We start from the raw sequence: 44508 nt of genomic DNA, 5'->3' as shown, positions 1-44508 counted from the left end.
TTCTCAAACATCTGGCTTTAATCATGTTGCATGATTATTTGCATTGTTTAGTTTTCAAAGAACAATCTGTTTTGTCGTTATCGGCTCTCGCTTCAAGCGACTCATTTATCTTATCGCATCGGATTTGACTTGTCAAGAACTTTTTGAAATTTTCTTTTTTGTCAAAACTCGAAAGCAATCACTTACAATCCCTTGCCAGTCAAGGCTTGCTGAACTGTGTTTTCCGCTCTCGCTCCTGGCGACTTGTATTATATTACACGAGTCAGTCCTGTCTGTCAACACTTTTTCTTAAAAAAATAAATTTCTTGTTATAAATTAAAAATCGCTGGAACGAGCCAGCGATTTTCAATATCCTTGCTTTAGTCATTAAAGAGTTCTGTGGAAAGATAGCGATCACCCGTATCGGGCAGCAGAGCCACAATGTTCTTGCCCGCAAATTCCGGACGCTTGGCCAGCTGAACAGCGGCCGCTAGTGCTGCACCGGCGGAGATACCGACCAGCACGCCTTCGCTATGGGCAAACTGACGACCATACTTAAAGGCATCTTCATTGCTAATGGGCAGGACTTCATCGTAGACCTTAGTATCGAGCGTTTCCGGTACAAAACCTGCACCAATGCCCTGAATCTTGTGCGGACCGGCCGTGCCCTGGCTGAGTACCGGCGAACTTTCCGGCTCGACGGCCACGACATGCACAGCTGCATTCTGCTTTTTGAGATAACGGCCTACGCCCGTAAGCGTGCCGCCTGTGCCGACACCAGCGATAAAGACATCGACTTTGCCATCCGCATCCTGCCAGATTTCCGGTCCGGTCGTTGCTTCGTGAATAGCCGGGTTTGCCTGATTCGTAAACTGGGAGGGGATGAACGCATTCGGCGTCTCTTTTGCCAGTTCTTCGGCCTTGGCAATGGCCCCCTTCATGCCCTTAGCGCCATCGGTCAGCACAATCTGTGCACCATAGGCCTTCAGGAGATTGCGGCGCTCCACGCTCATGGTTTCCGGCATGGTCAGGATTGCCTTATAGCCGCGGGCTGCGGCAAAGCTGGCCAGCCCAATGCCCGTATTGCCACTGGTCGGCTCGATAATCACCGTGTCTTTGGTGATTTTGCCTTCCTTTTCGGCCTGCTCAATCATGGCTTTGGCAATGCGGTCTTTAACACTGCCGGCTGGATTCAGATATTCCAACTTGACCAGAATATTGGCCTGCAGGTCATTTGCTTCAATGAAATTATTTGCTTTTAAGAGCGGCGTATTGCCGATAAGCTCTGTTACACTGTTGTAAATCTTTGCCATGACAAAATACCTCCTTGTCGTTATTTGGCAGCAGCAAAACCTTTTTCAAGGTCTGCAATGATGTCATCAATATGTTCCGTACCGATGGAGAGGCGGATGGTGCTCTGGGAAATGCCCTGGTCAGCCAGTTCCTCGTCCGTCAGCTGGGAATGCGTCGTGGATGCCGGATGGATGACCAGGCTCTTGACGTCCGCTACATTGGCGAGCAGGGAGAATATTTCCAGATTGTCGATAAACTTCCAAGCTGCTTCTTTGCCGCCCTTGATTTCAAACGTAAAGATGGATGCACCACCGTTCGGGAAATACTTTTCATAGAGCGCATGATCCGGATGATCCGGCAGAGACGGATGGTTAACCTTGGCCACCTGCGGATGCTTGCTCAGGAATTCCACGACTTTCTTCGTGTTCTCGGCATGGCGTTCCAGACGCAGGGAAAGGGTTTCCACGCCCTGCAAGAGCAGGAAGGCATTAAACGGAGAAATCGCACCGCCCAGGTCACGCAGTAGGATGGCTCTTACGTAGGTTACAAAGGCAGCCGGGCCAGCCACATCGGCAAAGGATACGCCATGATAGCTGGGGTTCGGGTCAGCAATGCCCGGATACTTGCCACTGGCCTTCCAGTCAAAGCTGCCGCCATCGACAATCACGCCCCCCAATGTCGTGCCATGACCGCCGATGAATTTCGTCGCCGAGTGAACCACGATATCCGCACCATGTTCCAGCGGACGAATCAGATACGGCGTACCAAAGGTGTTGTCGATGACGAGCGGCAGACCATGCTTATGGGCAATTTCCGCAATGGCGTCAATATCGGGAATGTCGCTGTTCGGATTGCCGAGCGTTTCGAGATAGATGGCTCTCGTATTTTCCTTGATGGCGCCTTCCACTTCGGCAAGGTCATGAGCATCGACGAAGGTAGCTTCCACACCAAACTCCGTTAACGTATGCGCCAGCAGATTGTACGTGCCGCCGTAAATCGTCTTCTGCGCAACGATATGACCGCCATTTGCTGCCAAAGCCTGAATCGTGTAAGTGATGGCTGCAGCACCGGAAGCAACGGCCAGAGCTGCCGTACCACCTTCCAGAGCAGCGATGCGTTTTTCAAACACATCCTGCGTGGAGTTGGTCAGACGGCCGTAGATGTTACCAGCATCAGCCAGGCCAAAACGATCAGCCGCATGCTGGCTGTTGCGGAATACATAGGAAGTAGTCTGATAAATAGGTACTGCACGCGCATCCGATGCCGGGTCCGGCTGTTCCTGTCCTACATGCAGCTGTAAGGTTTCAAATTTGTACTGGCTCATAAATAAAATCCCCTTTCATCATCAAAAAGAGGTTCCAAAAGCTCCCTTCATGCCAAGGGTCTTGCTTCTGGAACCTCCAATTTTTTTGGTCAGTTCTTTTCTCTTTTTAGGTTGTATGCCAAATGTTTTTGGCATGTCTATATATTACAGTGTTACACCTATTATGTCAATAGTTTTTCAAAAAATTATTTTTGGCTCTCGCGGATAATCTGCGTAAACTCCTCCCAGCCAATCCGGTCGAGCATATTGCGGAAGCGTTCACCTTTGTTGGCGTGTTGTTCAAAGTAATCCAGGGCCGCATCCAGGGCCTTGCGCAGTTTATCCTCACCGTAAATCAGCGGCACAATCTTCTTGCCGATGGCAATGCGGTTGCCATAGAGCCCGCCAAAGGACACGACAAAGCCGGTCTTTTTCTCAAATGCCTCGAATTTGCAGCCCTTGGTGCACTTGCCGCAGAAATAGCATTTCTTTCTGTCCCAAAGGATTTTGCCCTTTTCGCGGTCAATGGATAAAGCCCCGCGCGGGCAGATTTTTACGCAGGCACCACAGAGCTTGCACTTATCCTTCTGCCAGACGGGTTTTACACCGCCTTTGATGCCGATATCGTTTTCCTCGGTCTTCAGGCAGTTGTTATGGCAGCCCGTAAAGCCCACCTTGAACTTATGCGGCAGCATTTTGCCTGCATAGCGCTCGGCAAATTCTTCAGCCAATTTTGCCGTATCGATAAGCCCCGAACGGCAGACGGCATTGCCCTGACAGGCGGTAATCGTACGCACCTGCGCGCCGCAAAAGCCTGTGGCAAGGCCGCCCGCTGCCAAAGCCTTTTTGACTTCCTCGATATCCTGCTCCTTGATAAAGGGAATCTCAATGCCCTGACGGGAAGTCAGATGCACATAGCCTTCGCCAAATTTTTCCGCTACTTCCTGCACGGTCTGCAGCTGGGCAGCAGTGAACTTGCCGCCCACGCTTTTCAGGCGCATGGAAAAACAGCCGGGCTGTTTCTGCTGCATAAAGCCGTGCGCCTTGAGCTCCTTGTAATCGTATGCCATAGTATCAGCTCTCCTATTTTTTCTTTAAGTATACCCCTAAATCCCTTCGCCGTCTATGCCGCTGAAGACTTCCCGTTCGGTGCGTTCGAGGCGCACGATTTCGCCATCTTTGACCACGACGATAAGTTCGCCATTCTGCGGCAAATGGTTCATGATATAGCGCATTGCCTTCTGGGAGAACTCACCATGCGCTTCTTTCTCTGCCGCGAGCACAATGCCGCCGCCTGCCACATCATAGCCGTCCACCAGTACAAAGCGGCCTGTTGCCTGATAGTCCTGAAAGCGGTCAAAGGCGATTTCCTCTTTGAGTTTCAGGATAACCTCTGCCACATCATTGAGGCGGATTTCCTTGACGGTATCCGCCGCCCGCTGGTCAAGACTTGATGCATCGATAAGCTTTTCAATGCTTTCCACCTGTGCTTCCACTTCCTGCGTGCCGAGTTTTAGCTTATAACGGCGATTGAGCTGCAAAGGCTTTTTGCCGAGCCAGAACAGAGACACCCGCAGGCGTTTGCCCGTAAGCGGCGGCGTATCGCCCGCCCGCGTGATGATTTCGCCCCGCTGATTGAAGAATTCATCGGCCACCTGTATGCCTGTGGACGCACCGGCAAAAGCCTGTGTGCGCTGGTCTTTTTCCTGCCAATAGGGAAAGGCCACAACTTTGGTCTTGCGGCCGCCGGGATAAATGGCGATTTCGTCGCCTACGGCTAACTGTCCTGCTTCAATCCGGCCCGCAATGATGCGGCGGGAATCGAATTTATACACATCCTGAATCGGCAGGCGCAGAGCGCGGTTAACTGCCGCCTGTTCACCTTCCAACAGGTCTAAGGCTTCCAACAATGGCTCGCCCTGATACCACGGCATCTGTGCCGACCTGCTGGCGATATTATCCCCCTGCAGGCCGGATACGGGAATATACTTGAGCGGATAAATCCCTAGTTCCGCCAGGAACGCCCCCATATCATGCTTGATTTTGACAAAGGCCGTTTCCGCATAACCTGCCAAATCCATCTTATTGACCAGCACATAGACCTTTTTGATGCCAAGCAAACTCAGCATATAAGCATGGCGGCGGCTCTGTTCCTGCACGCCCTGTTTGCCGTCGACAATCAGGAGCGCCGCTTCGGCACCTGCCGCGCCGGAAATCATATTCTTCAAGAATTCCTTATGGCCTGGTGCATCAATAATCACATAATCGCGCTTCGCGGTAGAGAACTGAATGCGGGTGGTGTCAATCGTGATACCCTGCTGCTGTTCTTCCTCAAAGGCATCCAACAGATAGGCGTATTCAAAGGGCTTGCCCGTATCATGCGCGATTTTTTCGACCTTGTCAATGGCTCCCTGCGGCAAAGAATCCGTATCGTAAAGCAGACGGCCAATGACCGTGGATTTGCCGTGGTCTACATGTCCCACGACAATGATATTCAGCCCTGCTTCTTTTTGTTCTAATGCTTTCCCCATTACATATACCCCTCTTTCCGCAGTTTCTGCATCGCATAGGAATCCTCCTGATCCTGCTTGCGCCCGGCCCGCTCGCTGGTGGTCGTATGCTTTAATTCCTCGATGATTTTATCCAGCGTGTCCGCCTCCGACTCAATCTGCCCCGTGCAGCAGGCACAGCCCAACGAACGGTAGCGCCTGCCGTTCTTGGCAAAATACAAGTCGATAATGGGAATATTTTCCCGGCGGATGTACTCCCAAATATCCAACTCATTCCAAGCGAGCAATGGATGGACGCGGATATGATGGCCTTTCGGAAAATCCGTCTTGAACTGGTCCCAAAGTTCCGGTGGCTGGTTGGCATAATCCCAGGCATCGTCCTCCTTGCGCTCACTGAACACGCGTTCCTTGGAGCGGGAACCTTCCTCATCGCGACGCACACCCACAATCAGCCCATCAAAGCCGTATTCCTTGACCACCTGCTTGAGCCCTTCGGTCTTTAATGCCTGACAGCAGGCCAGCCGTCCTTTGTCCGGTCCCATGCCGGCGTCAATGGCCGCCTGATTGGTATGGACAATTAAATCCAAGTTCAATTCCTTTGCCACCCGGTCACGATAGGCAATCATTTCCGGAATCTTGTGCTTGGTGTCCACATGGATAAACGGAAAGGGGCAATGACCATAAAAGGCTTTTTTCGCCAGCCAGAGAAGGACCGTCGAATCCTTGCCGATGGACCATAACATCCCCAGCTTGCCCAATTTCTTGTAGGCTTCCCGTAAAATATAAATGCTTTCTGCTTCCAGCTTGTCTAATTTATCTGCTATTTCCATTGCTTGTACCATAACGCTCCCCCGTTTATTTAATATTGATTGGCTTCCTGCTTCGCCGTGACGATTTCCTCCTGGCTGCCGTCCGGCCACTGCATCTGCCATTTGATTTCTTGTTCATTGTTCTCTGCATAGAGCCGCCCGCCGCGGCCGCCCAAATCCGCCGCCAGATAATAGTAAATGGCCTTGCGCGGGCATTCCTTGACGCAGGCGGTGCAGCCCCAGCAGTCCCGCACCTCGCGGATAACGGCTTTTCCCGCACGGAGCTGCAGGAGATTTCCCGGACATACCTCGGTGCACTGGCCACAGCCTACACATTTATTTTTCTCGATGGCGATACTCATCCGACCGCCTCCCTTGCCGTCACGTTCAACGGACGGCGGATAATCTGAATCTGCCCATCTTCTAATCGCGAATTGATAAATACCTTGAACTCGTCGCGCGTCTCCGGATAATCCAAATGCTCGGCAAAGCCCGGCCAGCGGGTTTCCTTGCGCGCTGCCAGATGCGCCAAAAGCGTCTGGCAAACGAGCAGCCGTTCCCGCAGTTCAAAAATCTTGAGCAAACCATAGGCATCTGCCGCCCGCAGGCTGTCACTAAGACTTTGCAGACGCTCGATATGCTTGGCGGCAATCTGCAGGGAACTTTCGCTATAACCGTAATGCGTCTTAATGCCGCCGGCATATTCATCCATAGCCTGCTGCATGGCTTCTTCGAGACTTTCGGTCGTATAGGGTCTCTCTGCAGCTATGCCGCTAAAATGCTGTACCTGCCTGATAATCGTATCTTTTATGCGAACTAAATCCAATTTCGTTGCCGGCTTAGCCGCAAATCTTGCCGCAGATTCGGCGGCTATCTCCCCTTCAACAAAGGCACCCGTCACATACTTTTGCGGACAGCCGCCCGCCACATCCCCCGCCGCAAAGAGTCCCGGCAGGGTCGTTGACCGGTCAGCGCCAATCCAATAGCCGCTGGCAGTATGACCGCCCACCACATAAGGCTCGGAACCTTCGATTTCCACATCAAATTCCTGCGGGCTTAGGCCACTCTCCCGCCAAAACAGCGTTTGCGCGGGCGCCATATTGAGATAGGCCCGTTCCAAAGCCGCCGCCTGCTCCGCGCTGATTCCACGCGTAGCCAGATAGCAGGGGCCATGGCCGGACAGATTTTCCTTGACCACCGCCCAAAGGCGCTGCGCCGTGGTATTGCCATATTTTCCCTGATACTTTTCACCGCGGGAGTTGACCTGCGGCGCGCCTACCCCCTGTGCAATCGTGCCGGTTGGCGCGACTGTCCCCTTGCACCGGAGGGCGATAAAACGCATCTCGAAGGTGGTCATTTCCGCCCCTGCCCGCAAGCCCATGGCATAGCCTGCGCCGGTGTTAAAAGGACTGTACCACATCTTATGGCGGGAAGTGCCGGGATGATTGGGCTGGTAAAGCCCTGCTGCCCCGCCCGTGGCACAGATTACCGCCTTGGCGGTAAAGAGCACGATTTCTTCCTGTTTTAAGTCAATTCCCCAGGCCCCGCACACCTGACCACCAACTACAAGATAATCCACGATATTGACATGATTTCGGACTTTGACATTTGACAAGTCAAGTACCGCTCTAGCCAGCAGCGGCTTGATATTTTCCCCATTGATCTTGATATTGCGCCAGCCCCGCGCGGCATAAGAGCCATCGGGATTTTTCTGGAGCACCAGCCCCAGTTTTTCGAGCTTGGCGGTTACTTCATTGAGCCCTTCGCTCATGGTCAGGAGCAAGTCCTCCCGCACGATGCCTGCCGCGTCTTCCTTGGCATAATCCACATAATCCTGCGGTGTATGCCCCGGCGTGATATAGGCATTCAGCGCATTGACTCCTGCTGCAAGGCACCCGCTGCGCTTGATATTGGCCTTATCCACCAGCAGGACTTTTAATTCCGGATGTTTTTCGCCCAGCGTAAGCGCCGCATAGCAGCCCGCCGCCCCGCCGCCAATAAGCAAAATATCCGCCTGTTCTTCTCGTACATTCATATCCTCATCTGCCTTATCAAATCACTACGGACTCCTGCCGCTTGGCACGGTTTTCGATAATCCGCGTCTGCCCGGCCTCCAAACTGTATATACGATGGATAAAAGCCAGCGCCTTATCCCCTACCTGCAAGGGTTCCTTTTCGAGACTGCGCGCCGCCCGCAAAATCTGTCCGCGAACCTCGATATCCACAGCCATATTGCTGCCCCGGAAATAGGTAGCCTTCACCACACCCTGCTCGGCGCCTAGCGGCAAAGAAATCTCTCTTTCGTCCTTGGCCAGCTCGATAAACTCTGGCCGGATAATACCCTGATGCGCGCCTGCCGAACCACTCTCGTCCCCAAAGCCCTTAAAGCGCGTATAGTCCTCCACCTTCACAGACTCGCCGATAAAATCCGCCACAAACGGTGTCTGTGGTGACTGATAGATTTCCACAGGACTGCCCGCCTGCTCAATGCGTCCCTTGTTGACGATGATGATTTTATCCGCCACCTCCACAGCCTCGTCCTGGTCATGGGTCACAAACAGGCTCGTAATGCCCAAATTATGAATCGCCTCCCGCAGCCAGCTTCTAAGCTCCTTGCGCACCTTGGCATCAATGGCCGCAAAGGGCTCATCGAGCAACAAGACCTTTGGATTGGGTGCCAGCGCCCGAGCAAAGGCCACCCGTTGCCGCTGACCGCCAGAAAGTTGCTGTGGATAACGCTTGGCAACTGCTGTAAGCCCCGTAAGCTCCAAAAGTTCATCTGTTCGCACCTTGATGGTGTGACCATCCACCTTCTGCACCCGCAGGCCAAAGGCGAGATTATCCCGCACCGTCATATGGCGGAACAGCGCATAATTCTGAAACACAAAGCCAATGCCCCGCTCCCGCGCCGGAATCTTATTGACCCGCCGCCCGGCAATCCAGATATCGCCCTTATCCGGCTGTTCTAACCCCGCCAGCATCCGCAGGAGCGTGGTCTTGCCACTGCCGGAAGGCCCCAGGAGCCCGGCCAGCTGTCCTTTTTCCACACCAAAGCTTGCATCATCTGCCGCTTTGAAACGGCCAAAATATTTTTCTATATGTTTCAGTTCTACTTCATAACTCATGTTCACCAGTCCTTTCCGCTCTCGTCAGCCGCCATTCCACCAGATTGCGTAAGATCAGCACCACCACAGCCAAAATCACCAGAATCGAGGCTACAGCAAAAGCCGCCGTAAAATTATATTCATTGTAGAGAATCTCAATATGCAAAGGCAGGGTATTGGTCTTGCCCCGGATATGACCGGACACCACCGAAACAGCCCCGAACTCGCCCATGGCGCGGGCACTGCAGAGGATAATGCCGTAAAGCAGGCCCCATTTGATATTCGGCAGGGTAATCTGCCAAAAAATCCGCCAGCCGCTGGCGCCCATAAGCGCCGCCGCTTCTTCCTCCTGCCGCCCCTGCGCCTCCATCACCGGCACAATGCTGCGCGCGATAAACGGCAAAGTCACAAAGATGGTCGCCAGCACAATCCCCGGCACCGCAAACACCACTGCCACCTGATACGCCTGCAAGGTGTCATAGAACGGGCTTAACCTGCCAAACAGCATGATAAAGAACAAGCCCGCTACTACTGGCGATACCGCAAAGGGCAAATCAATAATGGCCCCCAAAAGACTCTTGCCCTTGAAGTCAAACTTCGTCAGCAGCCACGCCGCCGCCAGCCCGAACACGGTATTGGACAGTACCGCAAGAATTGTAGCTTCCGCCGTCAGCCATAAAGCCTTCTGGGCAAAGGGTTCGCTGATAGCCCGCATATAAGCCGCCCAGCCCTTAGCCAGCGCTTCCACGCCGATAAGCACCAGCGGCAGAACCATCATCACCACCAAAAACGCCGCCCCAACAAAAATTAACGACCACTTGGTTAGCGATTCCTGCCAGGCTCCCTTTGCAAGTTTTTCTTTTGCTTTAACACTTGCTAATTTGCTGACAAGTTCCATCAGCCACACCTCCTGACTCTGCCAATAGCTCCCATTTATTCCACATGCTCATAACGCTCCCCCCAGTCAGCATAACAAAAAGAGGCTCCGCAAATCACCCGTACAGGCAATCTGCAGAACCTCCAATTTTTTTGGTCAGTTCAACCTGATTTACACTTTTTATCATCGCTACTCTTTGGCGATGACTTTATGTTACATTATTACACCTATTATGTCAATAGGTGTAAGGAGAATTTGCCAAATAAATTTTCCGCTCACCGCTTATTCAGTTTTTTATCGGCATAAATTTTTGTTCCCTTGATGGAAGCATCTAGAGACAGGCCCTTTTTCGTCATCTGGTACACCCAGATGCCATTGGCAGCAATCGAGGCACCTTCTACCGCACCACCTGCCTGTCCGTCACTGGCTGAAGCATCTGCCGAGCTGGCAAATTTGATATCCCCGGAGATAAATGTTTTCCAGGCCTGTTCTGTGCCAATGACAAAAATCAAATCATACTCTTTTATTCCGAGACCAATCCCCAGTCCCAATTCCTTCATCCGCATGTAGACTTTTTCGCCTGTGGTATTGTTAACCGCCAAGCCTCTGCCATGTGCATCGCCGAACAAACCAAGCTTCATGCCCGTATTGCTCAAAGTCGCATAAGCGTAGCAATTATTGATGACATTTTCGGCAGAAGGAACTTTTTCATAGAGATTATGCAGCGCCTGTACCGACAGATTATCAATTTCCGCCCGCTCCTTGTCGATTTTCTCCTGACTGGTCGCCGCAAACGAAGTAGCCGTCATCAGGCAGACCAACAACGCAGCCATCAGCAAGGTAAACATTTTTTTCATCACATACGCCTCCTCATTAATCATATTTTCCCCAAATCGATTTGCCCTAAAAATTCGCCACCCAAACAAATAAATCCTGCCACCAATCCGTCAGAAAAACGGCAGAAAAAATACTGGTAACAAACATATCTTGGCGCAGGCCAAAAAGTAAGCACCTGCGCCATCGCACCTAGTAGCTTATCAGTTTATACGCAAAATCTCCGAATCTCCCCCAGCCGCCTATAAAGATTCTTCCCCGGACACAACGTATCATTCAAATCCCGATGCCCCACAATCACGCCCTTTTCCATTGGGTCAAGCCCATATTTCTTACAGAGCCAGCGGCAAAGTTCCTTAACCGAATCCATCTGCGCTTCCGTCGGCTTGCCGATTTCAAAATTCCCCGCCAGGCAAATCCCCAGGGAATGCTTATTATGCCCCAGTGCATGCGCACCAATTGCCCGTGGGCGCCGCCCCTGCTCAATCATGCCATCCTTGCGAATCAGATAATGATAGCCAATCCCCGCCCATTTCCGTTCCTCCTGATGGAATTTATGAATAGCTGCCGCCGTTGAATCCTTATCCACATCCGGAAAGCCCGTATGGTGAATGACCAAAGCATCTGTGACCGGCCGTTCCTCGTATTCCGTAAACTGAAAAAAACGCTTATAAATCATCGGCTCATAATAAGAAGCTTCCACGATTTTCTGCCCATCTACCACACCAAGCAAACAGGCCGCTCCCAAACACAAAAACTCCCGCCTGTTCATCGTCAATCCTCCTCACCAAAAGTCACGCATACTTCATCACTTTGCTTATATCACAAGATTCGCCCCCACCAAAACCAAATCCTGCCACCAACCATTTAAGCACAAAAAAGCACCCGCACCAAGAAACGTCTTTACGAAACGTAACTTGGCGCAGGTGCTTGCTTTTTGACCGGAGCGCACTGCCAAAGGCTGGCTCCGCTAAGAAAAAGTCTAAGTAAACGACTGAAAGCCGCGACGTGGTAACCGGAGCATCCCCCTAAGTCAACGGCACAACCGAGGGAGCCATTTGCGCGCAGGTCAAAAAGTAAGCACCTGCGCCGAGCCACTACTGTCCCTTAACGTATCGTTCATTATGCTCCTAATCGTTGCAGCCGATAATGCTGATACCCATTCAAGATAAGCAGCACCAATAATGACATCCCCAACATCACAATCGCCACCGCCGCAGCCGCCTGATAATCAAACTGCTCCAGCTTCGTCATAATGAGCAACGGCGCAATCTCCGTTTCATAGGGCATATTCCCCGCGATAAAAACCACGCTGCCATACTCGCCAATCCCCCGGGCAAAGGCCAGCGCAAAGCCGCTAATCAGCGGTGTCACAAGTTCCGGGAAAATCACCTTGCGAAAGGTCAAAAATTTCCCCGCCCCCATAATGGCTGCTGCTTCCTCCAAAGAGCCGTCCAAATCCCGCAGCACCGGCTGGACACTGCGCACGACAAAGGGTATACCCACAAAAATCAGCGCAATCGTAATGCCCACCGCCGAGAACGCCGACGGAATGCCTGCGGCATAGAAGAACTGGCCCAGCCAGCCATTTTCCACATAGAGCGTAGTCAGTGCGATGCCTGCCACTGCCGTCGGCAGGGCAAAGGGCAGGTCGATAAGCCCATCCATCAGCCGCTTGCCGGGGAAATCATAGCGCACCAACACCCAGGCCAAGAGCAAACCGAATACGGCATTAATCACAGCCGCCGCCAATGCACAGCCAAAGCTCAGCATATAGCCATGCACCATACGGTAATCCGTCACCTGCCGGATAAAGCTTTCCCCGCTCATGCCGCTGGCATAGAGCACAAACGCCCCCAGCGGCAAGAAAATCAACAACGACAGATAGAAAAACACAATCCCCAAGGCGAACCCGCCGCCCGGAATAACCTGCCCCAGTCTCAGCATAACACTTCCCCCTTACGCTTACTTCTGATAAATCTGATCAAAGGTGCCGCCATCGGCAAAATGCTCCTTTTGGGCTTTCGTCCAGCCACCAAAGGCATCATCAACGGTAAAAAGCTTGAGTTCTGGGAACTGGCCCTTGTATTTTTCAAATACAGCCTTGTTGCGCGGACGATAGAAATTCTTGGCGGCAATTTCCTGCCCGTTTTCGGAATAGAGATAGTTGATGTAGGCTTCAGCCACCTTGCGGGTGCCCTTCTTGTCCACGACCTTATCCACCACCGCAACGGACGGCTCGGCCAAAATGGACAGGGACGGCGCCACGATTTCATAATCCGGCGAATCCTTCAGCGTAATCAAAGCTTCATTTTCCCAGGCAATCAGCACATCGCCCTGTCCGCGCTGCACAAAGCTGGTCGTTGCACCACGGGCACCAGAATCAAGTGCCACCACATTCTGGAACAGCTTTTTGATAAAGCCCTTGACCTGCGTTTCATCACCGTTAAATTTCTGACGGGCATATTCCCAGGCCGCTAAGTAATTCCAGCGGGCACCGCCGGAAGTCTTTGGATTCGGCGTGACGATTTTCACATCATCCCGTACCAAATCATCCCAGTCGTGAATGTTCTTGGGATTGCCCTTGCGCACAAGGAAGACAATGGTCGAAGTATAGGGTGCGGAGTTATCGGGAAACTTCTTCAGCCAATCCTTGTCGATAAGCCCCGCCTGCGCGATTTCGTCCACGTCATACGCCAGAGCGAGCGTCACCACATCCGCCTCCAAGCCTTCAATAACCGAGCGGGCCTGCTTGCCGGAACCACCGTTGGACTGGCGGAACTCCACATTCTGACCGCTTTCCTTCTTCCATTCCTCCGTAAACACCTGATTAAATTCGGCATAGAGTTCGCGCGTCGGGTCATAGGACACATTCAAAAATTCCCCTGCCCCCTTGCTGTCCGCATTATTTGCCGCCTGTTCATTGCCGCAGCCGGCAAAACCTATCGCCGTTAGTATTCCTAATGCCACACTTGCCGTTTTCCACCATTTCATAAAGATGACCTCCCTCATAATAAATAGATAATTGCTTACATATATAAAAAAGAGGCTCCACCAACTGCCTGTTATCAGCAATCTGTGGAACCTCCAATTTTTTTGGTCAGTTCAATGCATATTCAGTTGACGTTTGACAAGTCAGATTGACATGTCAAATTGACTTGTCAAATTCCATCGCCATCCATAAACCGCTGTTTTTCCAAACGGTCAAAATGGGTAACTGTACCCTGTTTTACGATGATGCTCAAGCGCCCATAATAAAGGCTGGCCAGTTCCCGCTCAATAGTACGGCGCAGATTCCGCTCGGTATCCGCCGACCATTCCGCAGGTTTGGGAATGCCCTGCCAGGGATGCACACGCATCTTTTCGGTACGCTCCACCTGAATCAGAACACCATTCTGGGCAATCAGTACCACTTCCCCGAAGTACAGACCCCGTAAAACCGACATAATGTAATTCAATACATCAACAGGTACATCCTTCATATACATCTCTCCTTTGGGAGCTGGCAAGAAATAAGTTGTCCATCTTACTCGCCTAAATTCGCCTATACTGCGTTGTCGTCATTCGACATAGCACCGCTATGTCTCAATCCTCCGCCTTGTCTAGACGAATTTATTCTTCGCAATCTGCACAATGTATTTCTTGCCAGCTCCCGATGACGATAGCATTATGTTACACTATTACACCTATTATGTCAATAGGTGTAATTGAAAATGTTAATTTTTGCTGAAATGTCATCTAAGCAAGATGTTTTTTCCCACCTCCAATTACCGCTGCAAATAATTCAAGGCGTAATGGATATGCAAATCCGCGGCAATTTCTACCGCCGCTTCTGCCGGAGCCAGCTTCTCACTATGCAGCACGCGGGCAGAATCAGAACCTTCCTCCGCTACACCTACATGGGCATATACTCCGGGAACATCCCGGAGGTATTCAGCAAAATCATCGGCAGCAAAGCCAAAGACAGGCTCTTCCGAAATCTGCACCTTATCTTCGCCGAGCAATTCCACTGCTGTCTTGGTCACTTCCTCCCGAACTGTTTCATCATTGATTATGGCACGGGCAAAGCAGTCGTACTCTACTGCCGCCTGCACGCCGTAACCAGACGACACCGACTCCGCCAGCTCCGCGATTTTTTCCTTGAGTTTTTGCTGGTTTTCCTCGGAGAACACACGAAAACTGCCTTCAAGCACAGCGCTGTCGGCGATGATATTATAGGAAGTTCCCGCCTTAAAAGTGCCAATGCCCACATTGACCGGTTCATCCGGCGGCAGGAGTCTCCCCGGCAGTTTGGCGATTTCCCCCACCAATACTGCTCCTGCCTGCAAGGCATCTTGGCCCAAATGCGGCTTCGATGTATGGGCTTTCCTGCCAGTAAGAGTTATTCGGAAAAAATCACAAGAAGCCGCATCTTCCCTGCGGGAGAGCACCACCGTTCCCACAGGCACATCCGGGGCAATATGCACGCCAAAAGCCCGATCATAATTTTTGAGCAAGCCCTGCTCCCGGAAAAACTGCGACCCATGACCAAATTCCTCAGCCTGCTGAAAGACCAGCAGTACCGTACCGGCAAAGCGGTCTTGCAGCTCGGCAAGTTTCTTGGCCGCCGCCAGCAGTGCCGCCGTATGCACATCATGGCCGCAGGCGTGCATGACACCGGGATTTACGGATTTATAGGGTAAATTCGTCTGCTCCTCAATGGGCAGGGCATCAATATCCGCCCGCAGGAGAATCGTTTTGCCCTTATCACTATGCCCCGTTATCCGGGCAAAGGTTCCAGTTTTCTCCACTTCCTGATATTCTATGCCCAATTCGGTCAATTTTTCCCGAATGAATTTCGCCGTATTGTATTCCTGATTGCTCAGTTCCGGATGCTGATGCAGCCATCTGCGGCATTCCCGGGCAAATCCGCTGTCACAATGAAACATATCGCTCCCCCCGTTCTCAAATAAAATACTCAATCGTCCGTTCTGCCGTAAGTTTATTGCGGGTGTCAAACAAGAGTACCGCCTCCCGCTCCTCTGCACGCCCCAAAGCATACGGCGCAACAGTCTCCCGGTTAAAGCAGGAAAAAGGCACCACGCGGTTATAGGTCAGCGGATGCGACAAGGTGCATACAATCTCCTCACCAAACGGATTTTCCGTCATATAATACGGGTCAAAAAGATAAATCTTTTTCCCATCCCGCTTAGTCAGCAATACATAATGTTCCCCGTCCATATGCAGGCGCACGACCACCACGCCGCCACGGTTCAAGGCATCCACCACCAGACTGTTCTCGCCGAAATACACCGCTTTGCCCGAAAGATATTGGCTTTCGATGGGCAATAGCCCTGCTTCCCCCACACCGGACAGCCAGCGGGACAAGAACATCATCGCCATGCGGGAAGTGCCGTTTTTGCCGGGCACGCCGCCTTTGCCATAGCAGTCCAGCGAATAAATCATGATGTTGCGCAGGATTTCCGGCTGAATTTCTTCGCGCTCAAACAGATAGGAAATCGCGTTGAGCATGGAGGTCGGCCCGCAATCATACTCCGATACCTGATAACGCAAGGGATTTTTCATAAACAGGTCACCTCTCCTACATACCTACTAAAAAAGAGGTTTTGCACAGAATTCACGTTCTTGCAAAACCTCCGGTTATCCAGCCAGTTCTTTCGTCCACCTGACGATGACCTTATGTTACAATATTACACCCATTATGTCAATAGGCTTAAACTTAATTCGCCAAAAAAATTTTCCCACCGCCAATAATATGGCCCTGCTCATCGTAAAATACCGCCGACTGGCCCGGTGCCGGTGCGCGGACAGGCTCGGCAAAGTTTATCTTTATCTGGTCGTCAGCGATACGCTGCAAGCTGGCCGCCGCACCTGCATGGTGGTAGCGTATCTTTACCTGCGCTGAAACATCTTCGCCTTCTACAACCTCACGTGACATAAAGCACAGGTTTTTACAGAAAACTTCCTGCGTATACAGACCTTCCTCACCACTGATTACGACTTCATTGGCTGCTGCGCGTATCTCCTTGACATAGGCAGGATAGCCTAACGCCAGCCCCAGGCCTTTCCGCTGACCGACCGTATAATGAATGATTCCTTTATGCTGACCCAAAACCTTGCCCGTTTCATCGACAAAATTTCCCACCGCCGTTAAATCTTTGTCGCTGTATTCTTCAATATAATCGGTGTAGCTGCCCTCCGTCACAAAACAAATTTCCTGCGAATCTTCCTTATCCGCTACATTGAGTCCTGCCTTGCGGGCAATGTCCCGCACCTCGGCTTTGGTCAGCCTGCCCAAGGGCAGAATGGTACGCGCAAGTTGAGCCTGCGTGAGTTTGTAGAGCATATAGGACTGGTCCTTCTGCTTATCTGCGCCCGCCCGCAGGGTATAGCGGCCATTTTCCAGCCGCTCAATGATGGCATAGTGTCCGGTCGCCACATAATCTGCCCGCATATGGGCCGCCACACTTAACAGCTGCTCCCACTTCACATAGCGGTTGCATTCCACGCAAGGGTTGGGCGTGCGCCCCGCTTCATAATCCGCCACAAATGGCTTCGTCACATAATCATGGAAACATGCCACCGTATTCCAGGGATAATAGGCAATACCCAAAATATCCGCCGTCCGGGCAGCCTCATCTATCTCACAACACTTACTGCTGCCGCTCTCCCACGATTTTAACGTAATGCCGATGACCTCGAAACCTGCCGCCTTCAGCAAATATGCCGTCACTGCACTGTCCACCCCGCCGGACATCCCCACGATTACCTTACCTCTGCTCATAACCAAAAATTCTTCCTCTCTATCGTTCACTGTCCATGATGACCTAATGTTATACTCTTTAGCCTACCATGTCAATAGGTATTTACTTGCGTAGGTTTACAAGTTGACATGTCAAATGTCAAAGGTATATACTTTACTATTAAAAAGATAGTGTTTCATTATTTTTGTACAGTCATGTCCGTAAAAAAAAAGAGTAAACTGCTTGTATATGCCGGGCTAATCCTGACAGGAGTAATTATCTCCATCGGAATCGTCCTGTTGGCAGCATACGCCGCATATAGTTTCCGTTAGCCCGACTAGCCGAAATCATCACCCACAAACCAATACCGCGAAAGTGAGCGACTGTCCTAAATTGGTCAGCCGCTTTTTTGGCTTGCCCCCTTATAAAATTGCGCAAATATTCGATATACAGAAGGGATGATATATGATTGCATAAGGATATATTATTGTATTTTTTGTTTTGGAGGTGTACAAATGGGTATTTACATCAGCAAATTGACCGACTCTCCTTCTGCTGCGGTCAATACGCAATCACAGCCACAAGCAAACGGTGCATTCAAAGCGCTTATGAGCGAATTTTCGCCACCAGAAAATGAACCTGTGGTGCCTGTGACAGAAAAAAGCGACCAGCTGCCCTTACAGCCTGTGGCAAGTAAAGATTCTGTGGAGAGTATCCAAAACCATGCACAGGACAATTTAAGTTGGCAGGCGTATTATCATTCCGGCGGACACTTTAAGCCGGGCGAAAAATTCACCATGCCTGCGGTACTGCCCAGCTATGCCGAAGCCGCGCGGGCAATCGGGCCGGGCGGCCCCTACTCCGTCGAGGCGGTAAGCAACTGCATTCTGAGCATGGCCGCACAGGTCGCTCAAGGCAATCCCGATAAAATTGCCGAAATCCGGCAGGAAATTGAAAAAGCCGTAGCGATATTCCGCCGCGATTATCAAGCCACCACCAAGGAAAAGGACTTGCCGCAAATCTGCCTGGACACCTACGATGCCATAATGTCCGGTCTGGACAAGCTCCAAGCCGAATATACGGAAACGAACGCAGCAGCGGAAAAATCCGCATGATGCTTACAAGGAGGGAAAACCATGCTTATCGGACGAGCTGCGGATGGCAGCAACCTTAATGTTAGTGTTGCCGTCGACACGAGCAAGACAGTACAGCAGGCAAAAGAAAACGAAAAATTAACAGCAGAAGCCCCTGCCTATCAGGTGGAACTGAGCGGGGCAAAGGAAAGCTATAAGAGTCACTGGGTCGAGTTAAACCGCACCGCCTATCTCACCTATCGTGATGGGCAAAGCCAGACTGATGAGTTAGCCGAAATGCAGGCTGCCATAGCCGATGTCATGGAACAGCGGGAACAAAACAAAAAACCCTTCAGCTGGACCCCCAATACAGATTTATCACGCATTGACTCCGGCATTGAACAGGTTAACCTGATGGACATCGCCAAGCCTGCTTCTCCGGAAACACTGGCTATAATCGAAAAAGTAAAAGAAGCCTCTAAGCCCCTCCCCATCTAAAACGTCTATGTACCACCGGAATTAGCCTATCGTTACCCGAATTCGATTGACACCATAAAAAGCCAGCACTACACTTGGACAGCCAAAGATGGTCTTGTCGAAAATACCGCCACTATTGACGGGAAAAACAAGGTAGAAGAAAGCGAAGCTAAACTGAAAAATACGCTAAAGCAGGATATTCACGACACCATCCGCGATATTTTGAAGCCTTATGCCAGCTACTCTGAAGCCTATGACCAGTTAAAAGACAAAAATATCTTTGTCGATACCTATGAACACGCAGGAGATGCTGTGCTGCGTTCCACCCAGGAAATCTCCGGCGGTCTTTTCGGCAAGCTTGCCAGCCAGCTCAACGATTATGTCAAAAACTTTGGCAAGGATGACCAATTCTTAGAAGACATCAAGACCGCCTTTGACGTAATCACCGGCGACAGCCCGGACAAAAATTCCCTGCTGAAGCAGGTCGAAAAAATGGTACGCTATGTACAGGGCGGCGGCGAACTCGATATCAAGGACAAAAAATACGAGGAAGATGTCGAAGCAGCTATCGCCAAGGCCTATAAGAAGAAAAACAAGGCCAAAAATGTAGAACCGGATAAACAGAAAACGCCCGAAGCAGCCTTCAAGACCGATACCTCCTACCTCGACAACCTGCGCCAGCAGTTGGAGCAGACTTCGCAAATTCTGGATAAAATGACCGCTGACCCCGAAGACGAAAAAAAACACCAGACCAAAACAGCCCGTGATGTACTGGACAGCCGCCCGCCGGAAGACAGTTTCGATATGGACTTCCATCAGCAGCTTGCCCATGTAGACGACCGCAATCCCATCATCACCGACACCTCCCATGGCATTTTCAATCACAAAAAGCCTGTTGATGCGCTGTCGGAAGATGACACCAACGAACTTGCCACCTTGCAGGCAGGCTGGCTGGACTATGTCAAAAATCACAACCTTATTGATACGGGCAAAGTAACCCATAATTTCTAAACCGCATAATAAAGCGGGCGGCTGACCGGTCAAATCAAATTGACCAGTCAAGCCGTCCGCGCTTGTCTTTATTCATGAATTTCTATGGGGAGTCCATCCGGGTCATGGAAGAACGTCATCTTTTCCCCCGTAAAAGTATCGCACCGTACCGGTTCTGTCTCAACGCCCAAGGCATTTAATTTGCGAACCGTATCGTCCACGGAATCCACGCGAAAAGCCAAATGCCTGAGGCCATAAGCTTCTTTGCCCGGCCAGCCTGCCCTTGGCGGGCATCCCTCTTTGATAAAGAGTTCTAATTCGGCATCTGCAAGCCGCAGGTCAATTTTCCAATCCTGCTGCTCCTCGCGGTAATTTTCCCGAATCACCGCAAAGCCCAGAATATCCACATAAAAATGCCTGCTCCGCTCATAGTTGCTGCCGATAATGGCCACATGATGGATATGCTGTAAGTTCAATTTATCGCACATAATGCACCCGCGCTTCATCATAGCGGTCCTGCTGGGGATTCTTCTTCGCCGGATAGCCGAAGGGAACTACGGTAAAGGGTACCAGATGTTCCGGCAGGTTGATTGCCTTAGCAACCTTTTCCATGCGGTCAGCAATGGGGGCCACGCCCAGCATAACGCCGCCCAAGCCCTGCGCTTCAATCTCCAGTAAAGCATTTTCCGTTGCGAGGGCCATATCGACTTCGATAAGTTCCGGCACAATAATGTTTTCCTTGCGGGAGCAAAGCACGAGTGCCGCTGGAGCCTTGGCCGTCATAGCAGTATACGGGCTGGTTTCGGATAGTTCCTGCAATACTGCTTTATTCGTGACCACATAGAACTCCCAAGGCTGCTGATTGACCGCCGAAGGAGCCGCCATTGCCGCGCGCAGAATCTTTTCGATTTTCTCTGCCTCCACCGGCCGTTCCTCATAACTGCGCACACTGGTGCGGGTAAAAATTGCATCCATCTTGACAAATCCCCTTTCAAAATCCGATTTCACATTTCCTGACAAAGTTATTTTATCCTCAGACTTTTATTTTGTCAAATAATATTTCTCGCTATCAATGTAAAACACACCAAAAACTCCGTTGACACCTCAAAGCATCAACGGAGTTTTTGTCCATAATTTTTTTATTTCAATTTCAAACCATCATGGAAAGCTTTCCCGACTACAGGGCCGACCAGCCGATAGGTTTTCGTGGCAATATCAAAGATGATGGGCTGAAGCTTGTCATAATCCACAACGCCATCCGTCAGCACCGCTTCATCTGCCTGCTGGGCAATGATTTTCCCCACCAGAATTCCCGTTTCATCGCTGTAGCTCACGCATTCACATTCCAAGGTCACCGGGAATTCCTCGATAATCGGCGCATTGACATGGCTGCTCTTATGCACGTGGCAGCCGGCCTTTTCAATCTTGTTGACCTTATTGCCCGTCTCCACGCCGAAATAATCTGCAATTTCCACGGTATCCTTCGTGGCAAAAGCTACGGTAAAAGCCTTGCTGTGCTTGATGTTTTCCGTGGTCTTATGCTTGGCCAGGAACAGGGTTATCTCATCAAAGTCAGACTGGGCACCCCAGGCTGCATTCATGGCATTGGGAACACCATTCTCATCATAAGTTCCAATGATAAAAACACCCTCCGGGGCAATGCAGGCCTGTTTGCCGGTAAATTCAACACTCATTGTACAGCCTCCTTACCAGATTTCCTTCATCCAGCTGCGATAATTTTCTTCGAGGAATTTAATCAGCACGTCAAACATGCCGTAGACTTCCTCACCCAGCTCTGGGAAGTCGCTTTCTTCCTTGCCGGGAGTCAGCAGGCAAACGTCGAGAATCAAAGAACCGGTCTGGTCGAAATAGAGTTTGAAAGGTTTGTACTTCATGTTCTGCTCGCTGACCATGCGCAGAACAGCCAGTTCATTTTCCTCCGTGCGGGCTTTCGGAGAAATCTGCACGCGAATCATGGAAAAGACACTGTCATCGAGCAGCACCAGCGTGGGCAGCTGCTGGCCTTCGATTACGATATGGGAACGATAGACCACCGTATGCTGCGCATCATCCGCTACCTCTTCCACCTGAAAGGCATCAATCTTTTTTTCTTTCAAATACTTGTTAAAAACTTCTGCTTTGATATTCATAGAAAAACAGCTCCTTTGTCAGTATGTCATCTTACATACTATTCCACAAAGGAGCTGTTTTTTCCTGTTAATTATTCAACTTTTACCTGCAGCCAAAGTTTTGTGTAGAGTTTATCGAGGGCTTCTCCCAGATAACTGTAAGATTCCTGGCCCTTGTAGACATTTTCCGGCGGGAAGGCCGTGTCCACATATTCGCCTAAATCTTCTTCCACCAGTTCCCGTACCGCCGTATTCGGCGTGGAATAACCCAGTTCCTCGAAGTTGGCCGCCGCAATATCAGGACGGCACATGTAATCAATGAACTTGTGCGCATTTTCCACATGGCGGGCGTTCTTGGGAATCACCCAGCAATCAATCCAGACGTTGGTGCCTTCCTTCGGCGCCGGCTGGAACCGCAGATGGGGATTGGACTTCATGAGCTTAATGGCTTCGCCGGAAAAGATTACACCCAGCGCCGCTTCACCGGAGCTCAGCTTATCGCGGATATCGTCCACGCCATAAGCCTGCACCAGCGGTTTCTGCTGAATCAGCATATCGCGGGCGGCTTTGAGTTCCGCCTCATTTACGGTATTCATGGAATAGCCCAGAATCTTCAAGGGAATCATAATGGCATCCCGGGCAGAATCCTGCATGAGGATGTTGTCCTTATACTTTTCATCCCAAAGGATTTTCCAGCTATCCACAGGTTCTTTGACCTTCTCAATGTTGTACATAATGCCCACGGTGCCCCAGCAATAAGGAACGGAGTATTTCCCTTCCTTGTCAAAAGCCCTGGACTGGTCAAAGAAGTCCTGTCCGATATTTTTCCGAGCATTGGGCAGCTGTGCAAAGTCCAGCGGCTGCAGCAAATCATTATGAATCAGCTTGTTAATCATGTAGTCGGAAGGACAGAGCACATCATAAGCCTCTGCGCCTTCGGCAATGCGGGGATACATGCTCTCGTTGGTGTCGTATTCATCGAGCACCACCTTGATGCCAGTTTCTTCCTCAAACTGTTTGATGACATCCTCGCTGAGATAATCACCCCAGCTGTAGACGTAGAGCACGTCCGCCCCCTCTTCTTCCTCCTCGGCAAACATATCGCAGCCGGACAGCAGGAAGGTACATAGTACAAGCAAAGTCAGCAACAGGGAGCGGCCATACATTTTCCATTTCTTCATGCTTCCTGCCCCCTTCTTTCTGCTGCCCGATAACGGCGAATCACCTTGTAATTGAGCATCAGGAGAGCCGCAAAGACCAGCACGCCGCAGAAAAACAGCGTGGATAGCGCATACATCTCGGGATGGACACCCAATTTGAGCTCCGAATAAATTTCCGTGGTCAGGGTTTCAATGCCCGCGCCTTTGGTAAAGTAGGTCACGATAAAATCATCCGCACTCATGGCAAAGGACAGCAGGAACGCCGCCACGATGCCCGGCATCAGTTCCGGCAAAATGACTTTGCGGAAAGCCTGAAAGGGCGTAGCACCCAAATCGCGGGCCGCCTCGTACCAGACATTGTCCATGGTCAGTACCTGCGGCAGGATGCAGAGCATAGCATAAGGCAGGCTGATGACGATATGGGCCAGCAAAATGGTATCATAGCCAAGCTTCAATCCGAGTCCCAAAAAGAGCAGCATCAGTGAGATGCCCGTCACGATATCGGCATTGAGCAGGGGCACATTGGCCAGCCCCCGCAGGAGCATCCGGCTCTGCCGTCCCATCTGCCGCATGCCCAAAGCCGTCACCAAAGCCAGCAAAGTGGCAAAAATTGCCGAGGTCACGCCGATGGTCAACGTATTGGAAAAAGCGTTGATGATATCTTCGCTTTCGATAAGTTTCTCATACCATTCCCAGGTAAAGCCCGTCCACTGGCCGCGATAACGGCTGGCATTGAAGGACTGGGCAATGAGCACCACGATGGGCGCATAGAGGAAAGCCACAATAACGGCCAGATAGGTATTCTTGATTTTCTGCATTATGGCCTTACTCCTTTCTTCGCCTGCTCGCCATTATCCGTAAAGGCTTCCAGCAGGATGTTCAGGATGATAAAGACCATGAGCACCATGGACAGGGCACTGCCGAGTTGCCAGTCATAGGCCGCCGTGAATTCCTGTTCAATGATATTACCCACGAGCAGCACCTTGTTACCGCCTAAGAGGGCACTGATAACAAAGGTGGTCAGCGCAGGAATAAAGACCATGGTAGAACCGCTGACAATACCAGGCATGGACAGCGGCAACAGCACGCGCCGAAAAGTCTGATAGGGATTGGCGCCCAAATCTCTGGCCGCTTCGATAATGCTGCTGTCAATGCGGTTAATCGCCACATAGAGGGGCAGCACCATATAGGGCAGGAAATTATAGACCATGCCGATGATAATGGCCAGCGGCGTATTGATGATATGCACTTCCGGCAAGCCCACGGACTGCAGGAACATATTGATAAGACCATGCTTTTCCAAGATGGTCTGCCAGGCCATGGTGGTAAGCAACGAGTTCATCCACAGCGGCAGCAGGAACAGCACAAATACCAGCAGCCCCCGTTTTTCCTTGCGCTCTCTTAAAATCAAACACAGAGGATAGGCGAGTACGAGACAGATAAAGGTGCTGATTAAGGCAAGCTCCACAGACAGCCCCAGAGCCTTCAGATATTCCCACTGGAGCACCGTCTGCAGATGCACCAGAGTAAAGCCCCCAGTCTCTACATCCTTCAAGCCATTCCAAAGAACAAAGAACAAGGGCAGCACGATAAAGAGCGTTGCCCAAATCCCGAAAGGCAGGGCTAAGAACCGCTGACTGGAAAGGCGTTCATTCATCGCTCACCGCCTCCTCATCTTCCGATTCGGGCTTCGCCATAATCTGAATGTTTGAGGCTGCCAGTTTAATGCCCACCTCTTTGCCCTGCTCATGGCCCGTAATGGTCTGCACGAGCCATTCAAAGCCGCCGGCTTCAATGGTGATATCGTATACCGTCCCCTTGAAGACAACCTGCTTGATTCTGCCGGTGAACTGTCCATCCTCGGGCGCACAAATCTGAATATCCTCCGGGCGAATCTGCACATCCACGGGAACATTTTCGCCAAAGCCCGTGTTGATGCAGGGAATATCCTTGCCCAAAAGGTGTACGAGCTTGTCCCGCACCATAATGCCGTCGATGATGTTACTGTCGCCGATAAAGTCGGCCACGAAGGCATTTTCCGGCTCATTGTACACGTTCTCCGGCGTACCAATCTGCTGAATCCACCCCTGATTCATGACCACGACCGTATCGGACATGGACAGCGCTTCTTCCTGATCATGGGTGACGAACACAAAGGTAATGCCCAGTTCCCGCTTGATTTTCACCAGTTCCCGCTGCATATTCTGCCGCAGTTTGAGGTCAAGGGCTGATAACGGTTCATCGAGCAGCAATACCTTTGGCTCGTTTACAATAGCGCGGGCAATGGCAATGCGCTGCTGCTGGCCGCCGGACATCTGCGTGACCCGGGCATGTTCATAGCCATCGAGGTTCACGAGCTTCAGGGCATATTTTATCTTATCGCGAATGTAACTTGCGCTTTTCCCTTTAAGTTTCAGGCCAAAGGCGATATTCTCCGCCACGTCCATATGGGAAAACAGGGAATACTTCTGAAACACCGTATTGACCTGCCGCTTCTCTGGCTGCAAATGGGTAATATCCTGTCCATCAAACCAGATTTTGCCGCTGTCCGGGGTTTCAAACCCGCCAATCAGCCGCAAAATCGTGGTCTTGCCACAGCCCGAAGGGCCCAAAAGGGTCACAAATTCATTCTCGTGAATGGTTAAATCCAGGTCTTCAAGAATCTGCCGACCATCATAGCTTTTGTTGACGCGTTCAAGACGCAAAAGTTCTTTTTCCATTTATCGTCCCTTTTCTTCCAGAGATATTTGCCCCAGAGGGCATACCGCCCAAAAAGGCGCCGAAGTATATTTTATCACGAATCCTGCAAAAATACTAAGAAAAAAATAAGAGGACGCGCATTTTTATTGCACATCCTCTTACTATTGCAGAACGAATTATTCAACTGTAACGGACTTAGCCAGGTTACGCGGTTTATCCACATCGCAGCCACGAGTGATAGCGGCATAATATGCCAGGAGCTGCAGGGGAACAACGGTCAGAATCGGAATAACGAGTTCATCCGTTTCGGGAACCTTCATCACATGGTCAACATATTTTTCCAGTTCCTCGTCGCCTTCGGTAGCGATACCGATAACAACGGCATCACGCGCCTTGACTTCCTTGATATTGGACAGGGTCTTTTCGTAAACGCTCTTCTGCGTAGCCAGAGCGATAACGGGAACGCCTTCCACAATCAGAGCCAGCGTGCCGTGCTTGAGTTCGCCGGCTGCATAAGCTTCGGCATGGATATAGGAAATTTCCTTGAGTTTCAGGGAACCTTCCAAAGCTACATGGTAGTCCAGACCGCGGCCAATGTAGAACACATCATCATTGAAGCCATAGCGTTTTGCAAAGGTCTTCAGCGGTTCCACATCAGAAAGCGTTTCGCTAATCTGTGCCGGAATCTTCTGCAGCTGAGCAATGAGTTCGGCTACACGTTCCGGAGCAACCGTCTTCTTGATTTCAGCCATATAGAGGGCCAGCATGAAGAACAGTACAATCTGCGTCGTGTAAGCCTTCGTGGAAGCTACAGCGATTTCCGGGCCAGCCCAAGTGTAGAGCACCTGGTCAGCTTCACGGGCGATGGACGAACCAACCACGTTGGTGATGGCCAGCGTCTTGGCGCCGAGGCGCTTGGATTCCTTCATTGCAGCCAGCGTATCACTGGTTTCACCAGACTGGGAAACAGCGATGAACAGCGTGTTTTCATCCACAATCGGCTCACGATAACGGAATTCAGAAGCAACGTCTACTTCTACGACCGTACGCGCCAGTTTTTCGATATAGTATTTGCCCACCATGCCGGCATGATAAGCCGTGCCGCAGGCCACGATATAAATCTTGTTAAAGGAATTTAAGTAGTCAGCGTCCCATTTCAGCTCGTCCATCACAATGGTCTTGCCGTCTTTGGCAATACGCTGGCTCATGGTGTCACGGACAGCCTTCGGCTGTTCATGGATTTCCTTGAGCATGAAGTGCTCATAGCCGCCCTTTTCCGCAGCTTCTGCGTTCCAGTTAACCTCGAAAATCTTCTTGGTCACAGGCTCGCCCTGACGGTTGGAAATCTTGATGCTGTCCTTCGTGATAACAGCCAGTTCACCATCGTTCAGGATGTAAGTGCGGCGGGTGCGCTGAATGATAGCGGGGATATCGGAAGCGATGAAGTTTTCGCCTTCGCCTACGCCGATAACCAGCGGGTTATCCTGCTTGGTTGCAATCAGCGTACCGGGGTGCTTGCTGCTCATAAATACGAGCGAGTAAGAACCTTCCACGCGGCGCAGAACTTCACGAACAGAAGCTACAAAGTCACCATTGTAAACTTCTTCGATTAAGTGGGCTACTACTTCCGTATCCGTTTCGGACTTGAAGGAATGACCATTTTCAATGAGTTCTTCCTTCAGCGTCAGGTAGTTTTCGATGATGCCGTTGTGTACCACCACAAAATCCCCGGAGCAATCCGTATGGGGATGAGAGTTCACATCGGACGGACGGCCATGCGTTGCCCAACGGGTATGACCGATACCCATCGTGCCCTTGAGCTCATGACCTTTGAGCTTGTCGCGGAGTGCGGCAAGACGCCCTACACTCTTTTCCACGCCGATTTTCGCTCCGTCGAAGACAGCAATACCTGCGGAGTCATAACCACGATACTCCAACTTAGCCAGACCTTCAAGCAGGAAGCTAGCTGCCTCTTTGTCACCGACATAACCTACGATACCACACATAATAGTACCTCCTATGAAATTGTACTATCCTGCTGCGCTCTCCCCTGACTTGTCTCCCACCTCACAATGGGGCTTTCATCAGGTTCTATCGGCTGAGCTAACCGGAAGGCATCCGCTGACGTTTCGACAACCTTCTCCTCGTCTTCTGAAAGCACGCACCGCTTTCAGAACTTGCGCTAGAACTTACGTCCTTTTACTACACCAGAACAACAGGATTATTCACTCTGGATTTCTTCTTACTTTGTGCTTTTCTTAACAAAGCACTTGCTTATTGTAACCGATAGCAGACAATAAGTCAATACGCGAAATAATTGTAACAAAAAAGCGATAGCCCGAAAGCTACCGCCTGATATTCCTTTGGTGCGGATGAAGGGGGTCGAACCCATACGCCTTGCGGCACTGGATCCTAAATCCAGCGCGTCTGCCAGTTCCGCCACATCCGCAGTATTCTACAATCGTAGATAACGGCATTCATTATAGTAGGTATCCACGAATTTGTCAAGTCTAAGCCGTTTTCAACTTCTCTTACAAAATAAAATTTTTGTAATGAATCGTCTCCCCTATCGTATATACCAATGTAAAGCAAAACACAATCCCACTACAGAGGAGGAAATAATCATGGCACAGCAAAATGTAATGAAATTCATAGAAATGATGCAGGAAAATGAAGAAGTTCAGGCAAAGCTCGGACAGATTCTGGAAAAGAATGGCACCGATGAGGATGTCGCTGCTATTCTTGCACTTGCTGAAGAAAAAGGCATTCCTTTTACCGTCGAAGAGTTCATGCAGGAAATGAAAAAACTTTCCTGTACCGAACTTTCCTTTGATGATTTGGCTTGCGTAGTCGGCGGAGCAGGTACGCAGGAAGCTCCTCAAAATGACGAGGGCGATCCGGTAACGACCACGGTCGAGACCATCCACGAGGTCACGCAGCATCCCAAGGAAGTAAAAAAAGTTGCCAAAACCGTCAAAAAAGCTGGCGGCGGCATTGCCCATATCCTGACAAAATTGTTTGGCGGTGGACGCTGCTTCGCTGCCGGTTCCCTGGTTGCCACCCCAGACGGCAGCATTCCCATTGAAAACATCCACGAGGGCGATGAAGTGCTGACGCTCAACGCTGCCGGCGAAAAAATCAGTGGCAAGGTCACCAAGGTTCACACGCCTGCCCTGCAGGAAATCGTAACCGTACGCTTTACCGACGGGAAAGTATGGCAGACCACGGCAACGCAGTGGTACTACTGCGGCAATGGCCAATACAACATCGCCATGAACACGCAGGGAAATCCTGCCATCACTCTGGATGGCACCGCGACAGTCGAAAAAGCCACCATGACGGGTAAAAATGAAATGGTCTACGATATTGAAGTAGACGGCATCAACATCATGTTCATCAACGGCGTTGCAGCTGAAGGATTCAGCCTGCACTGATATAAAACAACAGGGGCGCGTAGCTGCTAAAAGTAACTACGCGCCCCTGCTTTATTGGGGAAGCAAATTTTTTAGTACTTGTGGAACATCTCCTGAATAGCCTTGAGGTCCTTCGTTTTGGTCAGGGCCAGCTGCAGAAGAATACGAGCCTTCTGCGGATTCAGGGAATCGCCATCCAGGAAGTGATAGTTGATGTAGCTCTGCTCAGCCGGAATGACGGAGCCGTTGCCTACGCGAGCACTGCGAACTACAACAATACCTGCAGCCGTAGCTTTTGCCAAGGCTGCTTCTGCATCTTTGTGTACGGAACCATTGCCCGTACCGGCATAGATGATGCCCTTAACGCCGCCTTTGATGGCTGCATCTACGAACAAAGCATCGTCATTAGCCGTGCCATAAATAACCTTTACATAGGGAAGTTTCGTGAGGTTGCCAACAGCAAATTCGCTCTTGGTGGTGTGCAGACGAGTGGTCGCACGATAAAATTCAGGAACGCCATCATTCACATAACCGAAAGCACCGAGTTCCGGAGCCTTGAAGGTATCCACGGAAGTGGTGTGGGTCTTGGTCACGTCACGGGCACCGTTGATGGTGTCATTGAGTACAACCAGCACGCCACGGCCTGCAGACTTCTTATCGGAAGCCACGCGGACAGCATTCAGAAGATTCATCGGACCATCAGCACTGATAGCCGTAGCCGGACGCATAGCGCCGGTGATGACCACAGGCTTATTGCTCTTAACCGTGAGGTTCAGGAAATAAGCCGTTTCTTCCAGCGTATCCGTACCATGGGTGATGACGATACCGTCTACATCACTGCGGGCCAGCAATTCGTTGCAGCGTTTGGCCAGTTTGAGCCAGACATCATTGGTCATGTCCTTGCTGTCGATGCTGCAAATCTGTTCACCGGATACATTGGCGTATTTCTTGACTTCGGGAACGGCATTAATCAGCACATCAATGCCCAAAGCACCAGCCTTATAGCCGGTGGTTGCCGTGTCGGATGCCGCACTGCCGGCAATCGTTCCACCGGTTGCCAGAATCTTGATGTTCGGCTTTGCCTGCGCAGCAAAGGCACACTGTACCCCAACCAGCAGCATTGCCAAGGTCATAAGAATCGCGGTTACTCTTACCTTCACAAAAATTCCTCCTTTTCCAGTTGCAATCTTCCCCTGAACTGCAACAAAAAAACCTATGGACGGATTGTACTCCCCCTTCTAGGGAATACGACAAAATCCGATAAAAACCTATATAAACTATTTTTATCGTAATATAGGCTTTTACCAGATATTCCATAGGCTTATTTCTCGCTACGATTCAGTTTTCCTTCTAATGATTGCAGAAAATTTTATTTATCAACAGGCTGCTGCCAGTTTCTCCTCATCAGCCTGACGCATACGGCCCACGAAGTAATCCGTCAGCCGCACTTCAATGTCTGCCTGTTGGCGGGAGAGCAGCAGGCAATCCTCTGCCGTCAGTTCCATTTCGCTGCCATCAGCAGCAAAGGCACGGAAGCCTTCGCGGTTCTGCTTGCCACAGTAGACAATCACCCGGTCAGCGCCCACACCGTAATCGCGGCTGGCCAGCAGGCGGATAGCGCCCGTTTCCGGCATATAACCATTCGTGCCATCCATAACCATGACTTCCTTATCCTCCACACGATACAAACGAACTAACAACATCCTGCTCACCGGCCTTTCTGACTTCGCGTCTCTGATTTATTCACTGTCTATATTATAGCAAGTGCATATTTGCAATAAAAGTTGAATTTATGCTTTCAATATTGCAAATAATGTACTATACTAGAGGCAAGTCCAGCATGAGGAGTGAAACCATGAGCGATTACGAGAAGAAGGGTTATCTGGTCAGCGACTTTCGGGTATTCCGCCTGAAAGATGCCGCCCTGAAACCCATACCCTTCCATTATCACGATTTCCATAAAATCATTATGTTCCTCGACGGTGCTGTGGATTATGTCATCGAAGGCAAGACCTACCATCTGGCCCCACGGGACATCGTCTTTGTCACCGCGGGAGAAATCCACCGTCCCGTCTTCACCGATGAAGCGAAAGATTACGAGCGTATCGTCATCTACGTGGCACCGGATTTCCTGCGCCGCTGGCAGGAACAAGATGCCGAGCATACCGACCTTGCCCAGTGCTTTGCCTATGCCCGCGAAAACAGCAGCGTCATGCAGCAGCCCCCCGGCACGAGCCATGACCTGCTCTTTCATATGGACAAGCTCGAAAAAACAGCCCGCGGGCAGGGCTTTGCCAACGGACTGTTCACGGAAATCATGTTTATTGAGTTTATGATTCTGCTGAACCGGTCCCTGCATGAGCATGAACTCTCGGGCCTCACCAGTGCCAGCTACGACCCCAAGATTCAGGAAATCCTTTCCTATATCAACGCCCATCTGGCCGAGGAACTTTCCATTGACGATTTGGCGGCCAGAGCCTATATCAGCAAGTTCTACCTCATGCGCAAGTTCAAGGCCGATACCGGTTACGGCATCCACCAGTACATCCGCAGCAAACGGCTGCTTTTGGCCCGCGATTTACTCAAAACCGATATGTCCATCACCAACATCTGCGAGGAAGTGGGCTTTGCCGACTACTCCACCTTCTCCCGGGCCTTCAAGGAAATGTTCAAATGCGCCCCGCGGGATTATCGGAAGCAGTGAGCCTAACGGACATTGCCCAAATACACATACTGCAGACGCTCCAGCGCCACTTTTTGCAACTGCTGCAAAGTGGCCAGGGGCGTCATTTCGATTGCGCACTGATAGCGGGGGAAATAGCGGGACAGATGCAGAGGTATCTCTGGACTTATCCCTGCCAACCACTCTGTTTCTGCCCGAAATTCCTCCATGCCGTCATTTTTGCCGGGAATGACCAAAGTAGTGACCTCCACATGAACGCCGACCTCCGCCATCATCCGGATGGTTCTCTGCGCCGCCTCCAAGGAGCCGCCCATCCATTGGTAGGTTGCCGCATTAAAGGCTTTCAAATCAATATTGGCGGCATCAAGCAGCGGCAATAACTTGCACAAAGGTTCCGCCTCAATCTGCCCATTGCTGACCAATACCACCTTCTGCCCCGCCGCCCGCAAAAGCGGCGCCACATCCAGCAAATACTCAAAGCTCAGCAACGGTTCATTATAGGTAAAAGCCACGCCGATACTGCCATGCTTCCTTTGCACCTCCACCGCCAGTTCCGCCAATTTTTCCGGTGCCAGATAGCCCTGCACCTCGCCCCCGTCATCCTGCGATATGCTGTAATTCTGACAAAAGGGACAGCGCATATTGCAGCCAAAACTTCCCACGGACAAAATCACCGTACCGGGATAAAAATGATAAAGGGGCTTCTTCTCTATAGGGTCCAGCGCCAGCGAAGTCACCTGCCCATAACTCAAACTCCGCACTACGCCCCCATCATTGCGCCGGGTCCGGCAATATCCCACCTGTCCTTCCGCCAGCTTGCAATGATGGGGACAAAGTTGACATGTCAACACGCTATCTCACCTCTGCACTGCCTTGGGCAAAATTATCCTTGCCCCCGCCCCGGCCTCCGAGCCGCTCATTAATCGCCTTAATCCGTTCCCGGCAGCTAACCTTCACTTCACTGCCACTAGCCAGCACATAATTCATCCGGCCGCCACTTGGATAATAAATCGTAACCTCTGCCTGCGGGTCTTCGCTCAAAACCTGCGCCAGCTTTCTGGCCGCGTCCGCAGAAATTTCTTCTTCCTGCAGGGTAATGGACTTCAAACCTTCCGTAATTGGCGTATCCTGTAACAGCTGGCGGGCTTTTTCCTGTACCCAGCGAAGTTCGGCTCCAGACAACTTTTCCTTGAGCTCCTTAATTTCATCTTGCAGCCGCTCCACCCCCAGACGGATTTCCTCATCTTTAAGGGATAGGAGCTGCACCGCACCATTTAATTCCTGCCAGCAGCGACTGATTTTTTCCATGGCCAGCCGCCCGCAGAGGAAATAAATCCGCGTTCCTTGCTTATGCTTTTCCGCCTTGAAAATTTTTACCAACCCCACCATGCCTGTCACGGGCGGATGGGTGCCACAGCAGGTACAGGCATCACTGCCTTCAATCTGCACCACCCGCACAGGCCCGGTGAGTTTGTCATTAAACTTGCGGGTGGCGCACTTGGCCGCTTTCTCGGCCTCCATCCATTCTGCTCTTATGGGGCGGTTCTCCTGAATATGCAGATTGGCCAGCGCCTCCACCTGCGCGATTTCCGCGCTTGTCACCTCACGACTCAAATCAATCGTCACCATCTCCGGCGACATATGAAAGCCCACATTATCGGCCCCGCAAATTTTCCAGAAACCATAGGACAGCAGGTGCTCCCCACAATGCTGCTGCATATGGTCAAAGCGCGTTTGCCAGTCAATTTCTGCCAGCACCTGCGTACCAACTGGCAAAGGCTCCGCCGTCTCGTGAAGGACGCGTCCCTCTGTCTCCCGGACATGCGTGACCACAACTTCCCGGTCACCGCAAATTAATTTTCCTGTATCGCTAAGCTGCCCGCCCCCTTCGGGATAAAAAACCGTCTGGTCAAGCACAATGCCAAAGCCCGTCTTTAATTCCACACAATCCGTAACCACAGCCTCAGAACTGCGCTGCAGCACATCTTCCAAAAATAATTTTTCCGTCATAAGCCTCACCCTCCACAAAAAATAATTCGTGACTGCAGGAAAATATCCTTTTCCTCCCCCATTGAAAACCTTTCATTGATACGATAAAATAAATCAATCATTATCGCAAAGGAGCCTCTAAACCTTATGACCGACCTGGAAAACGACTGGGACAAACTGCTGCATATCAAGACCACGGGACGGGATGACACCATTTCCGACTTGGTGCGCTATCCCTATGAACCGACCGATTACACCGTACTCGAACAGCTCGCCCGCAGCGGCTATATTGACAAGCGCAACACCGTGGTGGACTACGGCTGTGGCAAAGGCCGGGTCAGCTTTTTCCTCACGAGCCAGACAAAATGCCACGCCATCGGCATTGAGTACAATCCGCGCCTCTACGAAAGAGCCTGTACCAATCAGCAAACCGCCCCGCGGGGCAATCGGGTTACCCTGCTCCAACAGGATGCAGTCAACTTCACCGTTCCCGAGCAAGTGGACCGCTGCTTCTTCTTCAATCCCTTCGCCGTAGAAATCCTCAGCACCGTGCTGGACAATCTGCAAGACTCCTGCAAAAACGCGCCCAGAGATATTCTCCTGATTTTCTACTACCCATCCCCGGCCTACACCGAATACCTCGCGGAGCTCTCCCATCTGACACTCATTGACATCATCGACTGCCGCCCCGGAGAAAAATACAGCGACCCACGGGAAAAACTGCTGGTGTTCCGGCTCAGTCATCTATAGAAATTTTGCGTAATATTTCTTGCTAGTATATAACGGAAATGGTATAATTAGACTACAAATGAAATGATTGGGTTGAACCACGAGTTTACACCGAAAAAGAGTCTTCAGCTTGGTAACCTGTAAGACTCTTTTTTTCTTTGCCAAAAAGCGCCAATGCAATGCACTGGCGCTTTTTGCGTCATCCGCCTGGTTGGTAGGGCCAGACTTCAGACAGGGTTACCTGTTGCCGCTGTTACGGATCCTGTCATAGAGCCATGCTGCTACCAGGCTGCTGGCAATACCTATGACAAATGAAATGATAAGATTCTCCGCCACGAATTTCACCTCCCTCGCTGCCGTGGGATTCCCATGGTAAGAGGTTGCGGCAAAAATAGTATAGCACAAATCCGCTACAATGTGCGCGTATCGTGAACAAAAAATCTATATTTTACAGCACCTGTCGCACCATCAAGCACCCGGAGAATTTCATTCCGTATAGTTCCCGGGAGGCAGCTATAAATGACGGGTATATGGCCTGCAAGTTTTGTCATCCATAACCATAGACACGAAAAAGCTGGAACTTGACGGGGCAAGTTCCAGCTTTTGCTTATGGAAAATTATTTTATTATTCTCATGGTAATCGCTTCTTAATGACTCAAAGCAATATAAAGTATATCGTTTGCTAATCTTTCTGTTGCCACATTCTGCCATACACTGCCGGAACTTTCCGTATCATGCTTGCCAGCTGCTGGAGTATTCCACCTAAAAAGCCATTTATCATTAGCTTTCATAAAATGATAATGTCTATCCTTAACATCATAATGCTCAGTAGCTAATCCAACGCGTATCTTAATTTCCTTATCTGCTTTTTGTAAACTATTCAAATCTACATACCACTTAGCATGAAGGTTTCCAACCGTTTCTCCATAGTCTAAAACTATATTTCTTAAATTCTGTAAGACAACATACAATATATCGTTATCCGACGAAATAGCTTCTACTTTTACCCACTTGTTCCATGAACCCGGATTTTGACAGTACCATACATTATCCTTTTGCATGAATTTATAAGTATGCTTGCGGCTTTTATTCTGACCATAGCCAACATCAGCCGTAATGACATTGTTCGTCTGCGATATTGTTTCCGTCATTATCCAATACGGAGCACCATATTGTTGGTCATGGATTAATACTTCCTGCGCTGATGATATGCCGTAACTTCCGCCCCAAAGTACCAATCCACTAAAAATAGCCGCCAAAATCTTCTTTTTCATAATAGTCACCAGCCCCCTTAAAATTGCTTTACAAATGTATATCACTTTCTTTACATCCGTCATTTTTTACTGTTGTTTTAATAAACATTGTATGTAAAGGTCTTTGTCACGAACCTCTTTAGTTAGCTCCCATTTTTTAGAGGAAGGCCTATATGAATAATGTCTATGATACAAACTCGGCATAGTGTGTTTTCCGTCCGGACTTTTTTTGCATTTATCATTAAAGAATTTATCATTTAGAATACCAGAACCAGAAATGATTTTTTCATTAACTCCACCGCTTATAGTAACAGCAGATATTTTTCCGCAATATGTGCAACCTACGCAAAATATTTGAAAGCTTAATCCTGCTTCATCTGCTTTCTTAGGTGTAATAGCATCTAATTTTTCAAACATCTCATCTGCTTCTTTTTGAAACTTCTCTAGCTTCTTTGACTCTTGTTTCGCAACAAAATTCTTGGCTGATTTATCATATTCCGCTTCTCTTTCAGGCGATAATGGTGTAATGAAATTAAGCACAGCAGCTACTAAACATACTATCCCCACCTTACGTTTTATATTGCTGTATTTTTGATATGTCGCATCAGTTAAATAATCATCACCTGCCGCAATACGTGCTTTTCGTTTTTTCCACCATAAATAAAGAAATCCAATAAAAGTACAAGCAAAAACGATACTTGTTGCGGTATTAATGAAATCCAACATAATCTCCCTTCCTTTCCTGTAGCAACTGCGTAAAGCATTTCATGGCACAGGGCGTAAATAATACCATCGTTATATTAACAGTAAAAAAATTCTGTAATTTAGCAGGAAATTGAGGTGAAATGCCGAAATAAGACCAAAAACAACGATAATTTCATGCAAATCAAGGATTCCATGGGGCGTAAATGATTCCATGGATTTTTTTACGTTCACGCGTCAGTTGACGCATTGGCCCACTTTAGGAATGTGGGCGTTGAGACGCCCAGCGCCTCCGCAGCCTTGCGGGCGGAGACTTTTCCGGCTTCCCACTGCGCATGGATAGCTGGAAAGCCCGCTGGTTTCTCCATGGGCTTTCTCCCCAGGGTTACGCCTCTTGCCCGGGCTGCTGCCAGTCCCTCCATGGTGCGCTGGTGGTTCATGTTCCGCTCCGTTTCCGCCACGTAGGAAAAGACTTGAATGACCAGATTGGAGATGAGTTTTGCCGTGAGGTCATCCCCGTATTTATTGCGGGTATCGAGGAGAGGCAGGTCGATGACCACAATGGCAGCCTCCTTTTCCTTGGTGATGATGTCCAGCTGACGGGTCATTTCGTCGTAGTTGCGCCCCAGCCTGTCCAGACTCTTTACCACTAATGTATCGCCGTGGCCAAGGCGTTTCATCATCTTCGTGTAGGCTGGGCGGTCAAAATCCTTGCCGCTTTGCTTATCCACAAAGATGCACTTCTTCGGAATCCCGAAATCCGTCAGTGCTATCCACTGCCGGTCATCCCGCTGAGCGACAGTAGATACGCGGATGTAGCCATAGATAGTGCCTTTCGTGTTCTTTTTCATAAGCAATTCCTCCATTCAAAACTATGCTAGAACAACATATTAATTTTAGAGGAATCCTTGATTACAGAGAAAATTTATATATCATTTACTCCCTCCTTACAAACATGTAAATAGCCGCAGGATTATCCCCTGCGGCTCTCTTGAAATTTGACAAGTCAAAAACAAGATGTAAAAACAAAAGGCTCTGCAAGAAATCTCGCAGAACCTTTTGTGGTAACGCACTGTCGCGTTGGGATATTTACTTATTCATCTAAAGCAAGAAGTTTTGCCGTTGCTTCGTCGAGGTAATCGGCCTCGGTAGTCTCAATCTGCCCAGCATCACATTCTGCTGCCAGAGCAGGCTGGATGGGGATGCGGCCCAGCACATCGAGGTTGTATTCTTGGGCAATTTCCTCAATATGACTCTGACCATAGATTGCATGGCGTTTGCCACAGTCGGGGCATTCAAAGTAGCTCATATTTTCCACGAGGCCCAGGATAGGCACCTTCATGGCTTCGGCCATCTTCACGGCCTTTTCCACAATCATGGACACGAGTTCCTGCGGGCTCGTGACGATGATGATGCCATCCAGTTTGATGGACTGCATAACCGTCAGCGGCACATCACCAGTTCCGGGAGGCATATCCACGAACATATAGTCCACGTCTTCCCAGATGAAATCATGCCAGAACTGCTTAACCACACCGCTGATGATGGGGCCGCGCCATACGACTGGGTCCGTATCATCATCGAGCAGGAGGTTCATGCTGACGATGTCGATACCGCCGGCAGTGGTCACTGGGTATGCTCCCTTTTCACTGCCACGCACTTCACCACTGACACCAAACATCTTTGGGATGGAAGGGCCGGTAATATCTGCATCCATAATGCCCACATGCTTGCCTTTGCGGGACATCGCCACAGACAGCAGGCCTGTCACCAACGACTTGCCAACACCGCCCTTGCCACTGACTACTGCAATGACATGACGGATATCACTGAGCTCATGCGGCGCTTCATGCAAATCCTTCGGACGGGTATCGGCGCCACAGGTGGTACCGCAGGAACTACAATCATGATTACATTCTTCAGCCATTGAACATACCTCCTAAAATATAAAATGAGGTTCAAAGGTATTGACTACCTTTGAACCTCATCCACCGCTACGCGGTCCCCCTTCCCCAAAAGGGAAGGCTTCCCAAGTAGTCTTTTATGTTCTATTATGCTTCTACCGTATCGGTTTCCACAGTTTCTTCAGCAACTTCTTCTACCGGTTTCGGGTCCTTATCCACAATCTTAAGGTTGCGGTAACGGCTCATACCCGTACCAGCCGGAATCAGCTTACCGATGATAACATTTTCCTTGAGGCCGATAAGCGGGTCAACCTTGCCCTTGATGGCGGCATCCGTGAGTACACGGGTGGTTTCCTGGAAGGAAGCAGCCGACATGAAGGAATCGGTAGCCAGAGATGCCTTGGTAATACCGAGGAGAATCGGTTTTGCCACAGCGGGTTCGCCGTCTTCCTCGATTGCCTTGGTATTGGCAGCCTCGAACTGGTTGATGTCGATGTATTCGCCAGGCAGGAAATCCGTGCTGCCGGATTCCTCAATCTTAACCTTGTGGAGCATCTGACGAACCATAACTTCGATATGCTTATCGTTAATCTCAACGCCCTGGGACTTATACACTTTCTGTACTTCGTATACCAGGTAACGCTGGGTTGCCTGCAGACCGCAGACACGCAGGATATCGTGCGGGTTGATGGAACCTTCGGTGAGTTTGTCACCCGGTTTCAAATGCATGCCCTGCTTAGCTGCCATACGGGCGCCATACGGGATTGCATATTCGCGGGCTTCGCCTTCGTCTGGTACAATCGTAACCTTGCGCATACCCTTACCGGAGTCTTCAACTTCGGCACGGCCTTCAATCTCTGCGATGATGGCATGGTGCTTCGGCTTACGTGCTTCGAACAATTCTTCGACACGCGGAAGACCCTGGGTGATATCGTCACCGGCAACACCGCCGGAGTGGAACGTACGCATGGTGAGCTGTGTACCCGGTTCACCGATGGACTGAGCAGCGATGATACCAACTGCTTCACCGATTTCAACCTCAGCCTGATTAGCCAGGTCACGGCCATAGCACTTGATGCAGACGCCGAACTGAGACTTACAGGTGAGCACGCTGCGGATGGAAACGTGGTCACGCACTTTTTCAATGCGTTTTGCCATATCTTCATCAACGGTGTCGTTGATGGAGGCAATGCGTTCACCCGTAGCCGGGTCATCGATGTTTTCAGCCAGCACACGGCCAACGATACGTTCGGCCAAGGATTCGATGATACCATCGCCTTCCTTGATAGCCTCAACTTCGATACCGCGGACGTTGTTGTTGCGCACGCGGATTTCCTTAGCGTCGGAAGCCAGAATCGTGTCGATGAGTTCAGCCGTCAGCTTAGTGCCGGCAGCTACTACTACAGCATTTGCGGAGTCAACCACATCACGGGTAACATCCTTGCCGCTCATTTCGTGAATCATGGAATCCTTAGCCTTGGCACGGGCAGCCTCATCCGGCTCGCCCAAAGTGATGGCTTCGGTAATCATGGCGTTGCTGATAGCAGCTTCGGAGGCCAGAGAAGAACCGCGAACCATGATTTCGCGAACTTCCTTCTCGCCGATAACGGCCAGTTTTTCCTCGTCCAGAATGGTGTCGCGCGCAAAGAGCACTTCCTTGGTTTCCGGGTCGAGAACATCGGCCCCCAACAGACGGCCCATCAGGCTGTCGTTGAGGATTTCCAGCGCATCGAAGGTGGACTCGGCAAGACGTGCACGAGCCTGAACCATGTTCAGCGTGGAGATATCGCAGTCTTCCTCACGGACGATTACATCCTGTGCCACGTCTACGAGACGGCGGGTCAGGTAACCGGAGTCAGCCGTACGCAGTGCGGTATCGGCCAGACCCTTACGGGCACCATGGGAAGAAATAAAGTAATCGGATACGGACAGGCCTTCACGGAAGTTTGCCGTGATTGGCAAGTCGATGATTTTACCAGACGGGTCAGCCATCAGACCGCGCATACCGGCCAGCTGACGCATCTGCTGTTTGTTACCACGGGCACCGGAGTCAGCCATCATGAAGATCGGGTTGAAGGCGTCCATGTTGTCCATCATGGCGTCAGCCACGTCATCCGTAGCCTTGGACCAGAGGTCAACAACCTTGTGATAACGTTCTTCTTCGGTGATAAGACCGCGGTCATAGCGGCGTTCAACCTTGTTGACAATCTGCTGCGTGTCGTTGATGATGGTCTTCTTCTTCGGCGGCACGATAACGTCGGAGATAGCAACGGTCATACCAGCTACGCAGGCGTAGTGATAGCCGAGGTTCTTAACGTCATCGATAACGTGAGCCGTTTCCGTAGCACCAAAGGCGTTGTAGCACTTGGCAACGAGCTTGCCCAGTTCCTTCTTGTTCATCAGAACGCCCAGGCACCACTGGTCGGATTCTTTATCCTTGTAGAAGTAACGGATTTCCTTGGGCAGGATTTCATTGAAAATCATGCGGCCCAAAGAAGTCTTAACGAGGCCATAACCATCGATGCGGCACTGAATAGCAGCCTGCAGGTCGAGGTCATGCTGCTGATAAGCCAGCAGTGCTTCGGCAATGCCCGTGAGCACCTTGCCTTCGCCCTTGGCACCAGGACGGATGTTGGTCAGGTAATAGGAACCCAGAACCATGTCCTGAGAAGGAACGATGATTGGCTTACCATCCTTAGGAGCAAGGATGTGGTTAGCAGCCAGCATCAGGATGCGGGCTTCCGTCTGTGCTTCGGAGGACAGCGGCAGATGGATAGCCATCTGGTCACCGTCGAAGTCAGCGTTGTATGCCGTACAAGCCAGCGGATGCAGCTTCAAAGCGCGGCCTTCGGTGAGTACCGGCTCGAAAGCCTGGATACCCAGACGATGCAGCGTCGGGGCACGGTTCAAGAGAACCGGATGCTCTTTGATTACGCCTTCGAGAACATCCCAAACCTCAGGTTTAGCACGTTCTACCATGCGCTTAGCCGATTTGATATTGTGAGCGGCTCCCGAGGAAACCAGCTTTTTCATAACGAAGGGCTTGAAGAGTTCCAGAGCCATTTCCTTCGGCAGGCCGCACTGATGGAGTTTCAGTTCCGGGCCTACGACGATAACGGAACGGCCGGAGTAGTCAACGCGCTTACCGAGAAGGTTCTGACGGAAGCGGCCCTGCTTACCTTTCAGCATGTCGGAAAGGGATTTCAGCGGACGGTTGCCCGGGCCCGTTACAGGGCGGCCACGGCGGCCGTTATCAATCAGGGCGTCAACAGCTTCCTGCAGCATGCGTTTCTCGTTGCGGACAATGATGTCCGGTGCACCGAGGTCGAGCAGGCGCTTCAGACGGTTGTTACGGTTGATTACACGACGATAGAGGTCGTTGAGGTCGGACGTTGCAAAACGGCCGCCATCGAGCTGTACCATCGGGCGCAGTTCCGGCGGAATAACCGGAACAACATCCATAATCATCCAGGACGGCTTGTTGCCGGACTTGCGGAATGCTTCCACAACTTCCAGACGGCGAATGGCACGAATCTTCTTCTGTCCGGAAGCCGTGCGGACTTCCTTGCGCAGAACTTCGCTCATGCGTTCCAAGTCAAGCTCATCGAGGAGTTCTTTGATTGCTTCGGCACCCATGCCAACACGGAAGGTGTTGCCATATTTTTCCAAAGCATCATGGTATTCTTTTTCAGAGAGCAGGCTCTTCTTCGTGAGGTCGGTGTTTTCACCAGAATCCAGCACGATGTAGTACGCGAAGTACAGAACTTTTTCCAGCGCACGCGGGCTGATGTCGAGGATCAGGCCCATGCGGCTCGGAATGCCCTTGAAATACCAAATATGTGAAACCGGCGCAGCCAGTTCGATATGTCCCATGCGCTCGCGGCGGACTTTCGCGCGAGTGACTTCAACGCCGCAGCGGTCGCAGACAATGCCCTTATAGCGGATACGCTTGTACTTACCGCAATGGCATTCCCAGTCACGGGTCGGGCCAAAGATACGCTCGCAGAACAGACCATCGCGCTCCGGTTTGAGCGTACGATAGTTGATGGTCTCCGGCTTCTTGACCTCACCGTAGGACCACTCGCGGATTTTGTCCGGAGAGGCCAGACCGATGCGCATCGAATCAAAATTATTTACATCCAGCAAAGAGATGACACTCCCTTCTTATTCCTCACCATTATCCGTATCTTCTGCGCCAGGTTCTACAATGGAACCGAGGCTGCCGATATCGGCAATGATGTCGTCCGGCTTCTCATCATCCGAAGGTGCTCCCTCATCATAGGAGTCTTCCGTTTTCGGTGCAGCAGCACCTTCCTGCGTGGGGTCAACGCCAGCCACGTCAAAATCAAGTTTCTTAGCCGTTTCGTTGATATCTTCGTCGTCCTCATCCTGCAAGGAGATTTCCTTGGCATCTTCGTTGAGAACCTTGATATCGAGGCCAATGGACTGCAGTTCCTTAATGAGTACCTTGAAGGACTCCGGTACACCCGGTTCAGGGATGTTTTCGCCCTTGACGATTGCTTCGTAAGCCTTAACACGGCCTACCACGTCATCGGACTTAACCGTCAGGATTTCCTGCAGCGTGTAAGCGGCGCCGTATGCTTCCAGCGCCCAAACTTCCATTTCACCGAAACGCTGACCACCGAACTGAGCTTTACCACCCAGCGGCTGCTGCGTAACGAGGGAGTACGGGCCGGTAGAACGGGCATGAATCTTATCGGCAACCAGATGATGCAGTTTAAGGAAGTACGTGCAGCCAACGGTTACGCGGTTTTCGAACGGCTCACCAGTTCGGCCATCATAGAGGACCGTCTTGGCATCGTCAGCAAGACCTGCCGCACGAATCGTACCAAATACAGCTTCATCGCTTGCACCGTCAAATACCGGCGTAGCGATATGAAGGCCTGCAACATCCGGAATCGGCATACCGTTCTTGTCGAAGTCATAACCAGCTTCACGCAGGCGTGCTTCAACCGTCGGATCGCCATCCTTAATCTGCTGACCGAGGACCTTAACAGCCATACCCAAATGAGCTTCGAGGATCTGACCGATGTTCATTCGAGACGGCACGCCCAGCGGGTTCAGCACGATATCAACCGGCGTACCATCCGGCAGGAACGGCATATCTTCCTGGCGCATAATGCGGGAAACGACACCCTTGTTACCATGACGACCTGCCATCTTATCGCCGACAGAAATCTTACGTTTCTGTGCGATGTAAACGCGTACCAGACGGTTTACGCCAGGCGGCAGTTCATCGTTGTTTTCACGGGTGAAAATCTTAACGTCAACGATCTTACCCTGTTCACCATGCGGTACACGCAGGGAAGTGTCGCGAACTTCACGGGCCTTTTCACCGAAGATGGCGCGCAGCAGGCGTTCTTCAGCGGTAAGTTCCGTTTCGCCTTTCGGCGTAACCTTACCGACGAGGATATCGCCAGGACGTACATCGGCACCAATGCGGATGATACCTTCTTCGTCGAGGTCTTTGAGTGCTTCTTCCGCCACATTCGGAATATCACGGGTGATTTCTTCAGGGCCGAGTTTCGTGTCGCGGGCATCGCATTCGTATTCTTCAATATGAATGGACGTATAAAGGTCGCGTTTTACGAGGTTTTCGGACAGAAGTACGGCGTCCTCGTAGTTGTAACCTTCCCAAGGCATGTAGGCAACAACGATGTTGTAACCCAGTGCCAGTTCGCCGTGGTCCGTAGCCGGGCCGTCAGCGATGGGCTGTTTTTCCACGACTTCATCGCCTTTGTAGACGATAGGAATCTGATTTATGCAAGTTCCCTGGTTGGAACGGATAAATTTCTGGAGTTTGTAATGGTCAAGTTCGCCATTCTTCGTGCGG

Annotated in this window: 42 protein-coding genes and 1 tRNA gene (1 of these 43 cut by a window edge); 6 read left to right on the top strand and 37 right to left on the bottom strand. The window is 50.8% G+C overall.

The genetic code is table 11. The features are described from left to right. Positions 1–359: 359 nt before the first annotated feature. From cysK to mnmA, 17 genes are all read right to left on the bottom strand, one after another. Entirely contained in the window at positions 360–1292 is a 933-nt protein-coding gene (cysK, locus tag T320_RS08055; protein ID WP_037354670.1) for a cysteine synthase A, read from the bottom strand. 20 nt (positions 1293–1312) lie between these two features. Next, positions 1313–2596, bottom strand: a complete 1284-nt coding sequence (locus tag T320_RS08050; RefSeq protein ID WP_026760263.1) for an O-acetylhomoserine aminocarboxypropyltransferase/cysteine synthase family protein — start codon at positions 2594–2596, stop codon at positions 1313–1315. A 185-nt stretch (positions 2597–2781) separates the two neighbouring features. Beyond that, entirely contained in the window at positions 2782–3645 is an 864-nt protein-coding gene (locus T320_RS08045) for a 4Fe-4S binding protein (protein ID WP_037354667.1), read from the bottom strand. Between the two features lie 36 nt (positions 3646–3681). Next, complete coding sequence (locus tag T320_RS08040; RefSeq protein ID WP_037354665.1) at positions 3682–5106, bottom strand: sulfate adenylyltransferase subunit 1; 1425 nt, start codon at positions 5104–5106, stop codon at positions 3682–3684. Continuing rightward, a complete protein-coding gene (gene cysD, locus T320_RS08035) occupies positions 5106–5927 on the bottom strand; it encodes a sulfate adenylyltransferase subunit CysD (RefSeq protein ID WP_231465869.1) in 822 nt (273 codons plus the stop codon). The genes T320_RS08040 and cysD overlap by 1 nt, the downstream gene beginning before the upstream one ends. Before the next feature lie 17 nt (positions 5928–5944). Then, a complete protein-coding gene (locus T320_RS08030) occupies positions 5945–6256 on the bottom strand; it encodes an indolepyruvate ferredoxin oxidoreductase subunit alpha (RefSeq protein ID WP_037354663.1) in 312 nt (103 codons plus the stop codon). Further along, positions 6253–7929 (bottom strand): adenylyl-sulfate reductase subunit alpha, encoded by a 1677-nt coding sequence (locus T320_RS08025; RefSeq protein WP_037354661.1) that lies wholly within the window; start codon positions 7927–7929, stop codon positions 6253–6255. The genes T320_RS08030 and T320_RS08025 overlap by 4 nt, the downstream gene beginning before the upstream one ends. Before the next feature lie 16 nt (positions 7930–7945). Then, entirely contained in the window at positions 7946–9019 is a 1074-nt protein-coding gene (locus T320_RS08020; protein ID WP_037354659.1) for an ABC transporter ATP-binding protein, read from the bottom strand. After that, complete coding sequence (gene cysW, locus T320_RS08015; RefSeq protein ID WP_037354657.1) at positions 9009–9896, bottom strand: sulfate ABC transporter permease subunit CysW; 888 nt, start codon at positions 9894–9896, stop codon at positions 9009–9011. The genes T320_RS08020 and cysW overlap by 11 nt, the downstream gene beginning before the upstream one ends. 254 nt (positions 9897–10150) lie before the next feature. Continuing rightward, complete coding sequence (locus T320_RS08010; RefSeq protein ID WP_037354655.1) at positions 10151–10732, bottom strand: lipid-binding SYLF domain-containing protein; 582 nt, start codon at positions 10730–10732, stop codon at positions 10151–10153. Positions 10733–10917: 185 nt separating this feature from the next. Further along, complete coding sequence (locus T320_RS08005) at positions 10918–11481, bottom strand: peptidoglycan recognition protein family protein (RefSeq protein WP_037354653.1); 564 nt, start codon at positions 11479–11481, stop codon at positions 10918–10920. Positions 11482–11831: 350 nt separating this feature from the next. Continuing rightward, entirely contained in the window at positions 11832–12656 is an 825-nt protein-coding gene (gene cysT / locus T320_RS08000) for a sulfate ABC transporter permease subunit CysT (RefSeq protein WP_037354651.1), read from the bottom strand. 18 nt (positions 12657–12674) lie between these two features. Further along, positions 12675–13703 carry a sulfate ABC transporter substrate-binding protein gene (locus T320_RS07995; RefSeq protein WP_037354649.1) on the bottom strand — a complete coding sequence of 343 codons (1029 nt, stop codon included), beginning with the start codon at positions 13701–13703 and terminating at the stop codon, positions 12675–12677. Positions 13704–13870: 167 nt separating this feature from the next. Beyond that, positions 13871–14191, bottom strand: a complete 321-nt coding sequence (locus T320_RS07990; protein WP_037354647.1) for a YezD family protein — start codon at positions 14189–14191, stop codon at positions 13871–13873. A gap of 285 nt (positions 14192–14476) precedes the next feature. Next, positions 14477–15637: a M20 metallopeptidase family protein gene (locus T320_RS07985; RefSeq protein ID WP_051608666.1), complete on the bottom strand. Its 1161-nt coding sequence runs from the start codon at positions 15635–15637 to the stop codon at positions 14477–14479. A 16-nt stretch (positions 15638–15653) separates the two neighbouring features. Beyond that, a complete protein-coding gene (locus tag T320_RS07980; RefSeq protein WP_037354645.1) occupies positions 15654–16274 on the bottom strand; it encodes a peptidase C39 in 621 nt (206 codons plus the stop codon). Between the two features lie 154 nt (positions 16275–16428). Then, entirely contained in the window at positions 16429–17493 is a 1065-nt protein-coding gene (gene mnmA, locus T320_RS07975; RefSeq protein WP_037354642.1) for a tRNA 2-thiouridine(34) synthase MnmA, read from the bottom strand. 474 nt (positions 17494–17967) lie between these two features. On the opposite strand from mnmA, the gene T320_RS07970 reads away from it, so the two are divergent. The 3 genes from T320_RS07970 to T320_RS07960 all read left to right on the top strand — a co-directional run bounded on the left by T320_RS07970 (position 17968) and on the right by T320_RS07960 (position 20013). Beyond that, positions 17968–18567 carry a hypothetical protein gene (locus T320_RS07970; protein WP_037354640.1) on the top strand — a complete coding sequence of 200 codons (600 nt, stop codon included), beginning with the start codon at positions 17968–17970 and terminating at the stop codon, positions 18565–18567. Positions 18568–18588: 21 nt separating this feature from the next. Further along, the gene (locus T320_RS07965; RefSeq protein WP_037354637.1) at positions 18589–19023 is read left to right on the top strand and encodes a hypothetical protein; all 435 of its coding nucleotides are present in this window, start codon (positions 18589–18591) and stop codon (positions 19021–19023) included. Positions 19024–19224: 201 nt separating this feature from the next. Further along, positions 19225–20013 (top strand): hypothetical protein, encoded by a 789-nt coding sequence (locus tag T320_RS07960; protein WP_037354635.1) that lies wholly within the window; start codon positions 19225–19227, stop codon positions 20011–20013. A 68-nt stretch (positions 20014–20081) separates the two neighbouring features. Here T320_RS07960 and T320_RS07955 read toward each other — a convergent pair whose 3' ends face one another. The 10 genes from T320_RS07955 to T320_RS07910 form a co-directional block, all read right to left on the bottom strand. Continuing rightward, positions 20082–20501, bottom strand: a complete 420-nt coding sequence (locus tag T320_RS07955; RefSeq protein WP_231465868.1) for an SMU1112c/YaeR family gloxylase I-like metalloprotein — start codon at positions 20499–20501, stop codon at positions 20082–20084. Then, positions 20470–20967, bottom strand: coding sequence for a nitroreductase family protein (locus T320_RS07950; protein ID WP_037354633.1), 498 nt, complete (start codon positions 20965–20967; stop codon positions 20470–20472). Before T320_RS07950 ends, T320_RS07955 begins: the two co-directional genes overlap by 32 nt. Before the next feature lie 164 nt (positions 20968–21131). Continuing rightward, on the bottom strand, positions 21132–21686 hold the full coding sequence (locus tag T320_RS07945; RefSeq protein WP_037354631.1) for a flavin reductase family protein: 555 nt from the start codon (positions 21684–21686) through the stop codon (positions 21132–21134). A 12-nt stretch (positions 21687–21698) separates the two neighbouring features. Continuing rightward, a complete protein-coding gene (locus T320_RS07940) occupies positions 21699–22142 on the bottom strand; it encodes a hypothetical protein (protein ID WP_026760236.1) in 444 nt (147 codons plus the stop codon). A 71-nt stretch (positions 22143–22213) separates the two neighbouring features. Continuing rightward, positions 22214–23302 carry an ABC transporter substrate-binding protein gene (locus tag T320_RS07935; RefSeq protein ID WP_051608665.1) on the bottom strand — a complete coding sequence of 363 codons (1089 nt, stop codon included), beginning with the start codon at positions 23300–23302 and terminating at the stop codon, positions 22214–22216. After that, entirely contained in the window at positions 23299–24099 is an 801-nt protein-coding gene (locus tag T320_RS07930; RefSeq protein ID WP_037354628.1) for an ABC transporter permease, read from the bottom strand. Before T320_RS07930 ends, T320_RS07935 begins: the two co-directional genes overlap by 4 nt. Next, the gene (locus tag T320_RS07925) at positions 24099–24938 is read right to left on the bottom strand and encodes an ABC transporter permease (protein ID WP_037354626.1); all 840 of its coding nucleotides are present in this window, start codon (positions 24936–24938) and stop codon (positions 24099–24101) included. Before T320_RS07925 ends, T320_RS07930 begins: the two co-directional genes overlap by 1 nt. Next, complete coding sequence (locus T320_RS07920; protein ID WP_037354625.1) at positions 24931–26001, bottom strand: ABC transporter ATP-binding protein; 1071 nt, start codon at positions 25999–26001, stop codon at positions 24931–24933. The genes T320_RS07925 and T320_RS07920 overlap by 8 nt, the downstream gene beginning before the upstream one ends. A 156-nt stretch (positions 26002–26157) precedes the next feature. Beyond that, complete coding sequence (gene glmS, locus T320_RS07915) at positions 26158–27987, bottom strand: glutamine--fructose-6-phosphate transaminase (isomerizing) (protein ID WP_026760228.1); 1830 nt, start codon at positions 27985–27987, stop codon at positions 26158–26160. Positions 27988–28345: 358 nt separating this feature from the next. Continuing rightward, positions 28346–28430: transfer RNA gene (locus T320_RS07910), tRNA-Leu, on the bottom strand. Positions 28431–28605: 175 nt separating this feature from the next. Here T320_RS07910 and T320_RS07905 point away from each other — a divergent pair. Further along, positions 28606–29415, top strand: a complete 810-nt coding sequence (locus T320_RS07905) for a Hint domain-containing protein (RefSeq protein ID WP_037354623.1) — start codon at positions 28606–28608, stop codon at positions 29413–29415. 71 nt (positions 29416–29486) lie between these two features. On the opposite strand, the gene T320_RS07900 is transcribed toward T320_RS07905, so the two are convergent. After that, positions 29487–30554 carry a type II asparaginase gene (locus T320_RS07900; protein ID WP_304412715.1) on the bottom strand — a complete coding sequence of 356 codons (1068 nt, stop codon included), beginning with the start codon at positions 30552–30554 and terminating at the stop codon, positions 29487–29489. A 216-nt stretch (positions 30555–30770) separates the two neighbouring features. After that, a complete protein-coding gene (locus T320_RS07895; protein WP_037354620.1) occupies positions 30771–31097 on the bottom strand; it encodes a hypothetical protein in 327 nt (108 codons plus the stop codon). A 152-nt stretch (positions 31098–31249) separates the two neighbouring features. On the opposite strand from T320_RS07895, the gene T320_RS07890 reads away from it, so the two are divergent. Then, entirely contained in the window at positions 31250–32098 is an 849-nt protein-coding gene (locus T320_RS07890; RefSeq protein ID WP_026760223.1) for an AraC family transcriptional regulator, read from the top strand. A 2-nt stretch (positions 32099–32100) separates the two neighbouring features. On the opposite strand, the gene amrS is transcribed toward T320_RS07890, so the two are convergent. Together amrS and T320_RS07880 are read right to left on the bottom strand one after the other, a co-directional pair. Then, the gene (amrS, locus tag T320_RS07885) at positions 32101–32928 is read right to left on the bottom strand and encodes an AmmeMemoRadiSam system radical SAM enzyme (protein WP_037354618.1); all 828 of its coding nucleotides are present in this window, start codon (positions 32926–32928) and stop codon (positions 32101–32103) included. A gap of 1 nt (position 32929) precedes the next feature. After that, positions 32930–34087, bottom strand: a complete 1158-nt coding sequence (locus tag T320_RS07880; RefSeq protein ID WP_051608664.1) for an alanyl-tRNA editing protein — start codon at positions 34085–34087, stop codon at positions 32930–32932. Between the two features lie 126 nt (positions 34088–34213). Between T320_RS07880 and T320_RS07875 the strand changes: the two genes are divergently transcribed. Continuing rightward, the gene (locus tag T320_RS07875; protein WP_037354615.1) at positions 34214–34816 is read left to right on the top strand and encodes a class I SAM-dependent methyltransferase; all 603 of its coding nucleotides are present in this window, start codon (positions 34214–34216) and stop codon (positions 34814–34816) included. Between the two features lie 626 nt (positions 34817–35442). Here the strand turns inward: T320_RS07875 and T320_RS07870 are convergent. The 6 genes from T320_RS07870 to rpoB form a co-directional block, all read right to left on the bottom strand. After that, positions 35443–36069, bottom strand: a complete 627-nt coding sequence (locus tag T320_RS07870; protein WP_037354613.1) for a hypothetical protein — start codon at positions 36067–36069, stop codon at positions 35443–35445. 66 nt (positions 36070–36135) lie between these two features. Next, positions 36136–36774 carry a hypothetical protein gene (locus tag T320_RS07865; RefSeq protein WP_037354611.1) on the bottom strand — a complete coding sequence of 213 codons (639 nt, stop codon included), beginning with the start codon at positions 36772–36774 and terminating at the stop codon, positions 36136–36138. Positions 36775–36980: 206 nt separating this feature from the next. Beyond that, a complete protein-coding gene (locus T320_RS07860) occupies positions 36981–37601 on the bottom strand; it encodes a recombinase family protein (RefSeq protein ID WP_037354609.1) in 621 nt (206 codons plus the stop codon). Positions 37602–37843: 242 nt separating this feature from the next. Then, positions 37844–38677: an Mrp/NBP35 family ATP-binding protein gene (locus T320_RS07855; protein ID WP_037354606.1), complete on the bottom strand. Its 834-nt coding sequence runs from the start codon at positions 38675–38677 to the stop codon at positions 37844–37846. Between the two features lie 124 nt (positions 38678–38801). Beyond that, entirely contained in the window at positions 38802–42800 is a 3999-nt protein-coding gene (gene rpoC, locus T320_RS07850; protein WP_037354603.1) for a DNA-directed RNA polymerase subunit beta', read from the bottom strand. A gap of 18 nt (positions 42801–42818) precedes the next feature. Next, positions 42819–44508, bottom strand: partial view of a DNA-directed RNA polymerase subunit beta gene (gene rpoB, locus T320_RS07845; RefSeq protein ID WP_026760218.1) — the 3' portion only. 2030 nt of this gene lie beyond the right edge of the window; the window shows 1690 of its 3720 coding nt (coding positions 2031–3720); the start codon falls outside the window, past its right edge — the gene reads right to left on this strand; its stop codon occupies positions 42819–42821.

The sequence above is a fragment of the Selenomonas sp. FC4001 genome, assembly GCF_000701565.1.
Lineage (GTDB): Bacteria > Bacillota > Negativicutes > Selenomonadales > Selenomonadaceae > Selenomonas_A > Selenomonas_A ruminantium_B.
The sequence above is the reverse complement of the archived record's forward strand: the minus strand, read 5'-3'. Positions and strand labels throughout refer to the sequence as shown.

What these genes read in the sequence shown, in the direction of transcription:
- T320_RS07875 (WP_037354615.1), top strand. Translation starts at nt 34,214, where the DNA reads ATGACCGACCTGGAAAACGACTGGGACAAACTGCTGCATATCAAGACC.
- T320_RS07890 (WP_026760223.1), top strand. Translation starts at nt 31,250, where the DNA reads ATGAGCGATTACGAGAAGAAGGGTTATCTGGTCAGCGACTTTCGGGTA.
- cysT (WP_037354651.1), bottom strand. Translation starts at nt 12,656, where the DNA reads ATGCTGAGACTGGGGCAGGTTATTCCGGGCGGCGGGTTCGCCTTGGGG.
- T320_RS07870 (WP_037354613.1), bottom strand. Translation starts at nt 36,069, where the DNA reads ATGAAAAAGAAGATTTTGGCGGCTATTTTTAGTGGATTGGTACTTTGG.
- cysW (WP_037354657.1), bottom strand. Translation starts at nt 9,896, where the DNA reads ATGGAACTTGTCAGCAAATTAGCAAGTGTTAAAGCAAAAGAAAAACTT.
- T320_RS07925 (WP_037354626.1), bottom strand. Translation starts at nt 24,938, where the DNA reads ATGAATGAACGCCTTTCCAGTCAGCGGTTCTTAGCCCTGCCTTTCGGG.
- glmS (WP_026760228.1), bottom strand. Translation starts at nt 27,987, where the DNA reads ATGTGTGGTATCGTAGGTTATGTCGGTGACAAAGAGGCAGCTAGCTTC.
- T320_RS07990 (WP_037354647.1), bottom strand. Translation starts at nt 14,191, where the DNA reads ATGAAGGATGTACCTGTTGATGTATTGAATTACATTATGTCGGTTTTA.
- T320_RS07945 (WP_037354631.1), bottom strand. Translation starts at nt 21,686, where the DNA reads ATGAGTGTTGAATTTACCGGCAAACAGGCCTGCATTGCCCCGGAGGGT.
- T320_RS07965 (WP_037354637.1), top strand. Translation starts at nt 18,589, where the DNA reads ATGCTTATCGGACGAGCTGCGGATGGCAGCAACCTTAATGTTAGTGTT.
- T320_RS07920 (WP_037354625.1), bottom strand. Translation starts at nt 26,001, where the DNA reads ATGGAAAAAGAACTTTTGCGTCTTGAACGCGTCAACAAAAGCTATGAT.
- T320_RS08030 (WP_037354663.1), bottom strand. Translation starts at nt 6,256, where the DNA reads ATGAGTATCGCCATCGAGAAAAATAAATGTGTAGGCTGTGGCCAGTGC.
- T320_RS08010 (WP_037354655.1), bottom strand. Translation starts at nt 10,732, where the DNA reads ATGAAAAAAATGTTTACCTTGCTGATGGCTGCGTTGTTGGTCTGCCTG.
- T320_RS08020 (WP_037354659.1), bottom strand. Translation starts at nt 9,019, where the DNA reads ATGAGTTATGAAGTAGAACTGAAACATATAGAAAAATATTTTGGCCGT.
- T320_RS08025 (WP_037354661.1), bottom strand. Translation starts at nt 7,929, where the DNA reads ATGAATGTACGAGAAGAACAGGCGGATATTTTGCTTATTGGCGGCGGG.
- T320_RS07950 (WP_037354633.1), bottom strand. Translation starts at nt 20,967, where the DNA reads ATGGATGCAATTTTTACCCGCACCAGTGTGCGCAGTTATGAGGAACGG.
- T320_RS07995 (WP_037354649.1), bottom strand. Translation starts at nt 13,703, where the DNA reads ATGAAATGGTGGAAAACGGCAAGTGTGGCATTAGGAATACTAACGGCG.
- T320_RS08005 (WP_037354653.1), bottom strand. Translation starts at nt 11,481, where the DNA reads ATGAACAGGCGGGAGTTTTTGTGTTTGGGAGCGGCCTGTTTGCTTGGT.
- T320_RS07905 (WP_037354623.1), top strand. Translation starts at nt 28,606, where the DNA reads ATGGCACAGCAAAATGTAATGAAATTCATAGAAATGATGCAGGAAAAT.
- T320_RS08050 (WP_026760263.1), bottom strand. Translation starts at nt 2,596, where the DNA reads ATGAGCCAGTACAAATTTGAAACCTTACAGCTGCATGTAGGACAGGAA.
- T320_RS08045 (WP_037354667.1), bottom strand. Translation starts at nt 3,645, where the DNA reads ATGGCATACGATTACAAGGAGCTCAAGGCGCACGGCTTTATGCAGCAG.
- T320_RS07955 (WP_231465868.1), bottom strand. Translation starts at nt 20,501, where the DNA reads ATGATGAAGCGCGGGTGCATTATGTGCGATAAATTGAACTTACAGCAT.
- T320_RS07930 (WP_037354628.1), bottom strand. Translation starts at nt 24,099, where the DNA reads ATGCAGAAAATCAAGAATACCTATCTGGCCGTTATTGTGGCTTTCCTC.
- T320_RS07940 (WP_026760236.1), bottom strand. Translation starts at nt 22,142, where the DNA reads ATGAATATCAAAGCAGAAGTTTTTAACAAGTATTTGAAAGAAAAAAAG.
- T320_RS07860 (WP_037354609.1), bottom strand. Translation starts at nt 37,601, where the DNA reads ATGAAAAAGAACACGAAAGGCACTATCTATGGCTACATCCGCGTATCT.
- T320_RS07865 (WP_037354611.1), bottom strand. Translation starts at nt 36,774, where the DNA reads ATGTTGGATTTCATTAATACCGCAACAAGTATCGTTTTTGCTTGTACT.
- cysD (WP_231465869.1), bottom strand. Translation starts at nt 5,927, where the DNA reads ATGGTACAAGCAATGGAAATAGCAGATAAATTAGACAAGCTGGAAGCA.
- T320_RS07880 (WP_051608664.1), bottom strand. Translation starts at nt 34,087, where the DNA reads ATGACGGAAAAATTATTTTTGGAAGATGTGCTGCAGCGCAGTTCTGAG.
- T320_RS07985 (WP_051608666.1), bottom strand. Translation starts at nt 15,637, where the DNA reads ATGTTTCATTGTGACAGCGGATTTGCCCGGGAATGCCGCAGATGGCTG.
- T320_RS07935 (WP_051608665.1), bottom strand. Translation starts at nt 23,302, where the DNA reads ATGAAGAAATGGAAAATGTATGGCCGCTCCCTGTTGCTGACTTTGCTT.
- mnmA (WP_037354642.1), bottom strand. Translation starts at nt 17,493, where the DNA reads ATGAGCAGAGGTAAGGTAATCGTGGGGATGTCCGGCGGGGTGGACAGT.
- T320_RS07980 (WP_037354645.1), bottom strand. Translation starts at nt 16,274, where the DNA reads ATGAAAAATCCCTTGCGTTATCAGGTATCGGAGTATGATTGCGGGCCG.
- cysK (WP_037354670.1), bottom strand. Translation starts at nt 1,292, where the DNA reads ATGGCAAAGATTTACAACAGTGTAACAGAGCTTATCGGCAATACGCCG.
- T320_RS07895 (WP_037354620.1), bottom strand. Translation starts at nt 31,097, where the DNA reads ATGTTGTTAGTTCGTTTGTATCGTGTGGAGGATAAGGAAGTCATGGTT.
- T320_RS07855 (WP_037354606.1), bottom strand. Translation starts at nt 38,677, where the DNA reads ATGGCTGAAGAATGTAATCATGATTGTAGTTCCTGCGGTACCACCTGT.
- T320_RS07970 (WP_037354640.1), top strand. Translation starts at nt 17,968, where the DNA reads ATGGGTATTTACATCAGCAAATTGACCGACTCTCCTTCTGCTGCGGTC.
- T320_RS08040 (WP_037354665.1), bottom strand. Translation starts at nt 5,106, where the DNA reads ATGGGGAAAGCATTAGAACAAAAAGAAGCAGGGCTGAATATCATTGTC.